Source organism: Delftia sp. WY8 (assembly GCF_018437695.1).
In the GTDB taxonomy this organism is placed as follows: Bacteria; Pseudomonadota; Gammaproteobacteria; order Burkholderiales; family Burkholderiaceae_C; genus Comamonas; species Comamonas tsuruhatensis.
On record NZ_CP049795.1, the window covers coordinates 1,995,307 to 2,051,861 of the forward strand.

At 65.0% G+C, this 56,555-nt stretch carries 52 protein-coding genes, 1 tRNA gene, 2 pseudogenes and 1 other annotated feature (2 of these 56 only partly in view); of the genes and pseudogenes, 15 read left to right on the forward strand and 40 right to left on the reverse strand.

The genetic code is table 11. The annotated features are described in order from the left end of the window. On the forward strand, positions 1-8,603 hold the 3' portion of the coding sequence (locus G4D77_RS09125; RefSeq protein ID WP_213757944.1) for a hypothetical protein. Its footprint begins 2,674 nt before the window's first position; the window shows 8,603 of its 11,277 coding nt (coding positions 2,675-11,277); the start codon falls outside the window, past its left edge; it ends in the stop codon at positions 8,601-8,603. Positions 8,604-8,634: 31 nt separating this feature from the next. Here G4D77_RS09125 and G4D77_RS09130 read toward each other — a convergent pair. Continuing rightward, a protein-coding gene (locus G4D77_RS09130) for an IS3 family transposase (RefSeq protein ID WP_122974833.1) occupies positions 8,635-9,869 on the reverse strand; the annotation gives its coding sequence in 2 pieces (ribosomal slippage) (positions 8,635-9,587 and positions 9,587-9,869; 1,236 coding nt in all). Next, positions 9,475-9,591: a sequence feature (AL1L pseudoknot), on the reverse strand. Its footprint overlaps the gene before it by 117 nt. Before the next feature lie 65 nt (positions 9,870-9,934). On the opposite strand from G4D77_RS09130, the gene G4D77_RS09135 reads away from it, so the two are divergent. Both G4D77_RS09135 and G4D77_RS09140 read left to right on the forward strand, forming a co-directional pair. After that, positions 9,935-13,459 carry a LysM peptidoglycan-binding domain-containing protein gene (locus G4D77_RS09135; protein WP_213757945.1) on the forward strand — a complete coding sequence of 1,175 codons (3,525 nt, stop codon included), beginning with the start codon at positions 9,935-9,937 and terminating at the stop codon, positions 13,457-13,459. A 1-nt stretch (position 13,460) separates the two neighbouring features. Next, positions 13,461-13,952, forward strand: coding sequence for a hypothetical protein (locus G4D77_RS09140; protein WP_154835270.1), 492 nt, complete (start codon positions 13,461-13,463; stop codon positions 13,950-13,952). Positions 13,953-13,989: 37 nt separating this feature from the next. Here G4D77_RS09140 and G4D77_RS09145 read toward each other — a convergent pair. Beyond that, a pseudogene (locus G4D77_RS09145) lies at positions 13,990-14,085 on the reverse strand (IS5/IS1182 family transposase); the annotation flags it as partial. 45 nt (positions 14,086-14,130) lie between these two features. On the opposite strand from G4D77_RS09145, the gene G4D77_RS09150 reads away from it, so the two are divergent. Beyond that, on the forward strand, positions 14,131-15,291 hold the full coding sequence (locus G4D77_RS09150) for an IS30 family transposase (protein WP_154835205.1): 1,161 nt from the start codon (positions 14,131-14,133) through the stop codon (positions 15,289-15,291). Positions 15,292-15,296: 5 nt separating this feature from the next. Here G4D77_RS09150 and G4D77_RS09155 read toward each other — a convergent pair. Continuing rightward, a pseudogene (locus G4D77_RS09155) lies at positions 15,297-15,410 on the reverse strand (IS5/IS1182 family transposase); the annotation flags it as partial. 101 nt (positions 15,411-15,511) lie between these two features. Here G4D77_RS09155 and G4D77_RS09160 point away from each other — a divergent pair. The 3 genes from G4D77_RS09160 (at position 15,512) to G4D77_RS09170 (ending at position 17,956) form a co-directional block, all read left to right on the forward strand. After that, entirely contained in the window at positions 15,512-16,672 is a 1,161-nt protein-coding gene (locus tag G4D77_RS09160) for a hypothetical protein (protein ID WP_154835272.1), read from the forward strand. A 201-nt stretch (positions 16,673-16,873) separates the two neighbouring features. Further along, positions 16,874-17,281: a hypothetical protein gene (locus tag G4D77_RS09165; protein ID WP_154835274.1), complete on the forward strand. Its 408-nt coding sequence runs from the start codon at positions 16,874-16,876 to the stop codon at positions 17,279-17,281. A gap of 138 nt (positions 17,282-17,419) precedes the next feature. Further along, positions 17,420-17,956, forward strand: coding sequence for a hypothetical protein (locus tag G4D77_RS09170; RefSeq protein ID WP_193726164.1), 537 nt, complete (start codon positions 17,420-17,422; stop codon positions 17,954-17,956). On the opposite strand, the gene G4D77_RS09175 is transcribed toward G4D77_RS09170, so the two are convergent. The 30 genes from G4D77_RS09175 to G4D77_RS09320 all read right to left on the reverse strand — a co-directional run bounded on the left by G4D77_RS09175 (position 17,919) and on the right by G4D77_RS09320 (position 44,960). Further along, entirely contained in the window at positions 17,919-19,091 is a 1,173-nt protein-coding gene (locus tag G4D77_RS09175) for a tetratricopeptide repeat protein (protein ID WP_154835278.1), read from the reverse strand. The genes G4D77_RS09170 and G4D77_RS09175 overlap by 38 nt on opposite strands. 83 nt (positions 19,092-19,174) lie before the next feature. Then, a complete protein-coding gene (locus tag G4D77_RS09180; protein ID WP_154836418.1) occupies positions 19,175-20,023 on the reverse strand; it encodes a sigma-70 family RNA polymerase sigma factor in 849 nt (282 codons plus the stop codon). A 20-nt stretch (positions 20,024-20,043) separates the two neighbouring features. Next, positions 20,044-20,793, reverse strand: coding sequence for a flagellar type III secretion system pore protein FliP (gene fliP / locus G4D77_RS09185; protein ID WP_227740827.1), 750 nt, complete (start codon positions 20,791-20,793; stop codon positions 20,044-20,046). Further along, positions 20,790-21,206 carry a flagellar biosynthetic protein FliO gene (locus tag G4D77_RS09190; RefSeq protein WP_213757946.1) on the reverse strand — a complete coding sequence of 139 codons (417 nt, stop codon included), beginning with the start codon at positions 21,204-21,206 and terminating at the stop codon, positions 20,790-20,792. Before G4D77_RS09190 ends, fliP begins: the two co-directional genes overlap by 4 nt. Beyond that, a complete protein-coding gene (locus tag G4D77_RS09195; protein WP_154835281.1) occupies positions 21,203-21,607 on the reverse strand; it encodes a FliM/FliN family flagellar motor switch protein in 405 nt (134 codons plus the stop codon). The genes G4D77_RS09190 and G4D77_RS09195 overlap by 4 nt, the downstream gene beginning before the upstream one ends. 7 nt (positions 21,608-21,614) lie before the next feature. After that, a complete protein-coding gene (locus G4D77_RS09200; protein WP_154835283.1) occupies positions 21,615-22,484 on the reverse strand; it encodes a FliM/FliN family flagellar motor C-terminal domain-containing protein in 870 nt (289 codons plus the stop codon). Between the two features lie 3 nt (positions 22,485-22,487). Beyond that, entirely contained in the window at positions 22,488-23,660 is a 1,173-nt protein-coding gene (locus G4D77_RS09205; RefSeq protein ID WP_154835285.1) for a flagellar hook protein FlgE, read from the reverse strand. Between the two features lie 25 nt (positions 23,661-23,685). Beyond that, the gene (locus G4D77_RS09210; protein WP_043824476.1) at positions 23,686-24,084 is read right to left on the reverse strand and encodes a flagellar hook assembly protein FlgD; all 399 of its coding nucleotides are present in this window, start codon (positions 24,082-24,084) and stop codon (positions 23,686-23,688) included. Next, complete coding sequence (locus tag G4D77_RS09215) at positions 24,081-25,262, reverse strand: hypothetical protein (protein ID WP_154835287.1); 1,182 nt, start codon at positions 25,260-25,262, stop codon at positions 24,081-24,083. Before G4D77_RS09215 ends, G4D77_RS09210 begins: the two co-directional genes overlap by 4 nt. Further along, positions 25,259-25,783, reverse strand: a complete 525-nt coding sequence (locus G4D77_RS09220; protein WP_154835289.1) for a hypothetical protein — start codon at positions 25,781-25,783, stop codon at positions 25,259-25,261. The genes G4D77_RS09215 and G4D77_RS09220 overlap by 4 nt, the downstream gene beginning before the upstream one ends. Further along, positions 25,780-27,291, reverse strand: a complete 1,512-nt coding sequence (locus G4D77_RS09225; RefSeq protein WP_154835291.1) for a FliI/YscN family ATPase — start codon at positions 27,289-27,291, stop codon at positions 25,780-25,782. The genes G4D77_RS09220 and G4D77_RS09225 overlap by 4 nt, the downstream gene beginning before the upstream one ends. Further along, positions 27,288-28,190, reverse strand: coding sequence for a FliH/SctL family protein (locus G4D77_RS09230; RefSeq protein WP_193726165.1), 903 nt, complete (start codon positions 28,188-28,190; stop codon positions 27,288-27,290). Before G4D77_RS09230 ends, G4D77_RS09225 begins: the two co-directional genes overlap by 4 nt. After that, positions 28,190-28,807, reverse strand: coding sequence for a hypothetical protein (locus G4D77_RS09235; protein WP_154835296.1), 618 nt, complete (start codon positions 28,805-28,807; stop codon positions 28,190-28,192). Before G4D77_RS09235 ends, G4D77_RS09230 begins: the two co-directional genes overlap by 1 nt. After that, positions 28,804-30,318, reverse strand: a complete 1,515-nt coding sequence (gene fliF, locus G4D77_RS09240) for a flagellar basal-body MS-ring/collar protein FliF (protein WP_154835298.1) — start codon at positions 30,316-30,318, stop codon at positions 28,804-28,806. The genes G4D77_RS09235 and fliF overlap by 4 nt, the downstream gene beginning before the upstream one ends. 85 nt (positions 30,319-30,403) lie before the next feature. Beyond that, positions 30,404-30,742, reverse strand: coding sequence for a flagellar hook-basal body complex protein FliE (fliE, locus tag G4D77_RS09245; RefSeq protein WP_154835300.1), 339 nt, complete (start codon positions 30,740-30,742; stop codon positions 30,404-30,406). Next, on the reverse strand, positions 30,739-31,155 hold the full coding sequence (gene flgC, locus G4D77_RS09250; RefSeq protein WP_154835302.1) for a flagellar basal body rod protein FlgC: 417 nt from the start codon (positions 31,153-31,155) through the stop codon (positions 30,739-30,741). The genes fliE and flgC overlap by 4 nt, the downstream gene beginning before the upstream one ends. 11 nt (positions 31,156-31,166) lie before the next feature. Beyond that, on the reverse strand, positions 31,167-31,559 hold the full coding sequence (locus G4D77_RS09255; protein WP_154835303.1) for a flagellar basal body protein: 393 nt from the start codon (positions 31,557-31,559) through the stop codon (positions 31,167-31,169). Between the two features lie 24 nt (positions 31,560-31,583). Then, on the reverse strand, positions 31,584-32,708 hold the full coding sequence (locus tag G4D77_RS09260) for a flagellar basal body P-ring protein FlgI (RefSeq protein ID WP_227740829.1): 1,125 nt from the start codon (positions 32,706-32,708) through the stop codon (positions 31,584-31,586). A 13-nt stretch (positions 32,709-32,721) separates the two neighbouring features. Then, entirely contained in the window at positions 32,722-33,264 is a 543-nt protein-coding gene (locus G4D77_RS09265) for a flagellar basal body L-ring protein FlgH (RefSeq protein ID WP_227740830.1), read from the reverse strand. A gap of 53 nt (positions 33,265-33,317) precedes the next feature. After that, positions 33,318-34,340, reverse strand: a complete 1,023-nt coding sequence (gene flgA / locus G4D77_RS09270; protein WP_193726166.1) for a flagellar basal body P-ring formation chaperone FlgA — start codon at positions 34,338-34,340, stop codon at positions 33,318-33,320. A gap of 5 nt (positions 34,341-34,345) precedes the next feature. Continuing rightward, positions 34,346-35,140 carry a flagellar basal-body rod protein FlgG gene (gene flgG / locus G4D77_RS09275; RefSeq protein WP_154835311.1) on the reverse strand — a complete coding sequence of 265 codons (795 nt, stop codon included), beginning with the start codon at positions 35,138-35,140 and terminating at the stop codon, positions 34,346-34,348. A 117-nt stretch (positions 35,141-35,257) separates the two neighbouring features. Next, positions 35,258-36,043: a flagellar hook-basal body protein gene (locus tag G4D77_RS09280; RefSeq protein ID WP_154835313.1), complete on the reverse strand. Its 786-nt coding sequence runs from the start codon at positions 36,041-36,043 to the stop codon at positions 35,258-35,260. A 37-nt stretch (positions 36,044-36,080) separates the two neighbouring features. Beyond that, complete coding sequence (gene flhA / locus G4D77_RS09285) at positions 36,081-38,180, reverse strand: flagellar biosynthesis protein FlhA (RefSeq protein ID WP_154835315.1); 2,100 nt, start codon at positions 38,178-38,180, stop codon at positions 36,081-36,083. Further along, positions 38,177-39,259 carry an EscU/YscU/HrcU family type III secretion system export apparatus switch protein gene (locus tag G4D77_RS09290; protein WP_154835316.1) on the reverse strand — a complete coding sequence of 361 codons (1,083 nt, stop codon included), beginning with the start codon at positions 39,257-39,259 and terminating at the stop codon, positions 38,177-38,179. The genes flhA and G4D77_RS09290 overlap by 4 nt, the downstream gene beginning before the upstream one ends. Continuing rightward, on the reverse strand, positions 39,259-40,086 hold the full coding sequence (locus tag G4D77_RS09295; protein ID WP_154835318.1) for a flagellar biosynthetic protein FliR: 828 nt from the start codon (positions 40,084-40,086) through the stop codon (positions 39,259-39,261). Before G4D77_RS09295 ends, G4D77_RS09290 begins: the two co-directional genes overlap by 1 nt. Before the next feature lie 11 nt (positions 40,087-40,097). Beyond that, positions 40,098-40,364: a flagellar biosynthetic protein FliQ gene (locus G4D77_RS09300; protein WP_154835320.1), complete on the reverse strand. Its 267-nt coding sequence runs from the start codon at positions 40,362-40,364 to the stop codon at positions 40,098-40,100. Between the two features lie 343 nt (positions 40,365-40,707). Further along, positions 40,708-41,682 carry a CobW family GTP-binding protein gene (locus G4D77_RS09305; RefSeq protein ID WP_154835322.1) on the reverse strand — a complete coding sequence of 325 codons (975 nt, stop codon included), beginning with the start codon at positions 41,680-41,682 and terminating at the stop codon, positions 40,708-40,710. Continuing rightward, positions 41,679-43,343, reverse strand: a complete 1,665-nt coding sequence (locus G4D77_RS09310; protein ID WP_047325981.1) for an amidohydrolase — start codon at positions 43,341-43,343, stop codon at positions 41,679-41,681. Before G4D77_RS09310 ends, G4D77_RS09305 begins: the two co-directional genes overlap by 4 nt. Positions 43,344-43,357: 14 nt before the next feature. Next, on the reverse strand, positions 43,358-44,740 hold the full coding sequence (locus tag G4D77_RS09315; protein ID WP_016450085.1) for a sodium:solute symporter family protein: 1,383 nt from the start codon (positions 44,738-44,740) through the stop codon (positions 43,358-43,360). A gap of 13 nt (positions 44,741-44,753) precedes the next feature. After that, on the reverse strand, positions 44,754-44,960 hold the full coding sequence (locus G4D77_RS09320) for a DUF3311 domain-containing protein (protein WP_016450086.1): 207 nt from the start codon (positions 44,958-44,960) through the stop codon (positions 44,754-44,756). Between the two features lie 142 nt (positions 44,961-45,102). Here G4D77_RS09320 and G4D77_RS09325 point away from each other — a divergent pair, with 142 nt between their 5' ends. Next, positions 45,103-46,023, forward strand: coding sequence for a LysR family transcriptional regulator (locus G4D77_RS09325; RefSeq protein ID WP_047219220.1), 921 nt, complete (start codon positions 45,103-45,105; stop codon positions 46,021-46,023). Positions 46,024-46,030: 7 nt separating this feature from the next. Here the strand turns inward: G4D77_RS09325 and G4D77_RS09330 are convergent, their stop codons facing one another. Further along, on the reverse strand, positions 46,031-46,957 hold the full coding sequence (locus tag G4D77_RS09330; protein ID WP_154835324.1) for a LysR family transcriptional regulator: 927 nt from the start codon (positions 46,955-46,957) through the stop codon (positions 46,031-46,033). A gap of 138 nt (positions 46,958-47,095) precedes the next feature. Here G4D77_RS09330 and pdxA point away from each other — a divergent pair, with 138 nt between their 5' ends. Then, positions 47,096-48,829 carry a 4-hydroxythreonine-4-phosphate dehydrogenase PdxA gene (pdxA, locus tag G4D77_RS09335; RefSeq protein WP_213757947.1) on the forward strand — a complete coding sequence of 578 codons (1,734 nt, stop codon included), beginning with the start codon at positions 47,096-47,098 and terminating at the stop codon, positions 48,827-48,829. 97 nt (positions 48,830-48,926) lie between these two features. Here the strand turns inward: pdxA and G4D77_RS09340 are convergent, their stop codons facing one another. Both G4D77_RS09340 and G4D77_RS09345 read right to left on the reverse strand, forming a co-directional pair. Continuing rightward, positions 48,927-49,277 (reverse strand): DUF1304 domain-containing protein, encoded by a 351-nt coding sequence (locus G4D77_RS09340; RefSeq protein WP_017407778.1) that lies wholly within the window; start codon positions 49,275-49,277, stop codon positions 48,927-48,929. A gap of 99 nt (positions 49,278-49,376) precedes the next feature. After that, a complete protein-coding gene (locus tag G4D77_RS09345; RefSeq protein ID WP_034367784.1) occupies positions 49,377-49,757 on the reverse strand; it encodes a hypothetical protein in 381 nt (126 codons plus the stop codon). A gap of 401 nt (positions 49,758-50,158) precedes the next feature. Here G4D77_RS09345 and G4D77_RS09350 point away from each other — a divergent pair, with 401 nt between their 5' ends. The 4 genes from G4D77_RS09350 to G4D77_RS09365 all read left to right on the forward strand — a co-directional run bounded on the left by G4D77_RS09350 (position 50,159) and on the right by G4D77_RS09365 (position 51,919). Next, the gene (locus G4D77_RS09350; protein ID WP_016450092.1) at positions 50,159-50,515 is read left to right on the forward strand and encodes a PRC-barrel domain-containing protein; all 357 of its coding nucleotides are present in this window, start codon (positions 50,159-50,161) and stop codon (positions 50,513-50,515) included. Positions 50,516-50,634: 119 nt separating this feature from the next. Beyond that, on the forward strand, positions 50,635-50,985 hold the full coding sequence (locus G4D77_RS09355; protein WP_154835328.1) for a four-helix bundle copper-binding protein: 351 nt from the start codon (positions 50,635-50,637) through the stop codon (positions 50,983-50,985). 152 nt (positions 50,986-51,137) lie between these two features. Beyond that, positions 51,138-51,497, forward strand: coding sequence for a hypothetical protein (locus G4D77_RS09360; RefSeq protein WP_016450094.1), 360 nt, complete (start codon positions 51,138-51,140; stop codon positions 51,495-51,497). A gap of 140 nt (positions 51,498-51,637) precedes the next feature. Continuing rightward, the gene (locus G4D77_RS09365; protein ID WP_016450095.1) at positions 51,638-51,919 is read left to right on the forward strand and encodes an H-NS histone family protein; all 282 of its coding nucleotides are present in this window, start codon (positions 51,638-51,640) and stop codon (positions 51,917-51,919) included. A gap of 118 nt (positions 51,920-52,037) precedes the next feature. Here G4D77_RS09365 and G4D77_RS09370 read toward each other — a convergent pair. Continuing rightward, positions 52,038-52,127, reverse strand: a tRNA-Ser gene (locus tag G4D77_RS09370). A 33-nt stretch (positions 52,128-52,160) separates the two neighbouring features. After that, positions 52,161-53,477, reverse strand: coding sequence for a serine--tRNA ligase (gene serS / locus G4D77_RS09375; RefSeq protein ID WP_034367782.1), 1,317 nt, complete (start codon positions 53,475-53,477; stop codon positions 52,161-52,163). A gap of 137 nt (positions 53,478-53,614) precedes the next feature. Between serS and G4D77_RS09380 the strand changes: the two genes are divergently transcribed. Beyond that, entirely contained in the window at positions 53,615-54,313 is a 699-nt protein-coding gene (locus G4D77_RS09380) for a CBS domain-containing protein (RefSeq protein ID WP_017406743.1), read from the forward strand. Between the two features lie 76 nt (positions 54,314-54,389). Here G4D77_RS09380 and ispH read toward each other — a convergent pair whose 3' ends face one another. Further along, positions 54,390-55,388, reverse strand: coding sequence for a 4-hydroxy-3-methylbut-2-enyl diphosphate reductase (ispH, locus tag G4D77_RS09385; RefSeq protein WP_016454293.1), 999 nt, complete (start codon positions 55,386-55,388; stop codon positions 54,390-54,392). 1 nt (position 55,389) lies between these two features. Beyond that, positions 55,390-55,860: an FKBP-type peptidyl-prolyl cis-trans isomerase gene (locus G4D77_RS09390; protein ID WP_016450099.1), complete on the reverse strand. Its 471-nt coding sequence runs from the start codon at positions 55,858-55,860 to the stop codon at positions 55,390-55,392. A gap of 97 nt (positions 55,861-55,957) precedes the next feature. Here G4D77_RS09390 and radC point away from each other — a divergent pair, with 97 nt between their 5' ends. Continuing rightward, positions 55,958-56,555: the 5' portion of a RadC family protein gene (gene radC / locus G4D77_RS09395; protein WP_154835330.1), read on the forward strand. 83 nt of this gene lie beyond the right edge of the window; 598 of the gene's 681 nt are visible here — the first part of the coding sequence; its start codon is at positions 55,958-55,960; its stop codon lies off the right edge, out of view.

Consider the following 56,555-nt stretch of genomic DNA (forward strand, 5'->3'; position numbering starts at 1 on the left):
TCACCAGCACCACGGCCGTGGCCGGCATCCGCCCGGCCACCAACGCCCAGGACCGCACCACCGTCTTCGAATACGACAAGCTGGGCCAGCTCACGGCCGAGACCGACTGGCAGGGCACGCGCACCGAGCACAGCTATGACGCCGCCGGCAACCGCACGGCCAGCACCGTGGCTGCTGGCACCTCCGAGGCGCGCACGCGCCTAGCGCGCTACGACGTGTTGGGCCGCGTCACGGCCGAGCTCAGCGCCGAGGGCGGCCGCCAGCTCGCCGCCGCCCAGACCCCCGCTCAGATCGAAGCCGTCTGGAGCAGCTACGCCAGCCGCCATACCTACGATGCAGCCGGCCGGCGCACCAGCACCACCGATGCCAACGGCCTGCGCACCCTCTTCTTCTACAACGCCGAGAATCAGCTCACCCACACCATCAACGCGCTGGGTGAAGTGGCCGAGACGCGCTACAACGCGCTGGGCCAGGTGAGCGCACAGGTGCGCTACGGCACGCGCATCAACCCGGGCTCGCTGACGGGATCGCTGGCCGGCGGCCTGGTCAACAGCACACTGCAGTCGCTGCTGCAGGCGGCCACCAATGCCGCCAAGGACCAGACCACCCAGTACACCTACAACACCAACGGCACCCTGGCCAGCGAGCGCGATGCGCTGGGCTTCACGCGCAACTACGTCTACAACACCTTCCGCGAAGAGACGCAACGCACCGAAGCCACGGGCACGGGCACCACCAGCACCCTCCTCCAGACCACCTACGACCGGCGCGGCCTGGCCACGGGCCAGGTGCGCGATGCCGGCGGGCTGGCCCTGACCACGGCCGCCAGCTACGACGCCTTCGGCCGCCAGGTCAGCGCCACGGATGCGCTGGGCCACACGCGCACCCGTGCCTACGACAGGCTGGGCCGCGAAGTCAGCAGCACCAACTCGATGTGGGCCACGCTCACCACCACCTACGATGCCTTCAGCCGCATCGTCACACAGCTCAACGCCGAGGGCGGCACCACCCGCTATGCCTACGATGCCAAGGCCCGTACCGTCACCATCACCACGGACGAAGGCCTGCTGGCCAAACAGACCTACAACCGCCATGGCGACCAGATCAGTGTCTCCGACTCCCAGGGCAACCTGACCACCTACACCTTCGATGCCAACGGCCAGCCCACGGGCTCGTCGGCCTCGACCTGGCTGTACGACGCCAAGGTCATGCAGACGGCGGCCACCACCCAGGCCTACGACAAGGCCGGCCGGCTGATCGAGACCGTGGACGCCAACGGCACGCGCACCACCATCGCCTACGATGCGGCCAACCGCGTGCTCTCGCGCACCGTGGACCCCACGGGCCTTGCGCTGACCACCCAGTACGCCTATGACCCGCTGGGCCGCCAGATCCGCATCACCGAGCCCGGTGGCACCGTCACCGAGCTGCGCTATGACGCCCGGGGCCAGCTGCTCGAGCAGATCGTGGACCCCGCAGGACTGGCCCTGTCCACGCGCTACAGCTACGACGCCCAGGGCCATGCGCTGGAAGTCACCAGCCCCGAAGGCACGCTCACGCGCTACACCTACGATGCGGCGGGCCGTCGCACCAAGGAGCAGATCGACCCCAGCGGCCTGAACCTCACGCGCAGCTACACCTATAACGCAGGCGGCAACGTCACCAGCAGCGTGGACGCCAACGGCAACACCAGCTACTACCTGTACGACAGCGAGAACCGCCAGATCCTGGCCGTCGATGGCGCAGGCGGCGTCCAGGAAACCCGCTACGACGCGCTGGGCCGCATCAGCCGACTGACCACCTACCGCAACCCGCTCACGGGCATAGACCTGCAGGTCTATGTGAACAATGGCCCGGTGTTCGGTCCGTCCACCTGGCCCGAGCAGGTGATGGCGCGCATCGCCCCCACGGCCAGCGACCGGATCGAATACCGCAGCTACGACGCCAACAACCACCTGCAATCGGTGGTCACGGGGCTGGGCGAGGTCACCACCTACCTGCGCGACGGCAATGGCCGCATCCAGGAGCAGCGCAGCTACGCCAACCGCATCAGCATCGGCGGCACGGGGGGCTGGACCCCCGGCACCTTCCCCACGCCCGTAGCCGACGATGCGCGCGACCTGCGCACCCGCATGGTCTACGACGGCATGGGCCGTCTCATCGCCACGGCCGACGGCACGGGCGCCGTGACCGGGCTGCGCTATGACGCGGCAGGCAACGTGGTGGAGCGCGTGCGCTATGCCCAGACCGTCACCCTGGGCTCGGACCCCTACGACAGCGCCGCCATCTACACGCTGATCGCCCAGGACAGCTCGGCAGCCAACGCGGTCGAGAAAAACACCTACGACCGCGCCGGCCGCCTCACCTGGAGCGCCGATGCCGCAGGCTCGGTCACCACCTACCAGTACGACCGCGATGGCCGCGTCGTCAAGAAGGCACGGTTTGCGAGCGCCATCACGGCCGGCCAGCAGCCCCAGGATGTGGTGCAGGCTGGCGCCCTGTCCACCGACTACGTCTACGACGCGGCAGGCCGCCAGACCCACATCGTGGGTGCGGACGGCGCCGTGGTGCGCCAGGTGTGGGACCGCAACGGCAACCTGCGGCAGCGCACCGAGTTCGCCACCCTGATCACGCCTCCGGTCTTTATCAGCGGCGCCGTGGCAGGCCCCGTGGTCACCAACTACGACCGCAGCAACATCGGCAATTACCTGCGCACCGCCGCAGGCGACCGCACAACGACCCTGGCCTATGACAAGGCCAACCGCCAGGTGCTGGAAGTGGACGCCATGGGCGCTGTGCGCCAGATCGGCTATGGCAAGGTGAACGCAGGTGGACCCGCTGCGCCGGGAACCGCGGCTGGCGGCCAGTTGCACGCCGTCACCATCACGACCTACGCGACCACCGCCAACATCGCGAGCCTGGCTCTCGCAGACATCACCTTGGCCCGAGTGCTGGGCATGGTGCAGCCCAGCGCCAGTCAGGACCGGACCAGCGTGCAAGTGCTCGACGGCGCCGGCCGTACCGTGCGCTTGGTCGATGCCAACGGCTTCGTGACCGCACGCGAATACGACGGCACGGGCCAGCTCGTGCATACCGTCGAATACGCAGCCAGCAACGGTACGACCTCGGCCCAGGACCGCCACACCCGCTACAGCTACGACGGCGCAGGCCGCCTGACCAGCACCACGGATGCACTGGGCAACCGCGAAAGCTACAGCTACAACGCCCTGGGGCAGAAAACCAGCTTTACCAACAAGGCTGGCGCCACCTGGAACTACGACTATGACCCGGCGGGCCGCCTGGTGCGCGAGACTTCACCGGCGGTGGACCTTGTGGCATTGCAGTCTCCTGGCAGTGCACCGACCTCCTTGACTCTGGACCTGGGCAACACAGGCCCGTCGCGAGTCGTCACGCAGCTTACCTACGACAGCTTCGGCAACCTCACCTCTCGGACCGAGGCCCTGGGCCGGCCAGAGCAGCGCACCACGCGCTACGAGTACGACAAGGTGGGGCGCCAAGTCAAGACACTGTTCCCGCCTGTAGGTACCTACGTGCAGGAAACACCAGCCGAACGCATCGCCAACGGCCGCAACGGGGAAGCCAACCGGGTCGAGACCCTGCAGCAGGCCAGCAGCGAAACCCGCTACGACGCGCTGGGCAACGCCGTGGCCAGCCGCGCCATGGGCATCCCGGGTGTCAAGGAAGCCTGGAGCTACAAGAGCTATGACCGCGCAGGCCGTGTCAGCTTCGACGTGGACGCCGCTGGCTTCGTCACCGGCTACACGCGCAACGCCTGGGGCGAGACCGAGCGCCTGGTGCGCCACGCCCAGGCCATCGCCCTGCCCTCGCCGGCCGGCACGGCCCTGGCCGATGCCGCCGTGCGCCAGAGCGTGCAAGCCAACCACCCCGCCAACCGCGAAATCCTCACCAGCTACGACAAGATGGGCCGCACGCTCACCGTGCAGGAGCCCCTGGTCTTCAACTACGACAGCCAGACAGGAGAGACTGTCAGCGGCCGCAGGAGCACCACCCACACCTACAACGCCTTCGGCGACCTGGCATCGACCACAGTCAACCTGGACAATGCGCGCAACGCCGTCACCAGCTACGGCTACGACAAGCTGGGCCGGCGCGTGGCCACCACCGATGCGCTGGGCTACATAACTAGCATGGCCTACGACGCCATGGGCAACCTGATCAGGCAGGTCGAGTACGCCAAGACCGGCGCTTTGGCATCGGCCACTCCCAGCACGACGATGGGCGACCGTGTCACCGACTACAGCTACGACCTGCTGGGCCGCAAGACCGCAGAGACACGGCGCGGCGTGGCGCACACCGGCGTCAACGCCGGCGCGCAGCAACAAGGCGACGTGCTGTACGACAAGACGTCCGACCTCACCACCTCGTACAACTATGACGCGCTGGGCAACCTCACGCGCAGCACCGATGCGCTGGGCGGGATCACCTACAACTTCTACGATGCCCTCGGGCGCGTGCGCGCCACCATCACGCCAACCGTGAACCTGGGTGTTGCGGCCACGGGAGCGGGTGCCAATCCCGTCAACCCGTTGACCGAATTCCAGCGCGATGCGCACGGCAACGTGCTGATCACCACCCAGTACGCCACCGGCGCAAGCGTTGCAGCCGATGCGCAAAGCTATTCCAAGGCCCTCTCTGTCAATGACCGCGTGACCTATGCGAAATTCGACGCCCAGGGTCATACCACCCAGATCAACGATGCCACCGGAGCCAGCCGCTATTACTCCTACGATGCGCAGGGCCGGCTGGCCAAGGAGTGGCAGACCGTCACCATCACCGAGGCCAATGGCTACAGCCGCTGGGGCACGATCTGGCGTGCCTATGAGTACGACGTGCTGGGCCACCAGACCCATTCCTTTGCACCGTCTGAAAGCGTCAGCCTGGGTACGCTGACTGTCAGTGACACCGAACTGAGCTACAACGCCTTCGGCGAGGTCACCAAGAAACGCGTACTGGACAACGGCCAGGCGCTGCAGGGCGAGGAAGCCTACGAATACGACAATGCGGGCCGTGTCTGGCGCACCAATGCGGGCGACGGCGTCTACAAGATCCTGGCATACGACCTGCAGGGACGGCAGACCGCTCAACTCGTATCGGAAGGCCTGGACCTGAAGACCGCCTATCAGGACACGCAATCGGCCTTGAACGCCCAGGCCGCGAACAAGGCACAGTTCCGGCGCACGGACATGCGCTACGACGCGCTGGGCCGGCTGGTGCAGACTCTGGCGCCCGAGCGCGCGACCGAGCAGCCGATGAGCATCTCCACGCGGCAGAACATGCTGTATGGGGTCATCACGCAAAGCGAGGTGGACATCCAGAATGTGCCCGCCAACTACCAGCGCAAGCCATACAACCAGGTGGATCTGGTCTGGCGCTCGCTGGAAGATCTGGGCAGCGGTGATGTGCGCATCACGCTCACCTATGACACGCGTCCGTTCACGCAGACCAACCCGGATGGCGACAGCTACAACGTCACCAGCCTGCGCAACCAGACCAAGACCGTCATCGTTCCCGCCGAGGCGGCCGTGGAAGGCTACAGCCTCAAATGGGTCAATGAAAACCCAGGCGCACCTGGCGTGGGCGCAGTCTCCCGCGTCAAGGTCGAAAAGCTGGATGTGTACGGAAAATGGGTATCCATCTATGACGTGGCCAACACCCAGGCCACCCAGACATCGTCGCTGAACTGGACCACGGCCCCCAGCCCCGGCTACCTCTGGAACGAGGCAGGCGACGGGCGCATCCCCATCTACCGTTACTACAACCGCTATACCGCCACGCACTTCTTCAGCACCAGCCTGACCGAGCGCGAGCGTCTGCTCAACGCCGCCAATGGTTGGCTCGACGAGGGCATCACCGGCTATGTGAGCAAGGACCCCAAACCAGGCTGGGTGCCCTTGTACCGCTGGACCAAGGTCGGCGCGCCAGAGATGTCGCAGTACACGAACGGCGCCACGCCGACCGGTGGCTCCTGGCAGTACCAGGGCCTCGAAGGCTACGTGGCCAGCCCCTCGATTTCCGATATGGAAGCCGCGAACCAGGGGCTGACCAAACTGTACCGCCTGCAGAACAACGACAGCGCCCAGGGCAATGGCATCTACACCACGTCCGAGAGCGATCGCAGCGCCCTCCTCGGCTTGCAACAGATTAAAGACAACCAGCCCAACCTGCGCCAGGTGCAGATGTTCGGCGCATCCACGGGCCTGAGCATCGAAGTCAGCTACCCCCAGGACCTGGTCAGCAAGACCGCCCTGGAGTACCGCCGCTATGGCAGCAACGATGCCTGGACCACGGCCCCCACCACCATCCAGAACTCGTTTGGATCCGCGCACAGCTTTGAGGTGGGCGCTCTGGGACTGGCTCCGGGCGGCTACGAGTACCGCGTGCGCAACACCAATGCGCAAATGACCCGCGATGTGGGCTCGGGCACCTTCTCCATTTATGGCGCGGGCTACCCCGATACCGATAGCCTGCCCGCCGTGGCTGGCGTGAACCAGGGCAACGCCATCATCGATGGCTCGGCCTACCGCGTGCTGCAGTGGCCCAAGCCCGCCTCGGGCTGGAGCGTGGAGTTCCGCTACCGTTCCCAGGGCAGCAACGGCGGATGGACCTCGCGTACAGAGGGCAATGGACTGTTCGCCTACGGCGACGGACGCACGCGCAACATGGGCATAGGCATGCAGGGCACGCCGTTGAACATGGGCGCAGGCAACTTCGAATATGAAGTGGTCATGGTCAACAGCGCCACAGGCGAGCGCATGCGCTCTACCGGCACGCTCAACGTACCGGCCAGCCCGGGAGTGACCAATACCTCAGCCTCCCCCGTCAGCCAGAACAACAATGTCAAGAACCTGGGCGTCGTCGGCTATGTGTGGAGCACTCCCGGCCCCGGCCGTACACCGCTGTACCGCTTCTACTTCCCCTACCAGGGCAATGACCATCACCTGACCACGGCGGACCCCTCGGTCATCGCAGCCTTCCAGGGAATGATCTCCTCGGGCGCCGTCACCAGCGACGGCATCCTGGGCTATGTGGAAACCACGGCCACCGCGAACAACAGCCGCCTTTACCAGTACACCTACGGCGGCCAGAGCGTGTACCGCCTGACTGCGCGGTCGCAGGACATCGGCTCCTACGTCACGCTCAGCACCAAGCCGGCTGCCGGCTTCCAGTGGTCGCCCACCACCTGGTACCAGAATGCCTACCAATTCGATGGCTACATTTCCAAGGTCCCGCTGGAGGGCACAACACCGCTGTATGCCGTGTATGACGGCAACTCCGTGGGCAACCAGAGCCAGGGCGACTACCTGACTTCCACTCAGGAGCACGAGATCACCTCGTACTACCTGCTCGACACGCGCATGGCCGCCACTGCCAACGTTGCGGGCGTGGGCAACAGTCAGGCCAACATCGACGGCCAGACCTACAACATGCTGCACTGGAGCACGCCCGAAGCCGGTGCCCGCGTTAAGGTCAGCGCCGTTCCCGGCATGCCGGGAGGCACGCCCACCATCTGGAGCCAGGGAGACGGCCGCGCCCAGTTCCAGGGCGGTGCGGCGTTGCAAGGCATCGTGCTGGATGCGCTCAATCCCAACACGACCTACCGCATTACCGTCGAAATCCAGTACCCGGCCACGGCGCAGCGCGCTGCCTACATTGCGCGCTCCGAGGTCACCATCACTGTGCCCGGTTCAGGTGCCAGCTCGGCCGTCGTGCAACGCGACACCACACAGGCGTACACCCCGCAGATCCGCGCCAAGGCAGGCACACCCTTCAACCTCAGCAACCGCGCCGTCACCAACCGTGAATACGATCGCTGGGGCAACCTCACCCTGGTGGATGACCCGCGCGTACAGGCAGGGCAGACCCTGTTCAAGACCAGCTTCACCTACAACGCCAGCAACCAGCTCATTTCCCAGACACAACTGAGCAGCTTCGATGGTCCGGCAGACTACGCCACCACGCGCATCTACTACGACGCCCTGGGCCGCCAGGTCGGCGTGCGCGATGCCAACGGCAACCTCAACGCCCAGGTCCGCGATCTGGCCGGCAACGTGGTGCAGGAGCGCAAGGCCGACGGCGGGCGCATAGACCTCAGCTACAACACCTTCGGTGACAAGGTCAGCGCAGCCGAGCGCATGACCGACACGCGCACCGTGGTCACGAACTACCGCTACGACAAGCTCTCGCGTCTGACGCAGACAGAGCTTGGCCGGGCCATCTCGCGCTTCGAGGTCCAGGGCATAGGCAACCAGCCCGGTCAATGGGCACCGGACCGCAGTGACCATGGCGCCAATGGCGTGACCATGACCGGCCCCATCACCTACACCATCCTGGAAACCGTCCAGTACGACGAAGCCGGCCGCAAGGTGCGTGTCGTCAATGGAAACAACGAAGCCACGCGCTACCGCTACGACCTGGCAGGCAATGTGACACTGAGTGGACAGGAACTGGCCAAGACCGTGCACTCGCTGGACAAGCGCGACACGACGGTGCCGCTGAGCGCGCTGGGCAATACCAGCTATTACCGCTACGACGCACTGGGCCGCAAGATCGGCTTCACCTGAATCGCACCGGGTTTTGAGGAGGCCGATTGGTTTAAGTTGACACCTCTGCCGAGGTGTCGCTGACGGCTAGTTGCCTCCAGTAGTTTGCCTCAGCTTCTGCCGGAGGGATGCCCCCAATCGGCGTGAGTAGTCGGACATGGTTGAACCAGTGCACCCACTGCAAGGTGGCCAGCTCCACGGATTCCCTGGTCTTCCAGGGGCCCCGGCGGTGAATCAGCTCGGCCTTGTACAGACCGTTGATGGTCTCGGCCAGCGCGTTGTCGTAGCTGTCACCCCGGCTGCCCACCGAGGGCTGTATGCCCGCCTGGTCCAACCGTTCGGTGTAGCGGATGCTGACGTATTGACTGCCCCTGTCGGAATGGTGCGTCAAGGCATGGGCTGCTGGCTGGCGGGCATACAGCGCCTGCTCCAGCGCATCCAGCACGAAGTCCGTTTGCATGCTGCGGCTGACCCGCCAGCCCACGATGCGCCGGGCGTACACATCCACCACGAAGGCCACGTACAGCCAGCCCTGCCAGGTGGAGACGTAGGTGAAGTCCGATACCCACAGCTCGTTGGGACGGCTGGCCTTGAAGTGCCGGTTGACGTGGTCCAGCGGGCACGGCGCTGATGTGTCAGGCGTGGTGGTACGTACCGCCCTGCCACGGCGAGCCCCTTGCAAGCCCATGGCACGCATCAGTCGCTCCACAGTACAACGTGCCACCGGGATGCCCTCGCGGTTCATCTGCAGCCAGACCTTATCGGCCCCGTAGACCTGCCAGTTGGCATGCCACACGCGCTGGATGTCCGCCTTCAAGCACTCGTCACGCTGGGCGCGTTGACTGCGCAGTTGCGGGTTACGTTGCCGGGCTGCGTGGCGCCAGTAACACGATGGGGCCATCTGCAGCACCCGGCAGATGGGCTCGACCCCGTAGTCGTCACGGTGGCGGTCGATGTAGTTCTTCAAGACTTCAATCGGCGGTCGAGCTCCGCCTGCGCAAAAAACGCGCTGGCCGTCTTCAGGATGTCGTTGGCCCGGCGCAGCTCCTTGACCTCACGTTCCAGCTCCTTGATGCGCTGGGCTTCTGACGTGGTGGTACCGGCACGCTGGCCGCTGTCGACCTCGGCCTTCTTGACCCAATCGTTCAAGGTCTGCGGCACGCAGCCAATCTTGGGGGCTATTGATTCAATGGCTGCCCACAGCGAAGGGTAGTCGGCTCGGTGCTCCTGCACCATGCGTACGGCACGCTCGCGCACCTCGGGCGAGAACTTGTTTGACTTGGTCATAGCTCCATCTTCTCAAGTGTTGGAGCCTCCTCAAAACCCGGGGCGATTCAACCGACGCCAGCTCCATGAGCCAAGACTGGCGCTACGACATCTTCGGCCATCTGACCGAGCGCAACGACGACCAGATGGGAGGCGCAGCGCGCATCAAGTATCAGTACACCTACAACCAGGCGGGCCAGCTCACCCATGAAGGCAGCACCCAGAACAACATCCAGCGCAAGAGCCTGGACTACCGCTACGACGGCGCCGGCCAGCTCATTGAAATCAAGGACAACTACCTGGGCCAGCTCAGCAGCTACACCTACGACCTGGCCGGCAACCGACTCACCGAAAAGCTCACCCAGAAGACCAAACTGTCCTCTGGCGTGATCGAAAACGTGGTCTATCAAGACAACCACCTGTTCTATGACGCCCAAAACCGGGTGCGTGCCATCTTTGATGGCCGTACCGACGTTCGCATCGGCTACGACAAGGCTGGCAACCGCAGCCAGGTCACAACCCGCGTCATCAACAACCTCTACACCATCAAGAACGAAGGCAAGACCTACCAATCGCCGGGCCAGTACCAGCAGGTCGTCAACGAAAGCGTAACGACCTACAGCTATGACGCCATGAACCGGCAGCTTAGCAGCCGTGAATACCAGGGAGCCACAACCAACGGCGTCCTGCTCAAATCGCATGACTACCTCTACGATCAGGCTGGCAACCGCATCCATGACACAGTCTTCGAGAAGAGCACCACGGCCGGCGTCGCCGACACGCGCGGCACCTACCAGTACATCTACGACGATCTGAATCGCCTGGAAAGCTATTCGGGCTACGGCATTGCCGAGCGCACCGACAGCATCCGCTACGATGGCGCAGGCCGCCAGGTCTACGCCGTGTCACTGGTCCGCAGCAATAATCTGTGGAACGATGAGCACCGCTACAACCAGTACGACAACCTGGGCCGCCTGCAGGACACCCGCGTCGTGATGCGCCGCACTGATTTCGATCACGAGAAAACCCAGTACACCGACATCGCCTACCACGGCGACGTGGGTGACACCTCGCTGGGCTACGATGGCGCCGGCTATCTGCGCGGCTATGTGCAGACCTCGAATGGCAACACCGGCGATGCCGTGCGGACCACCTACCAGTACCAGTTCAACGGCGGCTACCAGCAAACTTCCTCCACCACGACCCAGGGCAACCGAACAGCCACCACCAAAACCTGGCGCGACGCCAATGGCTTCATCAGCAACATAGAGCAACAAGATGGCGTGGTGGACAACCGCTACAACCGGGCCTTCGTCAACGATGCCCAGGGCAATGCCCTGTATGTCAACCAGAGTGCAGGTGCCGCTAGCGACAAGGGTGGCCGCATCCAGAACGAACCGGGTGGCTACATCGGCGGCTTCATAGGCGACGCCTTCAACCCTGGCCACATCCAGCGGCAGCTGGTCGTCAACGGCGAAGTCATGGCCCGCTACGGCGATGCTCCGGACTCAGAGAACCCGCCTCAGAACGGCGCAGTCCCCAAATACGTCAACACCGCAGAATTCCACCTAGACGCCGCCCCCCTGAAGCTGCGTGACAGCAATTTCAGCGCCATGAACTACACCGTGGTCGGCGGTGAAACCCTCAAGACCATCGCCCGCAACGTGCTGGGCGACAGCAGTCTGTGGTGGCGCATCGCGGAAGCCAACGGCCTGGCCGTCTCGGGCGACGGCGAGCTGCAGGCAGGCCAGACCCTGAGCATTCCCAAGCTGGCACTGAATGCCAACAACGCAGACACCTTCCAGCCCTATGACCCGAGTCGGGTCACGGGCAGTCTGGATTCGGTGCTGCCTGCGCCTGCGGGCCAGGGAGGTGGCTGCGGGGCGCTGGGCAAGATCATCATGGTGGCGGTGGCCGTGGTGGCGACCATTTACACGGCAGGTGTCTTGGGAACAGCGGCGGCAGGGGCTGGCACAGGATTCGGCGCAACCTTCAGCGCAACCATGTCCACAGGCATGTCGGTCCTCGGCGGTACCGCAGGCCTGACCTCAGGCACTGCCTTCGCCTTTGGCGCAGCAAGCGGCGCAGTAGGCTCCATTGCGAGCCAGGTAGCCGGCAATGCAATGGGCGTACAGGACGGTTTCAGTTGGAAGGGTGTGGCACTTTCTGCGCTTGCTGGCGGCATCTCCAGCGGCCTGGCAACCAACCCGTTGTTTAAGGGCGCGGATCTTGACAAGGTGCTGCTGCGCTCGACCGTGGGCAATGTACTGACCCAAGGCGTGGGCGTGGTCACCGGGCTGCAAAGCAGCTTCAGCTGGCGCGGCGTTGCGGCCAGCGCAGCGGAAGCAGTTGCGGGCCATGTGGCAGGAAAGCTGCTGGGCGATGTGGTGGATACCGCAAGCTGGGACCCATGGGCCAAGGAAATGGTCACCCGTACAGGAGCGGGACTGGCAGCAGGCACCGTGGCCTCGATTGCGCAAGGCGGGCGGGTCAGCATGCAGCAGGTGGCGACGGATGCGTTTGGGAATGCGTTGGGAAGCTCCCTGGCGAGCATGTCCACGGGCACGGAACTGCAGGCCCAGACCAACAAAGGGCTCTACAGCTTGGGGGGCTCAGGCGATGGGGGGACTGGGCTACGGCTTGGCAGTGGCGAAGGCCTCAGGTACAGCGATATGCGTTCGAGCAGCACTTGGGACGACTTCGGTCCCTCGCCTGTGGAACGCATGGAAGCAAGCGGCCCCGATGTGATTGCTCAAGCCTACGAGCATATGCAGGCGTTTCCACAGACTAGCGCGCGGTTCCAGGAGGTAGTGGACTACTACGGTAGTAAGGCCGCGTACGGGAATTTGCCTTCGCTGACTCCGGACGCGACGCTTGTCGGCTTCAACAGCAAAGCCGGTGAGGTCTGGAGCTCTACTGCGAACACTTTCCCGGTGGCTGAGCAAAGCCGCGTACAGCCAACGACTTTAGCGCCGGTGGTGACCGGATTGGCGGGGCTGCGAAGCGGCCAATCACTAGTGGACATGATTCCAACCGATGGATACTCGTTGGTGCCGTCAATGCAGCCGGAGCGAGTTGGTGTCATGGGGCAGGGTCTCGACTTTATGGAGCGATTTGAGCGCTCGCCTGCTGGCATGATGCTGCAAGGCTTGCCTCCTGAGGGATTCATCCTTGGGGTTGCTAAGGGTGGGTTGAATGCGTTGAGCAAGCTAGAGCGCATCGGCAATGCCGTGAATCCGATATCCGCGGAGAAAACCGGCACAATTTGGGACGTTGTAAAGGCATCAGGGCCAAATCATCCTGGTTCAGTTATCCCAAGAAGCTTTGAGCTTGGCCTGGAAAATGGTCAAAAAATATGGATCGATGGAAATGCTACAAAACATATCGCAGAGTATGCAGCCGTAAAAGCTGAAAACTTCTCTCCAGAAATGGTGCGCTTAGTTAGTCAGGAACAAATCCGAAGTCTTTCAAGCGCAGTAACTACAGCAGTCGATACAGGCATTCAATATAGAAAAATGATGTATGTTGATGGATGGGAATTGATATTTGCACCGCCGAAGTCTGCCAATCAGCTTCCGGCTCTCTACCATGCTCTATATAAGAGGAAATGATATGCTAGAAATAGTCAACAAAGCGCCTTGCGGGGATGTACTCAAAGAGAGCGGTGAATATGTTCCATTTAAATTTCAACTCTCAAGAACGGACAATGGCTCTCATTTCTATTGGCGAACAGGTGATTTTGAAAACACTCTGCTTGAAATTGAAATCAATAGCAAAGATGGAAAAATTACGGGTGGATTGCTACTCTTGCCGGGCAATGTAAGCAAGAATTTCCCCATATTAACTGGGTTGGATAACATAACCAACGGAACTCCTGTTGTCTCAATAACAAATTGGCCTAATAATCATTATATTGATGAAGTGGGAGAAATACAGATTTTCTCACAGTCTTCTGATTTGCTAATTCTAATTTCCTCCAAATGGCAGGCCACAAATTGCATATCGACCGATGGTATTATCTTTGGTTTGTCGGAAAATGGCTTCTTAATATGGATTCTAGCCAAGGGATTAAGCAAAGATCAGTTAAATCAAATTTGTTGCTGAAAATCCAACAATGGGAGCTGCTGCAGGGTAACACTAGCTAACACCACCGATCCACGAAGCGTGTGCAGATGATCGCTGCCGCCAATTTCAGCAGCGCTTCGTGGATATCCAGTCGTCGTTGTGAATTCAACCGGTCGATGCAACACAATGACTGCACCTGGCGCAAGGAGTGCTGGCCATGAAGCAACGACCTCGGATCTACTACACCGAAGCACAGAAGGCGATGATGTGGGATCGCTGGAGCAAGGGCGATACCCTGCACCAGATCGGCAAGCTGTTCGATCGGCCACATACCTCCATTCAGAACATCCTGGCCGCAACCGGCGGAATCCGCCCGCCAGCGCGCCATCGATCACGATTGGCACTGACTCTCGCTGAGCGCGAGGAGATCTCGCGGGCATTGGCTGCGGGCGAATCCATCCACTGCGTTGCCGCGCGCTTGGGGCGAGCTGCATCCACTGTCAGCCGTGAGCTTCACCGCAACGGTGGCAAGAGTTGCTACAGGGCTGCGCGCGCCGATGAAGCAGCCTGGGAGCGTGCGCACCGCCCCAAGCCTTGCAAGCTGGCGAGCAATCCAGCCCTGGCGCAGATCGTGGCTGGCAAACTGCAGCATCGATGGTCGCCTGAGCAGATCGCCGGTTGGCTCAAACGGACCTACCCAGAGCAAAGGAGCATGCAGGTGTCCCACGAAGCCATCTATCGCACGCTCTTTGTCCAGACGCGGGGCGCTTTGAAGAAGGAGCTTCTGGAGCATTTGCGGCGCACCAGAGGCATGCGTCGTTCACGGCACTACACGCAAAAGACCAGTATCCATGGCCGAATCGTCGGTGCCGTCCCCATCAGCGAACGTCCGGCCTGTATAGAAGATCGAGCCGTGCCAGGGCATTGGGAAGGAGACTTGCTGTTCGGCGATGCTCATAGCCAGATCGCGACCTTGGTGGAGCGACACACGCGCTATGTGATGCTGGTCAAGCTGGTGGACAAAGACTCGTACACCGTGGCTGCGGCCCTAGCCAGACATGCCAGGAGCCTGCCGCATGAGCTCTACCGCTCCTTGACCTGGGATCGCGGCTCGGAAATGGCGGGGCACAAGCGCTTCACGTTGGCGACCGACATCCAGGTCTACTTCTGCGACCCGCACCATCCATGGCAACGGGGCACCAACGAGAACACGAACGGGTTACTCAGGCAGTACCTTCCCAAAGGCCTGGATCTGTCGGGCTACTCACAGGAGAGCTTGGATGCGATTGCAAGGCAGTTGAACCAGCGTCCCAGGAAGACGCAGGGGTTCAGAACACCTGCTGAAATGTTTGATGAGTGTGTTGCGTTGACCGGTTGAATCCACCGTTCAAAGCGGATTCTCAGCTTGCCAAAGCCTGCAAACCAGCTGTGCGTCCTCTCCACCACCCACAGGTGCTTGCCCAGCCGCTCGCTGCTTTCAATGTCCCGTCTGGCTATCCAATGGCTGGGACACCACGGCTGCCGACATCGTCAAAGGATCAATCAGCGGCTTTACTGCAGGTACGGTGACGGCTATCGCTCGTGGCAGGAGCATCAGCATGCAGCAAGTGGCTACTGATGTGTTCGGCAACGCTTTGGGGCAGTCGATCGCTGCTGTTGCCAGCCAGGTCTCCACGACAGGATCAAGCGTCCAGGAAGACAGGCTGGGCGCGTTCATTCAAGAGAACCTTGGAGCCTGGACACAGCGGCAGGCCAACTATGACCAGTTGGTTGATAGCTTTGGCAACTACACCGCCGATAGCCGAGCAGACGGTGTGCAACTGGCCGCTGGTGCTGACTACACCGGCGGCATAGGGTCAGGCTTGAGCGACCGCGATGCCGATATTGCGCGCATGCTGAAGTTGGCCAACGATCCCCAGGCGATGGGCTCTCTGCGGGGCCCTGACGGCATCTACCGCCTGGAGATCACGGGTATCGGATCGACAGGGGCAGGCGACGGCACGCGCTGGATTCCCGATACGGATAGCTTGGGCGGCACGGTAGCCGGCAAGCGCATGACGCAGGCGGAAATGGATGAGTTCGACCGCCTCAATGCCGCAGAGATGATTGATGCCAAGGCTGCACGATACGGCTCAATCACGGCCTATCAGCCTTCAGTGTGGGAGCGCACCTGGCTCTCCCGCGATGTGCAAAATGCTCTAGGTAGCAGCTTCACCGGGATGGTGGCGGGCAGCGTGGTCAACGCTGCAGGCTCAATTTCTGCCTCGATCCGTTCCGACCGCTACAACTTCGCCACGGGCAAGTATCTGAATCCTGTCGAGCAGCGCAACGCGCGGATCGACAATCTGATCAATCTGGCGGCACTGCCTTTTGGTGGTGGAATAGCAGGTTCGACACGACAGGAACTCCAAGGCAGCGTCCGATTTTTGGGGAGAAGTACAGAATCAGGCTCGTTAGCTGCACGCATGGAGCGAATTGCAAGTCGTACACCCGAAGAGTCTGCTGATAGGGCACGTATTGCTGCCTTGATAAACAAAGCTCGAGCACAATGTGATCCCGGTGTTCCGCAATTAATAGGAAAATTAGAAAGATATGGAATCAATATCAAAGACACCAATCATTACATCGGCAATCCATCTCGCGAAGTGGATATCGAAACTAGCGCTGGAATAATTCTTCAAGTTAAGAAGCTTTCCAGTGCACAAAAGATAATATTGCAAATTCAAGACACCGAACGAGCCACGGGAAAGCAACGATAGGCTATGTCCTTGAGCAACATAAAAAGGCCAATTCCATTGTACAACAAGCTAGTAAGCATGTAAGAGTTACGAATAATTTTGAAACCCTATTTGATTGGTTAAGAAAGGAATAAAAATGGCAGCCAAAGAACTAACTATTTTCATGCCGAAAATGCTATCGATATTAATTCATTAAATGAAATAGCAAAGAGCCTTTCTCTAATGACTGAGGAGAAATTTCCATCGGTTGATTTAAGTTATCAATTTTCAGCACGCAAAGGATTGGGAAAAGATCATCTATCAATTTACTGGAGTAACAAAAATTCTGATTTAATTAAAGAGATTCTAGAATGGGAGCGTCCTAGCGATTATTACAAAAATATCCTCGAGGAGTGCAAGGAAAGTATCACGATTAATTATAGAGATCTACAATTAGCAAAAAATTTAATATTAACAACAGAGAGAAATCTAACAAAAACTCCAACATCAGCATGTATTGTAGATAATGGCCTGGGATGTCTTGTAAATTTCAATGATTTCCTAAATCAACTAAAAATAGATTCTGGATGGTCTTGGGAAAAGGAAGAGTTTCCAGAAATAGCTGGAGTCGCCATTTCTGAATGGAAATAACAATATACAGCTAATATATTTTTCCAATAGAATACCATAACAAAACAATTAAAAACCATCTTCAACCAGGGAGGGTTTGCATAAATTGACTAACGAAGTGCTTACCATCAACGTGAAGCAACTTAGACGATATAGGGCATGAAACTGCGCAGCCTGGGGTTGGGTATATACGGCCAAGCGAACGCAGTTGTGGGAGCTCTTCAACGAGATGAAGAATTTAGCGCCGCAGGCCAATCCGGCAATAGCAGCCAGGTCAAAACCCGCGTCATCAACAACCGCTACAAGGTGAACTTCGCGGGCAAATGGTGGCAATCGCCTGGCTGGTACGACCAGGTGGACAATGCCAGCGTAACGACCTATGCATACGACGCCATGAACCGGCAGACCGTCAGCCGCGAGGAACAGATCCAGAAGCAGGGACTGGACCCCAAGGCGACGACCATCGTCACCACCCTCACGCACAACTACGCCTACGGCCTGGCCGTCTCGGGCGACGGCGAGCTGCAGGCAGGCCAGACCCTGAGCATTCCCAAGCTGGCACTGAATGCCAACAACGCGGACACCTTCCAGCCCTATGACCCGAGCCGGGTCACGGGCAGCCTGGATTCGGTGCTGCCCGCGCCAGTTCTGGCAGCCCTCAGCGCCCAGCCCCTGAGGCGCGCAGCACCGCCTTGAGCAACCCATCCTGCCCCCGCAACAGCCGCTTGGCCAGCGCCTGGAAGGACTCCAGATCCCGGATCTCTCCACCCACGATGGCCTGCGCGTAGCGTCCGGAGAGGTTGAAGGCGTCCAGGCGCAGGGCGCGCTCAATGTGTTGCTGGGCCTCGTCCGTACGGCCCTGCAGGGCCAGGGCCACGGCCAGGCCGCCGTGGCTTTCTGCGAAGTTGCGGTCCAGGTCCAGTGCGCTGGTGAAGCTGCGCTGCGCTCCCGGCAGGTCGGAGGACAGCAGTTGCGCCCAGGCCTTGCCGTGCCAGGTGCCGATATGGCCGGGCATGGTGGCCAGGGCGTTGTCGAAGTGGGCCAGGGCCGTGGGCAGGTCACCGGCCAGCAGGTCGGCCATGGCATGGGCGGACCAGGCGCGGCCATCGCGCGGGCTGATCTGCAGGGCGGCGCGGGCCTGCGTGCGGGCCTGTGCCGCATCCTGTCGGGCCAGCGCCAGCGAGGACTGGGTGACCAAGGCCTCGATGGGCCGGTCGTCAGGCGTGGCCTGCTCCAGCGCACGGGCGGCCCATTGGCCTGCACGCTCCAACTGATCCGCATCCAGGGCTGCGAGGCTGGCCACGCCCGCGGCGGCGGCGGGCAGTTGTTGCCTTGCATCCGCAGCGGCAGCCCAGGTCACGGCCTGGTCCAACTGGCCCGCGTGGTGCAGTGCGCGCAGCCACAGGCTGGCCAATGCGGCCGATGCAGGGTGGTCCAGATCCTGCAGCCGGGGGGTCAGCCTGTCTGCGCAATCCTGGTAGCGGCCATCCTGGAAGGCGATCCAGGCCAGGTTGTGCAGCACGGCATCGGTGAATTCACGGGGCGTGCCGTCCAGCGACAGCAGGGCATCCAGCAGTTCGGTGGCGAGCTGGTACTGGCCCTGGGCCAGCAGAAGGTCTCCTTCGCGCAGCGACCAGGCCAGGTTGCCGGGCTGCAGCGCCTGGGCGTGCCGCAGGTGAAAGGCGGCACGCTCCCATTGGGCACATTGCAGCGCCGCCCCAAAGGCCTCGGTCAGCAGGCCGGGGTTGGACGGGTCTTCACGCAGATAGGCTTCCAGGCGTTCCAGCCTGGCCGTGGAGCCTTCGTCAGGCTGGAGAGTTTGTGCGCTCATGGATGTTCCCTCGGATGGTGGTGATTGTCAGGGCAGCCACAGGGGCTGAAGCTGTGGTGGGATTGGCGGGTATGGGCAGGCGTCTAGAGGAAGACGTCGCAGGGCGGCCCCTGTCCCAGCATGTGGCGCAACTTGCCCAACCCCTGGCGGTGCAGCTGCGAAATCCGGCTGCGCGAGACGCCCAGCATGGCGGCAATCTCGTCGAACGGGATTTCCTGCTGATAGTGGTAGCGGATGACCTTGCTCTCCTGGGCTGGCAGCCGTGCCAGGGCCTCGCGCAGTTGCTCCCGCCAGCGTTGCAGTTCGGTCTTTCGGAAGTACAGCACGTCGGGGGAGGCGGCCACGGCGGCAACGTCCCTGCCTTCGGATTCCCCGTCGGCGGCGACCATGCCGGTGTCCTCCAGCATGACACCCAGCGCAATGCCTATGCCGACTTCGGCCAGGTAGGCCAGCAAGGTGCTCTGGCGCGAGCGGGCCGCCGTGCCGCGCACCGTTGCCCGGCCTTCATCGGAGGGATGGGACGCCGCTGCGTCCAGCGCCGCAGATTTGACGCTTTCGAGCCGCTCGGCCTGAAGGCGCTTGCGGGCCGCGATCTGCTGGCTTTTCTCGGTGGCTTTCTCCAGGCCGTTGAGCAAGGCACCACGGATGCGATGGGCCACATAGGTCTTGAACTGGGCGCCACGCTCCGGCTCGTAACGGTCCACGGACTCCATCAGGCCCAGGCGCGCCAGTTGCAGGTAGTCGTCAAACTCCGCATCGGCGTGGATCCGGCCGCGGTAGTGCACGGCAGCCAGGGTGCGGGCAAAGGGCAGGTAGTGCAGCACCAGCCGATCGCGGGCCGCCGCATCGCCTGCCCCGCGCCAGCGCGACCACAGTTGCGCCTCTTCCTCCAGGAGAAGATCCGTGCTTGCGGAAGGTGCGGCGGCAGCCATGGCGGGCAAGCGCGCAGGCCTCAGTGAAAGCTGCCCACCAGCGCACGCAGCAGCAGGCTCCAGCCATCGATGAGGATGAACATCAGCACCTTGATGGGCAAGGCGATGGTGGTGGGCGGCATCATCATCATGCCCAGCGTCATGAGCACGCTGGAGACGATCAGGTCGATGAGCAGAAAGGGCAGGAAGACGACAAAGCCGATCTGAAAGGCTGCGCGCAGCTCGGACAGCATGAAGGCCGGAATCAGCTGCACGTTGCTGATGTCGTCCATGGACGCGGGCGGCTCGGCCTTGGACAGTTCGACCATGAGGGCCAGGTCCTGCTCGCGCGTCTGGCGCACCATGAAGTCGCGCAGCGGCGCCATGCCCTTGGCAAAGCCTTCCTGCATGCCGGCGCGGCCTTCCATGAAGGGCTGCACGGCTTCGCGGTTGACCTGCTCCAGCACGGGTGCCATGGTGAACATGGTGAGGAACAGCGCCAGCCCGATGAGCACGGTGTTGGGCGGCGTTTCGTTCATGCCGATGGCGTGGCGCAGCATGGACAGCACGATGATGATGCGCAGGAAGCTGGTCACGCAGACCAGCAAGGCGGGCAGCACGGCCAGCAGGGTCAGGCCGATGACGATGCGCAGGGCCTGCGATGTCTCCGTGGCTGCACCGGCCTTGCCGCTGGCCTGCGCATAGGCGGCGCCCGCCATGAACAACAGGGCGCCCACGGCTGCGGCCCTACGCAGGCCCTGGCGCAGGCTGCTGTATGCGGCTTGTGTCATGGCGTGCCGTCCTTGCCTTCGTTGGTGGACAGGTCTGGCTGCGCCGCGCTCTCATCCAGCGGCGCCTCGGCCAGCAAGGCGATGGACTGGGGTGCGCAGCCTATCAGCAGCCGCCTGCCCTGCCAGGTCACCTCGTGCACGCTGTGCTGGGGCGTCAGGCGTGCGCTGGAGACCAGGCTGGTACGGAGCTCCTGCTTTTTTTGCAGACTGCCCATCCACCGTCCCAGCCAGCCCGCTGCCGGCGCCTTGCCCTCGCTGGCAGCGCCGCCCGGCCGGCACTTGCGCCAGGCCACGAAGACCAGCAGCAGCAGGACGATGAAAACCCCCATCCACGCCAGTTCCTCGGCGGGCGTGCCGGGAACGGGCGCTGGCTCACGGCGCAGGGGGATGGACTCCGGCAGTGCCACGGTCATGGATGTGCCTTGGCTTGAAGTCCCAGCGGCGTGGGCAGCTCCGTCAGGCGCACGGCGAAGCGGTCGCCCACGGCCACCAGTTGACCACGCGCAACCACCTGGCCTTCCACCAGCAGGTCTACGGCCTGCTCCACAGCCGTGTCCAGCACCAGCACCTGCTGCGCCTGGGCGCCCAGCAGTTCACCGACCGTCAGCGTGGCAGTGCCCACGCAGACCTGCACGGTGGTCTTGACCTGGTGCAGCGGGTGCAGGCTGGGTACCAGTGGCTGAGAGGAGGCGGAGGAAGCCGGGGAAGGGGCAGCAGTATCCAGCTCGGCAAGTTCGATGCGCTGCATGCGCGGGGCCGGAGACGGAATGGATTGCGCGCCAGGAGCTTGCGGCGGCGTGTTCTGCAAAGACATAGACAGTTCAGGAAGATGTGTTGGAAAGGGGTTGAAGCTCGACGCCCAGGCGGCCTTGCGACTGCCCCAGCCAGCCGGTGCACAGGAGCTCACCGGCATCCATGCCCTGCCGGGATTGCAGTCGCAGCAGGGCAGGCTGCTCCAGCGCGTGCGTCAAGGTGATGACATCGCCCGGCGCCAGCGATTGCAGCTGTCCCAGGCTCAGTGATATGGGGTCGAGTTCGAGGCGGACCGTCACCGTCTGGCTGTGCAGGGCACTTGCCAGCGGCACCAGCGGCACCAGGGGTTTGCGTACGGCGCCTTCGGCCTGATCCCGGGAGCCGGCACCCAGCTCACCGCACGAGGCGAGGACTTGCTCCACGGCAGATGCGTTCAGGTGCAGCACCCAGCGTACCCCGCCCCAGTCCAGCGCCAGGACAACGGCACCGGACCAGGGTCCGGGGGCACCGCCCTGATGTTCCCCCAGGCTGGCACCCGCCAGCTGGCGCAGCCCGCCATTCAAGGACTGCCAGGCCTGTGCGCACAGCCCTGCAGCCATGTCCTGGGCAGGTGCTGCCGGACCGCGCCGGTCGGGATCGGCCGCAGGCTGGCCGAACAGGAGCGCGTGCAGAGCGCGCAGCGCGGCCTGTTCGTCCAGCATGTCCACGCCTTCGCCATCATTGGCCCCGGGGTCCTGCACGCGCAATGCCGCAGGCGCCCCCGGGGCATCGCCATGCACGCTCCAGTCGGCATGCCACTGGAGCAGCACGGCCTGCACGGCGTCGCAGACGTTCTCTTTCTGGCGGGCGCTCCAGACCCGCAGCAGCCTGGCCCTACCCGATTCCTGCAGGGACAGCAGACCTGCAGCGACGCATTGATCCTGCAATGTACGCACCATGGATCAACGGCTCTTCATGGAGAAAAGCTCCTGCAGCATCTCGTTGGCCGTGGAGATGACCTGGGAGCTGGCCTGGTAGCCGCGCTGCATGATGACCAGGTCGCTGAACTCCTGCGACAGATCGACGTTGGAGATTTCCACATAGCCCGCGCGCACATTGCCAAAGGCGCCACCGGCCACGCCCGTATGCCAGGCACCGCCGTCCAGCGCCACGAATTCGTTGTTGCCCACGGTGCCCACGGCATCGACCGTGTCGAAGCGCCCCAGCGACAGGCGGGGCCCCTTGGTGGTCTGTCCGTTGCCATAGGTCAGCACCAGGGTGCCGGTCGCATCGAAGGAGACAGAGCTGAGTTCCGCCGGCGCATAGCCGTCCTGGGACGCAAAGGCCAGGGTGGACAGGGTGCCCGAAGCGAAGGAGGTGACATCGGTGCTGAAGTCCAGCGTCACTGGCATGGCGGCCTGGCCGGCAGGCGAGTAGGTGAAGGACAGCCTGGAGGTGGCGGCCGTGGGCTTGCCGTCCTGAAAGACGATCTGCTTGGTATCGACAAGGGTGGTGCCATCCATCAACTCCACCTTCCAGCTGCCTGCCGTGGTGGCATTGGTGTTAGTGAGCTTGAGGGTCAGCAGATGCTCGCCGCCCGCCGCGTCATAGACGCGCACGCCGTTGACCGTCTGGTCCGTGCCCGCGCTCGACAGATTGCCCGTGAATTTGGCGGAGGTCGTGGCCTTGCCCATGGTGGTCTTGAGATTGGCGATGCTGATCTCGGTCGCCGCGCCGTTGGTGCCCACGCCCATGACCTTGGCTCCGCTGCCGCTGACGAGCACGCCGGTCTTGTCGAACTGGAACTGGCCCGCGCGCGTGTAGCGGATGCTGCCGTCCTCGGCCTTGAGCATGAACAGTCCCTGGCCGTCCATGGCCAGGTCCAGCCCGTTGCCGGTCTGGCGCAGTTCGCCGGGCTTGAAGGACATGGCCGTGCCGGTGGTCGTCACGCCATAGCCCATCTGGCCGAACTGGCGGCCCGAATAGCCCCCGCCCGCATAGAAGGCATCGGCAAAGCGCAGCGTGGAGCTTTTGAAGCCGGGCGTGTTGAGGTTGGTGGTGTTGTTGGCGATGACACGCAGCCCGCGCGAGAAGCTGGCCAGGCCCGTCATGCCGACGTAGATGGATTCGATCATGGAATGTCCTCGGGATGGGAGCGCTTCACCGCACTGCGGTGATCTGGCTCAGGGCGATGTTCTGAAGCGTGGCGCCGGAGCTGGTGCGCACGGTGATGGAGGGCGAGTCCCCCGCCAGCGATAGCGAGGCCACGGTGCCGGTCAGCGAGGAGCCTCCCGTGTTGATGTCCACGGTGCGGCCGATGAGGCCCACGGACTGCAGGGCTGCCTGGTTGCTGATCAGGGTGGCCATCTTCTGGTTGAGCTGCTGGGTCTGCTCCAGGCTGGTGAATTGCGCCATCTGGGCCATGAACTGCTGGTTGTCCATGGGCTTGAGGGGGTCCTGGTAGGTCAGCTGGGTCAGCAGGATCTTCATGAAATCCTCCTGTCCCAGGCTGTTGCCGCGCAGTCCCGTGGTGGCGCTGCCGATGCTGTCGATGCTCATGAAATCTCCTTGCTGGAGGATGGAAGGAAAGCCGGCATGCCCGGCGTGGCCGAGGCATACCTGTCGAAGAGGTCCGAAAACTCATGCAGTGCACGGCCCGCGCCTGCCCGGGCCGTCGCGGCATCGAATACCACCTGCCCGTTGCAGACCACCCTGCTGAGCTGCTGGCCCTGGTCGCGCAGCAGGCGATGCAGCGAGTACACGACGGCCTGCGCCTGCACCCCCACCTGCTGGGCGCTACCGTCCAGGCCCAGCCACAGCTGCACGCCGCGCTCCGTCCACTGCGCATGCATGCGCATGCCTTGTGCCTGTGCGGCACCCTGCCAGCGCGCAATGGCGGGGCCTGACGCGGCCGAGGGGCGTGCCGGCGATTGCGACGCACGGGTCGAAGGCCGATCTGCGCCAGGCACGGCAGTTGCCGGGACCGCGGCGTCGCGCACGGCCAGCAGGGCAAGCGCGGCGGATGGCGAGGCAGACAAGAGCGCAGCCGTCTGCACCGCCATTTGGATGGGCGGACGCATGCCCGCGTGTTCTGTTGCGGCTGGGGCCGCTGCAGTCGCCGATGCCGCAGATGCCTGCTGCGACGCCGCTGCGGACACAGCCTTGGCAAGGCCGGGGGCACCGCCCTCGCCAGCCGATGCCGACGCCGCGTCGGCACCGGCGGCGGCATAGGCAGCCACGGCTGCAGAGGAGTCGCTCATGGACAGGCCGTGGCCCGAACGCGGAGACAGGGACTCCCACGTTCCCGAACGGCCAGCCGCCGCCAGGCCGGGGGAAGGTTTCTCGGCCAACGCCGGCGCGGCGCCCGGCGCCGACGCAGTCCGGGCGGTCCCGGAGTCGGTCGTGGCGACCGGGCGCGCCTGGGCCTGCCCGGGCATGGACATCTGAGGCTGCCGCTGTGCAGCCTGCGGCGTAGCAGGACCTTGCGCACCGGCTTGCACGGGGCGCGTCTGCGTCTTGGGGTTGTGCTGCGCAATGTCACCTGTCGCCGTGCCGAACGGCTGGAACCAGCCTGCCAGCTGGGCCCGTTCCATTTCCCGCAACCAGGCCTGACGCGAGCGCTGTCCCGTAGGTGCCTGGTCCTGCGGTGCACCGCCGCCCTGCCCCACGCCTTTTTCACCGAAAGGGAGCGCAGGCAAAGCGGGCAGGCCTGCGGAATGAATGTCGAGACTGTTCATTCGGACTGCTCCACGCGGAATTCACGCAGTGGCTGGCGCATGGCCAAGCGGCCTACCCAGTCACGGTCTGCCTCTGCCGCTGCAGCGCGCCCGGCTTCAAGCGCATATTCATGCAGGGCCTGCATCCTGTGCTCCAGCAGGCCGTCAATGCTGCGCTGCTGGGCCAGGCATTCCGCCTGGAGGTCGGCCTTCTGCGCACGCAGAGCCTGCACTTTCTGCTTCTGGCTATCGATGTGCGCGTGCAGGCTGGACAGGAAAGCCAGCCCCCTGCGGTGAAGCAGCGGATCAGGGCGCGAGTGCATTGACTGCCGCATTTGGGCGGCATGTGCCTGCATGGATGCCTCTTGCTCCTGCAACGCGTGTTCGGCCTGGGCCAGGCTGTGCTGCAGCCCGGTCATGCGCGCCTGCAGCCGTTCCATCTGCCACTCCTGCTTGCGCAGATAGGGGGTGAGCGCATAGGAAAAGCCGCGCAGGTCCACATTCGGCACGGATTGCGATGCGGACTGTCCATCTCTGGTCATCGCTTGCCTTTCTGAGGGGTCAGCGAGAAGCTGAATTTGGCCGGTGACCGGGCTGGTGCCGCCGCCGGAGCGGGCGCGAGCAAAGGCCCTGCCTCCACGGCAGGCCTGTCGGGCCACAGCAGCTTGCGCAATTCGCCCATGGCCTGGCTGCGGGAGATTCCGCCCTCGGCCTGGCTGAGCCATTGCTTCAGGCCCGGAGCCAGCAGCAAGGCCTGGTCCAGTTCGGGGTTCATGCCTTTTTCGTAGGCGCCGATGTCCACCAGCTGCCGGTTGCGATCCAGCAGGGCGAGATGGCGCACCGCATCGGAAATCAGTTCGCGCTCCTGCGGCGTGGTCAGGTCGGGCAGCAGCCGGCTGGCGCTGCGCAGCACGTCGATGGCCGGGTACTGGCCTTCATGGGCGATATGCCGCGACAGCACCACATGGCCGTCGAGGATGGAGCGCAGGCTGTCGGCAATGGGCTCGTTCATGTCGTCCCCTTCCACCAGCACGGTCAGCAGCGCGGTGATGGAGCCTCCCGACGGCGCCGTGCCACAGCGCTCGCACAGCTGGGGCAGCTCGGCAAACACGGACGGCGTGTAGCCGCGTGCCGTGGGCGGCTCACCTACGGCCAGCCCCACCTCGCGCCGCGCCATGGCCAGGCGCGTGACCGAATCCATGGTCAGCAGGACCTGCCGCCCCTGGTCGCGGAAGTATTCGGCAATGGTGACGGCCGCATGCGCAGCGCGTATGCGCGCCAGGGCCGGCTGGTCCGATGTGGCCACCACCACCACGGACCGCGCGAGGCCTTCGGGGCCGAGTTGCTTGTCGATGAATTCGCGCACCTCGCGCCCACGCTCGCCGATCAGCGCAATGACATTGACATCGGCGCTGACGTGCTGGGCAATCATGCCCAGCAGCGTGCTCTTGCCGACGCCGCTGCCTGCGAAGATGCCCACGCGCTGGCCCTTGCCCACGGTCAGCAGGCCATCAAGGCAGCGCACACCGGTCTGTAGCACCTCGTGGATGCGCGGGCGCTGCATGGGATTGATGGGCGCCGCATGCAGCAGACGCTGCAGCGGCGCCACGGGATCGGGCCGCTGGTCCAGCGCATGCCCGAAACCGTCGATCACGCGGCCCAGCAGTGCGGGCCCGACGCCGAAGCTCGCCTGGCGCCCCAGCGCCACGATCTCGGAGCCTGCTGCCACGCCCTGCATGCTGCCGTAGGGCATGAGGGTGATCACGTCGCCCCTCAGTCCCACGACTTCGGCCAGAACACCGTGCTCGGGCGACAGGGGTGCCTGCCGACTGCCGCCACGCTCGGCCGGTCGCTGGCGCGGCAGGATGCGGCACAGCTCGCCCACCGTGGCATCAGGCCCCTGCGCCTCGATGGCCAAGCCCTGCATCTGCAGCACGCGGCCCAGTCGCCGGGACAGCTCGGCCTGACGCAGGGCGCTGCGGTACTCACCGAGAATGGCGCGCACATCAAGCAATGGCAAGGGCAAGGGCAAGGGCAAGGGCACGGTCATCGTGCGGCCTCCCCTGCGGGCTTGAACGGGCCGCCGACTGCCGCAGTTGTCTGATCGTGCTGGACTTGCCGCGGCCCCTGCCGCTGCCCCTCTCGCTGCATCTCCCGCCGCACCTCCCGCGTCTGCGCCAGGCTGGCCCTGAGGGCTTGCAGTTGCACCTCCAGGCGTGCGTCCAGCGCGCCCTCTTCGGAACGCAGCAGACAGCCGCCCAACTGCACTTCGGGGTCGGCGACCCAGCGCAGTGTCTGTCTCTCCGCGGTGAAGCCCGATGCGGAAAGCATCTGGCGCAGCGGCGCATCGGACTGCAGCGCGTCCAGATCGTCGGGATGCACATGCACGCTCAAGGGCCGACGGCCATGCCAGGCCTGCACCGTGCGCTGCAGCATGGCGCGCGCCCCGTCGCGGCTGACGGCCTGCTCGCCTGTGATGCGGCAGACCGCCTCAAAGACCAGCGACAGCATGTCTTCCTCGGCAGCCTGCAGGAAGCCCTCCCAGGCCGCTGGCAGTTGCTGGAGCAGCCTTTGCAGCGAATCCCGCTGAGCCGACATCTGCTGCTCACCGGCTTGCCTGCGCTGCTGCAACTCCTTTTGCTCGCGCTGCAGCGCAGCCATGGCTTCCCGCACCTGCGCCTGCTCATGGGACAGCGCCTGGGCGCGCTGCTCGAGTTCGGCGTCCGCGGCCTTGCGCCCTGCCTTCAGGCCTTCCTCATAGGCGGCGCGGCGCTGCTGCTCCAGCCACTGGGCAGAAGGCGCAGGCGCTGCGGCCGGGGCCGGGGCCGGCGCAGCCGCATGGGCGGCCGCAGCGATCGACGCGGCTACGCTGGCGCTGCGCGGCCTGCCGATCTTCAGCGCCTCGGGCATCCAGTCTGCATCGCGCAGGATCAGGGGTTCGCCCGGCATCAAAGACCTCTCTTCAGCCATCGCAGCAGGCCATGGCCACGCTCATTGCCACGTCCGGCAGGCCGGACCGTGGGTACGGCGCCGACGGCATCGCCAGCGTGCTCGCAGCAGTGGCGCATGGCGGCCATCAGCGCCACAGCCATGGCGTTGTCGCCCGGAGCATCCAGCGACATGGACTCCATCAGGTCCATCACACGGCGGCGCTGAGGAAGCGGCAGCTTTTCCAGTGCCAGGGGGCGCCAGGGCCAGGGCCTCAGGCACAGCGCCCGTGCGACCAGCCTGGACGGCTGGCCCTGCCAGGCCCGGACCAGCGCGTCGATGCCGCCGGCATCGAGCGCCATCAGGAAAGGCGCATCCTCGGAGACCTCGGCGTGCACCGCTGGCGCGGCCAGCGCCTCATGTGAACGCGGTACGTGCAGCACGCTACCCAGCAATTCGGTGTCGGGCGGTATGCCCAATTCCGCCAGCTCGATCAGCAAGCCGCGCAGCGCCTGCCCCGCAGGCGCCGGCATGCGCTCCAGCAGCCAATCGCGATCGGCGGGCGCCATGGCATGCAGCAGCAAAGCCGCTCTTCTCGGATCGGTCTGGGGCGCGCAAGCCAGTTCGGCAAAGCTCATGTCTGCTGCCCTTCCATGGGCCGCGCGGCATGGCCTGCGCCATCGGCATGCATCCACTGCTGCAGCTTGCGCAGGGCCGCTTGACGTTCGGCATCGCTCAGGCCTGCGGGCATGGCAGACGGCGCCTTGCGGTTCGCCCGCGCGGCGCTCACAGCAAACAGTGCGACCACAAGGCACAGGACCACAGCCGCCGCAGCCTGCACGGGCAAGGGCAGATCGATATCGAGGCCACGGCCCTTGGGCACGACATGCGACGCCACCGATGGCACCGGCTGCACGGCCTGGCCTGGAGACAGCGGCGCTTCATCCTGCTGCTGCACGGCAGCGCCCTCCGCGTTTGCATTCACAGGCAACAGCGCCTGCATGGATTGGACGACGACGGTATCGCCGCGCTCCGTGCTCGCGCCCACGGCGGCTGCCAGCAGGCGGCGCAGCTTGTCCTCCTGGCCAGCGTCCAGCGGCTGGCGAACCACGGCCACGACCTGGATGCGGCGCACCGAGCCGGCCTGGCTGACGACCTGCTCCACGCGCCGGCCGACTTGGTAGTCCACCTCGCGCTGGGTGCTCGCGCCGCCGGCGCTGCCGGCGCGCGCAGCGTCCAGCGGCGGCTGGCCGCCGTCGCGCACGGATTCGCGCTCTTTGACGATGACGCCACGGCTGTCTGCCGTGCGGGAGGCGGCAGGAATCACGTCCTCGGTCGTGATGCGGACCTGGTCCATGTTCAGCGTGACATCGACGCTGGCCAGCGCCTGGCCGGGGCCGAAGGCGCGGTCAAGCACAGCCGCTGCCTTGCGGGCCAGTTGGGCTTCCGTGTCCTTCTTGAGTTCGAGCCGTCCCGAGCCCGCGGCAGCTGCACCAGCATCGGCGCTTTCCTCGCTCGAACGGCTCAGCGCCACGCCCTGTTTGTCGACCACGGTGACATCCTGGGCCGTCATGCCCGGCGTGGCGGCCGCTACGAGGCGCTGTATGCCATTGACCTGCTCGGGCCTGAGGTACTGCCCGTCCCGCAGCGTGATGGTGATGGCGGCCTTGGGCCGCGCTTGCGCCTGCTTGAACAGGCCCTGCTCAGGCAACGCCAGATGCACCCGCACATCACGGATCTCGGACAGCGACAGAATGGTCCGCGTCAGCTCGCCCTGCAGGGCGCGCTGGTAGTTGATCTTCTGCGCGAATTCGGTCATGCCGAAGTCGGTGTTGTTGAACAGCTCGAAGCCGACGGCCCCCTGCAGCGGCATGTCCTGGCCCATGAGCTTGAGCCGCGTCGGCAAGACCTGCGCCTTGTCCACCAGCAGGGCTCCCTGGGCTTCGTCGAAGCGGTAGGGAATCTTGAGCTTGTCCAGCTCGGAGCTCATGGCAGCCGCGTCCTGCGGCTTGAGATCCGAGAACAGCACCTGGTAATCGGCTCTCAACAGCCACCAGGCCAGCGCGGCGGTGCCCAGCACGATGGCGATCAGCCCGGCGATCAGGCTGGTGCGAGCGCCTCGGCCCAGGCCCTCCCAGAATTCAGTCATGTGTTTTTGCTCTTGATGCGTTGCGAAGTTCAGCGGTGTGATCCGGGGCGCACGCAAGCCTGCTGCCTGCGCTGCCCAGGGACGGCTACACCTGCATCCTCATGACGTCCTGGTAGGACTCCAGCAGGCGGTTTCGCACCTGCATGGTCAGCTGGAACGCCAGCCGGCTTTCCTCGAGGCGGATCATGACCTGGTGCAGGTTCTGTACATTGCCCACGGACAGCTGCTGCAAGTCCGTCTGGCTGGCCAGCAGCTGTCCGTTGACCTGCTGCAGGCCCTGCGTGACCATGCTGGAAAAGCCGGCACCGGTAGTACCGGACGCACCAGCGCCCCCTGCATGCATGGCGCCTTGCAAAGGGGCCAGCGAAGGCTCGGCGATCGAGGAAAGGGCTGCGGACGCCGCACCCAGGGCTTCGGTGCTCATGCGCCACCTCCGATGGTCAATGCCTTCTGCGCCATGCTGCGAGCCGTGTTCATCGCGGCTACATTGGCCTCGTAGGCGCGCATGGCACTCATCATGGTGACCATTTCCGTGGCGGTATCCACGCCGGCATAGGAGACAAAGCCGCGCGCGTCGGCCATGGGATGGCCTGGCTCATACACCATGCGCGCCGGCTGCTGCGTCGGCTCCAGCGAGACCACGGGATTCGCTGCCAGCCCCTGGGCCACGGTGTCCGAGAAGGAGGTGCGCGCCACGACGCGCAGCGGCTGGAAGAGCTTGCCGTCGGTGCCCGCCACGGTGTTGGCATTGGCCAGGTTCAGCGACGCGATCTCGACACGGGTGCGCTCCAGCGTCATGCCGCTGGCGCTGATGGCGAAGGCTTGTGAATAGTCCATGCGAAGGTTCCTCAACGCTTGCCGTCAGAGACGGCGGATGACAAAAGCGACATGTGTTGCGACAGGCCCTTGAGCAGGGCCTGGTAGTGGACGGCGTTGTGCGCCATCTGGGCCACCTCGGAGTCCAGCTGCACGCCGGCTGGCAGGCCCGTCGCGTCGCGCCGGGGTTCAAGGCGCAGGCTCTCCTGCGCCATGGCATCGACCTGCGCCGAACTCAACAGCTGGCCCTGGTCCAGTTGACGACGTGCTTCCTGCATCTGCCCGGAGAAGCTGGCCTGTACCGGGACGTAGCCCTGGGTGCCGGCATTGGCGATGTTGCGTGCGATGGCCTGGTGGCGCAGCGATGCTGCATCCAGCGCCATGGACAGGCTGGCCACGGTGACGGCCTCGATTGCCTGGGTCATTGGGTGCTCCCTCCTGGAAAGTGTTTACTGGACGATCAGCTCGGCGTGCAGGGCGCCGGCGGCCTTGACGGCCCGGAGAATGGAAATGATGTCGCGCGTATTGGTCTTGAGGCTCACCAGGGACTGGACCAGGTCGGCCACCGTGGTGCTGCCCGTGACGAAGCCTGGCGCCTCGCGCTCTTGCACATCCACGCGGGTGTTCGTCACCAGCGCCGTGCGCACGCCATCGCCTGCCACGCCGATGAAGCCGGGCTGCGAGGCAGTGACCTCGTTGCGAATGGACAGCTTCAGGTCCCCATGCGAGATGGCGACCTTGGATATCTGCACATCGCCACCCGATACCACGGTGCCCGTGCGCTCGTTGATCACGACCTTGGCGCGCCGGTCAGGTTCGACGAAGACCGACTCCAGCCGCGAGACGAAGGACACCAGCCGGCGCCGCTGCCCTTCGGGCACGAACAGGTCGATGCCGGAGGCATCGCGCGCCTGGGCAAGCGTGTCGCCGAACTGGCGGTTGATGGCCTCGGCGACCCGGTCGGCCGTGGTGTAGTCGGGCTCGTTGAGCACGAAGGTCATGCGGTTGTCCTGCGAGACCACCTGTGCGGTGACCCCGACCTCGACCGTCGCCCCGCCGGGAATGGAGCCGACGGTGGGGTGGTTCTTCTGGACCACGTTGCCGTTGGCGTCGTATCGGTAGCCACCCACCGACAAAGGCCCCTGGGCCAGCGCGTAGATGCGGCCGTTGGCCGCCTTGAGCGGCATGAGCATGAGGCTGCCGCCGACCAGGCTGCGCGCGTCGCCCACCGAGGTGACGGTCACGTCCAGCGTATCGCCCTCGCGGGAGAAGGGCGACAGCGCGGCACTGACCATGACGACGGCCACATTGCGGCTCTGGATCTGCTCCGGGGGAATGTTCAGGTTGAACTGCGACATGGCGTTGGACAGCGCCTGGCGTGCGCCCCGGCTGGAGGCAGAGTCGCCCGTGCCCGCCAGGCCCGTGACGATGCCCGTGCCCACCAGGGCGTTCTCGCGCCAGCCCTGCAGTTTCCCGAGGTCCTTGACACGCACGCTTTCGGCTTGCGCGTTCAGGGGGATCTGAAGCCCCGCCAGCAGTGCAGCACCCAGCACGCAGCTCCACAAATTCTTCATGTGATGCGCCATGTCAAAGCCCCAGGTTGTCCAGAAGACTGCGCCACCAGGGGCGGCGGCTGCGTTCGGCGATGTCGCCCTCGCCCACGTAGCTGATGCGCGCGTCGGCAAGGCGCGTGGACAGCACCACGTTGCTGTCCGAGATGTCCAGCGGGCGCACCCGCCCCTCCAATGTCACTTTCTGCGGCTCCTCGTTCACGGTCAGCGTCTGCTCGCCGCCCACCAGCAGATCGCCGTTGGCCAGCACTTCGCGCACGGAAACCGTCAGCGTGGCCAGCACGCGGTTGGTGCGCTGGGTGCGCCCGCCGCCATCGAAGGTGCCACCCAGGCCCGCTGCCGTCTGCGCCACGCTGCCGCTGCCGTGGGAAAGATCGGCAGACAAGGCATTGCGGCGGCGCGTGCCCGTATCTGCGGAGGTGGTCGCGCTGGAGTTCTCGAACACCTGCACGGTCAGCACGTCTCCCACGCGAAAAGCCTTGTTGTCGGCCATCAAGGGCCTGAAGCTCTGCTCCTGGAACAGGCTCTCGGCATGCAGTGCGCCCAGCGGAGCCACCATGACACACGCCAGGACCGCGGCCCTGGCCCTTGCCTTCATCTTGTCTGCCGTGATCATGGTTGCAACTCCAACTGTCCTCGGCCCACAACGCGGGCGGACAGCACCCCTGTCGCATTGGCCGGCCTGGCCCGCACGATCTGCCCGGGCTGCCCGTCCTGCAGGACTTCCACCCGACTCTCCAGCGACAGTGGCCCCTGGCGCGTCACCAGGCTGGCCCACTCGCCGCGCACAACCGCAGGCTTGGCCTGCAGCCTGTCTGCGGAGACAACTTCACCGGCCTGCAGCGCGCGGCGCAGCACGGGTGCGTCCGCATCGGCTGCTGCCGATGCGTCCATCCCGGCGACGCCGGACAGGGCCGGCACGGCGGACATCGCGGCCACATCCATCTCGCGCAACTCCATGCCATCGGCTTGCACGGGCGCACCGGCCGGCATGGCATGCGAGGCGACCGGCAACCGGGCAAAGGCAGCCACTTCAAATCGCACGGGAATGGCGCGCACATGGCGGTCACCAGAGAAAACATCGACCCAGACCAGCATGCGCGGGCTCATCCGTGTCGCGTTCAGAGGCCGCACCTGCAGGCGACGGCCCTGCGCAGGCACCTCCACGGACATAGGCAGGGCCACAGGATCAATGTCCAGGCGTGAAAGGTCCAGACCCTTTTGGCGGGCCATCGACTGCAGGTGTTGGGCCAGGGCGGTCTTCGCCTGCGCGGCCACCTGTTCGCCGGGAATCTCCTGCATGGCCGTGACGATGGCCGTCTGGCCGGGACCTTGCCAGTCGATCTGGTCCTGCCTGAGACCTGTGCGGCTCCTGAGCCAGTAGCCCAGCCGCTCGCTCTCCAGCACGGCACTTTCTCCCGGACGCGGAGCCTGGCCCAGCGGTATGGCCAGCGCGCGGCGCAGCAGGCCCAGGTCGGAGCTGGTCAGCAGGGCAATGTCCGCAAGCCGCACGCTGGAATGCTGCACCGTCACCTGAGGGCGCAGCTCAACGCGCAGCCAGGCCTGCGCAGGCACCGCCAAGGCGGGAGCGCAGCACACGACCGCCAGCGCGGCCACGGGCAAGAGAGCCTGCATCCGCCTCATCGCCGCAGTCCGTTGACCATGCCCATCATGTCGTCCGCGGCCTGGACGATCTTGGTGTTGGCCTCGTACGTGCGCTGTGCCAGCATCAGGTTGACCATCTCGTCCACCATCTTCACGTTGGAGGCCTCCAGGTAGCCCTGCGCAATGTGGCCCGCGCCCTCTTCGCCCGGACGCACCAGCAGTGCCTCGCCAGACGCGGCACTGCTACGGTACAGGTTGTCGCCCTGCGCAGCCAGTCCCTGGGGATTGGCAAAGCGCACCAGATCGATCTTGCCCAGGTCCGCAAGGCTTTGCTGCCCGGCCACGCGTGCCTGCACGCGCCCATCGGGCTGCACGACCAGCGCCTGCACATCGTCTGGAACCGCGATCGCCGGCTTCAGGGCCAGGCCTGCGGATGTGGCCAGGTTGCCGTCCCGGTTGACCGTCCAGGTGCCGCCGCGTGTGTACGCGGGAGTTCCATCGGGTGTCTGTACCTCGAAGAAACCTTCACCCTGGACGATGATGTCCATGGGCAGGTCGGTCTTCTTGATATCGCCGGGCTCGAAAAGCTTGGTGATACCGGCCACGCCCACCCCGGCGCCCATGCGCATCACCGGCGCAAGCAGGCCCGCGTCGGGCCCGGCCAGGGCCGCCGTGCGGCGTGCCGGATCCAGGGCGACTAGATCGGAGAAGCTGACCCGCGAACGCTTGTAGCCTGCCGTGTTGACGTTGGCCAGATTGCTGGCGATGGTCTCGACGTTGAGCTGCTGCGCCTGCATGCCGGTCGCGCCGATGTACAAAGCGTCATACATGGAAATCTGCCTCCAGAAATTGGCCAGGTGCAATGACCTGGCGCGTCTTGCAAAACGGATGCTTGCCGGAGTCCGGGCTGCCGAAGCAGGCGGAACAACCGCAGCGAAGATGTGCCATCACAGTTCTCCCAGCTTGCGTATGGCCTGGCCGGTCATCTCGTCATAGCCCAGCGCCACCTTCTGCATGGACTCGAAATGCCGCATGGTCTGCATCAGTTGCACCATCTCGTGCATGGAGCTGACGTTGGAGTTCTCCACAAAGCCCTGCTGTATGCGGATATCGGCATCGGCAAGCTGTCCGGGCTGGCCATCGATGGACATGAGACCTTCGCCCAGGCGCCGCAGTTGCGAGGGCTGCGGCGCCTCGACCACCTTCAACTGCGCGACGGGTCTGTCCGTGCGGCCCACCCCATCCCCGTCGAAGATGTTTCCCTGGGCATCGATGCGCACCTGGCTTGACTGCAGGAGGATCTCGCCACCTCGCCCCATGACGGCATGGCCCTGGGCGGTGACCAGGCGCCCCTGTGCGTCGAGCCTGAAATTGCCCTGGCGCGTGTAGGCCGGTCCACCGGGCGTGCTCACCTCGAAATAGCCTGCGCCAGCCAGGGCGACATCCAGGTTCTGCCCCGTGGAGCGAAGCGTGCCGGGACGGTGGTCGGTCTGCACCAGCAGACCGGCAGCAGGCGTATGGGGTGACGCAGCCGGCGCGTTCTCGGCGGCGGCTGCTGCTGCCGTGCCGACCATCGCGGCGAACGAGGGAGCGCCCAGCCGCAGGGGCCGCGCCGAGACGACCTCGCGCTGGTAGCCCGGCGTCAGGGCATTGGCCAGGTTCAGGCCTGTCCGGTCCAGTCGCTGCATGTCCTGCTGCATGGATTGCAGCGCGAGGGCGAGTACTTCTTGCATGGTCTGGGGAGCAATGGGAATGGGAGGATGCGGGCCGCTAGAGGCTCACGACGGCATAGGACTTGAGCTCGATGGCCTGGGGCACCTCGGCCATTGACAGCACCCGCAGGTGGGGCATCATCCGCTCGGACAGCAGGCGCACATGCCGGCGCAGCTCGGGGGCGCACAGCAGCACGGGAAGCAGATTGCTTTTCATCATCCGCTCGGTCTGCTGCATGAGCTTGAGCATCATTTGCTCAGCCAGCTTGGGCTCCAGCGCGAAGGACGCCGGGGCGGCCGCGCCGTCGTCGGCGCGCAGGCCGGCCTGCGCGGACTGCACGCTTTGCAGCAGTTGGCTTTCCATGGCCGGGTCGAGCGTGATGACATGCAGGGTAGCGCCTTCGCCCGCCAGCCCCTGGCAGATGGCGTGGCCCAGGCGCAGACGCACCATCTCGGTCAGATGCAGCACATCCTTGGTCTGGCGTCCGGCATCCGCCAGCGTTTCCAGAATGGCTTCCACATGCCGTATCGATACCTTCTCGCGCAGCAGGTTCTGCAACACGCGCTGCACATCGCTGACGGACAGCACGGTGGGAATCAGCTCTTCCACCAGACTGGCATGGTTCTGGCGCACGCGATTGAGCAGCCGGTCCACCTCGGCCCGCGTCAGCAGCGTAGCCGACTCGCGCCGCAGTACCTCGGTCAGATGCGTCATGAAGACGGTTGGAGCATCCACCAGCGTGAACTTGGCCGCCGTCGCGGCGGCGCGCTGCTGCTCTTCGATCCAGAGCGCAGGCAGGCCGTAGGTCGGGTCCCGCGTGGGCTCCCCGGGCATTCCATCCGTCTTGCCGGTGGGATGAATGGCCAGCAGGCGGTCGGCCCTTGCCTCGCCACGCCCGCACACCACGCCGTCGATATGGATCTCGTACCGATCCTGGCCGAGCCGCGCCACATCCTTGAAGCGCACGCGAGGCAGGACCAGGCCCAGGTCCTGGGCATGCTGTTTGCGGAAGGTGGAAATGCGCTCCATCAGAACGCTGCCGGGTTGACCGACCAGCGACGCCCACTCACTTCCCACATGGACCTCGATGGGCTCGACCTGCAGCGATGCATAGGGATCGTCCTCCCCTTTCTGTGCTGCATCGGCTTGCTGCGGTGCATCCTGCCCATCCGCAGGCGCTGCGCCATCCTCGGCGGGCGTGCCGGCATTGCGGTAGACCACCCACGCCACCGCGGCCACCACAGCGATCAGCACCAGGGTCGGCAGGGCAGGAATTCCCGGGAAGAACAGCAGTCCCGTCAGCGCAGCCCCCACCAGCAGCAGTGTCTTGGGGAAGGAGGTGATCTGGCGCAGCACTTCCTGGCTCAGGTTGCCGTCCGAGGCCGAGCGCGTCACGATGATGCCGGTGCCCACGGCAATGATCAACGCCGGCACCTGCGTGACGATGCCATCGCCGATGGTCAGCAGCGAATAGGTCTTGAGCGCCTGCGCCCATGGCAGCTTGTGCTGCATCACCCCGATGACCAGGCCACCGATGATGTTGATCAGCAAGATGATGATGCCCGCGATGGCATCGCCCTTGACGAACTTGCTCGCGCCGTCCATGGCGCCATAGAAGCCGGCTTCCTTCTCGATGTTCTTACGGCGCCGCTGTGCCTCGGCCTGGTCGATGAAGCCCATGTTCAGGTCGGCATCGATGCTCATCTGCTGCCCCGGCATGCTGTCCAGCGTGAATCGCGCCGCCACTTCCGAGATGCGCTGCGCACCGTTCGTGACCACGACGTACTGCACCACGATGAGGATGAGGAAGACGATGAGGCCGATCACATAGTTGCCCCCCACCACATAGGCGCCAATGGCGCCGATGACGCGCCCGGCATCGCCATCCGACAGGATCAGCCGCGTGGCCGCCACATTCAGCGATAGCCGGAACAAGGTGGCAATCAGCAGCAGGGACGGAAAGGTGGAAAACTCCACCGGCCTGGCCATGTAGAAGGTCAGCAGAAGGATCAGGAAGGCGAAGCTGAAGTTGGTCAGGATCAGGAAATCCAGCAGTCCGCTGGGGATGGGCGCAAACAGCACCACCAGCACACCGAGCACCAGCAGGACCATGGCCACATCGCTGTGCCTGCCGAAAAAGCGTTGCAGGGATTTCATGGCGCAGCCCCCGCCGCCGAGCGCTCGCGCATGGCGAAGATCCACACGATGATGCGGGCCACATCGGCAAACAGGTGCGGCGGCACGTGGTGCTCCACATCGAGTTCACTGAACAGGCGGCGAGCCAGCGCAGGACTGCGCACGACAGGAATGCGGTGCCTGGCTGCGATCTGCCGCATGGCCGCCGCCAGATGGCCTGCGCCCTTGGCAACGACTTGAGGCGAGTCCATCTCTCCATGGACATAGCGCAGCGCAACGGCCACATGCGTGGGATTGGTGAGCACTACGTCCGCATTGCGGGTCTGGTGCAGGGCCTTGCTGCGCTTGCGCGCCTCACGCTGCAGGTCGCGCAGTCGCGCCCTCACCCGCGGGTCGCCCTCGCGCTGCTTGTGCTCATCCTTGACTTCGCGCTTGCTCATGCGCATCTTCTTGGCGAATTCGCGGCGCGTGAACACCCAGTCAACGGCAGCGATGATGGCCATCAGCAATGCCATCTTGAAACCCAGGCTGCCCAGGTCGGCAATCAGCGTCTTGAGATAGCCCTGGGGTGACAGGCCGGAAAGGCTGTAGAACTGGGGCGCCAGGTCCTTGAGAGAGAAATAGGCGACTGCGATCAGCAAACCCAGCTTGACGCAGGCGCGGGCTGCGTCAAACAGGGCTCGCATGGACAACACGCGCTGGATGCCATTGGCAGGATTGAGGCGGTTGAAATCGGCAACCACGGGCTCCACCGAGAGAACCGGCCCCGTCTGCATCGCATTGCCGACCACCGCGGCAATCATCACGGTGCAAGCGAAAGGCGCCAGCCAGGCCAATGCCTCCTTGAGCATGCCGGCAATCAGGGGCCACAGCATTTCAGCGCCTGGGCTGGCCATGGAACTTTGAATCACCAGCAACTGGTCAAGCCGGAACTGGCGCAGGGCCATATCCCATCCTTGCCATGACAGATATGCAACGGCCACCGTGAACACCAGGGCCGACACCACATCGGAACTCTTGGAGACCTGACCCTTTTCCCTGGCCTTTTGCAGTTTGTAAGGGGTGGCCGCCTCATTGTGATCCAGATCCTGCTCGGCCATCAGTGAGCCCCCGCCCCATGGGTCGCGCCGAGAAAGACGGCTCCCCACATATCGAAGATGCCCATGTACACCCGGTTCATGGCGCCACCCATTCCGGCAAACCACAGCGACATCACGGCAAAACCGACAACGATCTTGGCGGGAATGCCCAGCACCAGCATATTGATCTGAGGAAGATTTCTGGCGACCAGGCCCAAGGCGAACTCCACAAGCAAAATACAGAACACCACAGGGGCGGCCAGCGCAAATCCAAGAATGAACATCCCGCTGGCCTGCTTGAAGACGGGGCCCGAGGCGAGAACCAATGGCCAGTTCGCACCGGCCGGAAACAGCTCGAAGCTGTAGGCGAGGGCCCGCAGCAGGCTGTGATGGCCATCGATCAGCACGAAACCGACCACGGCCACATAGTTGAATACCGACACCAGCAGCGGCGCGGCCTTGTTACCCACGGGATCGAACACTTGCGCAATGCCAAACCCGATCTGCACATCGAGAAGATTGCCCGCCAGGGAAAAGGCTGCGAATGCCAGCAGCACGCCCAACGCCAGCACAATGCCCAGCGCCACCTCCACGCATGCCGCCTGGAGCAATCCACCCATGCTCAGTACGGCCGCTGCCGGTGGCAACGACAGCAATTGCCCCATCGTGCAGGACAGGCCGATCACCAGCAGCGCACGCACGCGCCCGGGAATGGGCATGGCATACAGCACGGGCGTCATTGCCAGCACGACAGCCAACCGCAACGAGGGAAGAAAAGCTTTTAACCACGCGTCGTGAAGCCAGGTGCCATCGATCGCCGGCAGCCAGTGATGCGGCAGGGAATCCATATCGTGGGGATTCAGAACATCGCCGGAATGCGCATCCAGAGCTGGGTTGCGAACTGCCCCAGTTTCTTCAGCATCCAGGGGCCGCACACGATCAGCACGACGGCAGCCACGAACAGCTTCGGAACGAAAGTCAGCGACATTTCCTGGATTTGCGTGACCACCTGCACCACGCTGATGAGCAATCCGGTCAGCATGGTCAGGCCCAGTATCGGGAGACATACGATCAGACCCGTCCAGAACAGGTCCGACATCATTTTTAACGCCAAGTCAGCACTCATGCTTTCGCCTTGCAGTGTGCCTTGGATGACTCAATCACAATCTGCGGTCAATTGAATTTTTAAAAAATTCTACATTTATACACAACATAAAACCAGGCAGACATAGAAAAACAGGAGCTGTCTGATAAGCAAGCTCACTCGTTGCACCTAGATGCGCCAGTCGAACGGGGAGTCCAAAGTCAATGGTTAATTGACTCGGCAGCTATTTTTCTTGTAGCAAGCTATCTTTGAGGCTCTCAAAAAAACCCCTCTTTTCCACACGGGCTTATCCAGCCTTGCCCCCAACCTGACGTGCCCCGCCATGCACACGGCGCGTCCGCTGGGTGCCCTTAGATAAGGCGCCCTAATCAGCCTCTACCAGCGCACTGTCCAAGTGCTTGCACAGAAGTTGCCGCGCTTCGTCGCCAAAGCAGCCAATGAAAACCAAGGCGGATTCACAGATCTGTGCCATAGGCAGCTTTGTGACGCGCAGTCGCCCGCCCACCCAATGGATTTCCTGGCCGCTGCAGTGGTCAGCCATCCGCACGATGCCCTTGGCCCGCAGCAGGGGCACGGGCAGGGTGCGCAGCGCTTGCCTGAGCCGCCGTTTGTCGAAGCACCGGGGCGTGCTGTACGAGAAGCTGCCTATGCCGGCCATGCCATTGACGGCGCCCTGCCAGGCGCCGCCCGCTCCCAGCAGACTCTGCGAACGGCCCGGCCGGGGAACTGCATCGAGGAACAAGGCCATGGGAATGTCGCCATGCTGCGCGGCCAGCACCAGGGCGAGGGGCGCAAGACCGGAGAGGCGGCTTTTTGCATGGTCGACCGTCAATGGGTCCACCAGATCGGCCTTGGTCAGCACCAGCGCCGTCGCGCCCGAGATCTGGCGGCGGACCATGTCGCCGACCAGCGGGTCGCACAGTTGCTCATCGACGTCCTGGACATCCACCGCCACCAGGATGGCGTTGAGCTGCAGTGCGGGGTCGAGCATGCCGACCTGGGCGATGCGCACGGGGTCTGAGACGCCGCTGGCCTCGATGACCAGCAGGTCCGGGCGGTCGGGCCGCGCGCCCACGGCGGCCAGGGCCTCGGCCAGCCGGCCTCCGATGGAGCAGCAGATGCAGCCGTTTTCCAGCTGCAGCACGTCGCTGCTGCGCGTGCGGATCAGGGCGGCGTCGATGTTGATCTCGCCGAAGTCGTTGACCAGCACGGCCACGCGCAGGCCATCGGCGCGCTCCAGCAGCCGGTTGAGCAAGGTGGTCTTGCCCGCGCCCAGATAGCCGCCCACGACGACCATGGGAACGGGCGCCCGCTGCGCCGCGGCGGCCGGCGTGCTCATGGCGCTGACCCGGGCGCGGGGAAGATGCGGCCGCCCAGCACGGTGCCCCAGACCTTCACGTCCTTGAGGGCGGCGGGCGCCACCGCGCGGGGATCGTCTTCCAGCACGGCGAAGTCCGCCAGCTTGCCGGGCTCGATGCTGCCCACTCGCTGCTCCAGCTTGAGGGTACGGGCCGCGCCCATGGTGATGGCATGCAGGGCGTCGTCCACCGACAGGCGCTCGGCCTCGCCCAGCACGCGGCCTGAAGCGGTTTCTCGCTGCACCGCGCACCAGGCGGTGAACAGGGGGTGGATAGGGGTGATGGGCGCATCGGAATGCATGGCGAAATCCATGCCCAGGCGCCGCGCCGTGCCCGCTGCGTTCATGCGCGAGGCCCACTGCATGCCCACGGTCTGCTCGGCGTGGGCATCGCCCCAGTAATAGAGATGGTTGGAGAAGAAGTTGACACACATTCCCAGGCGCGCGGCGCGCTGCAGCTGGGCGCTGCTGGCCAGCTGGCAGTGCTGCAGGGTGTGGCGATGGTCGGCGCGCGGGTGCCTGGCCAGCAGGTCCTCGATCACATCCAGCACCACCTCGGTGGCCTCGTCTCCGTTGGTGTGGATGTGCAGTTGCAGACCGGCCAGGTGGAAGGGCTCGAACAGCGCGGGCAGCTGCGACGGGGGAATCAGCCACAGGCCGTTGGGCTGCCCGCCCGCGTAGCCGGGAGCGCGCAGGCGCGCGGTGAAGCCCTGGATGGAGCCGTCCACGATGAACTTGACGGGGCCGAACTGCAGCTTGTCGCTGGCCGAGGACGCCGCTGCAGCATGCACGCGCGCGGCACCGCCTTCCGGGTTGCGCTGCGGCGCGAAGGCCGGGACGATGCGCAGCGGATAGGCCGCGTCGCCCGTGACCTCGCGCAGCGCGGCCAGGCCCTGGGGCGAGAGATCGCTGACCAGGTCGGTGGCCGTGGTCACGCCCGCGAGCTGGGCCACGCGGCCGAACTTCCAGATCGCCTCGCGCTGCTCGGCGGCAGCCAGAGACAGCGCGCTGCCGATCACCTTCTGAACGGGGTACATGGCGGCGAACTCCTGCAGCTCGCCGGTGGGCTGGCCCTCGGCGTCCTTGTGGATGCCGTCGATGTCGGTGTCCTCGTCGATGCCGGCCAGCGCCAGCATGGCCGAGTTCACATTCATCAGGTGCACGCTGGCGTGCAGGATGACGATGGGCCGCGTGGCGGAGACACGGTCCAGCTCGCGCACCGACAGCCGGCTGCTGCCGAAGAGGATGGGATCGAAGCCCCAGGCCAGCAGCGTGGCCTGCGCATCGGGCAGGGCACGCTCGGCCTCGGCCAGGCGCGCCAGCACGGCATCCAGCGTGCGCAGGCCGGGCCACAGGCGGCCCTCGGGATCGCGCCGATCGAAGTAGCCCAGGTACACGGCCTCCCACATCGCGCCTTCCATCAGGTGGCTGTGCGCCTCGATCAGGCCGGGCATGAGGACCTTGCCGTGCAGGCGGTCGATGCGCTCGGCCTCGGGCCAGGCAGCCATGTCGGCCTCCTGGCCAACGGCCAAGATGCGGCCGCCCTGCACGGCCACATGGGTGGCCTGCGGCTGGGCCGGGTTCATGGTGAGGATGGTGCGCGCCACAAAGACCTGCGTGCGCGCGTTCTCGTCGTGGTTCATGGTGGTGGTCTTTTTCAGGCGGCCTTGACGCGCGCGGCACCCGGCAGATAGTGGACGATGGCCGTGACCAGCAGGTTCAGCGCCAGGCTGATGAAGCCCAGGTTGATGCCGCCGAAATCCGGCTGCTGGATGTACAGCGCAATGGCCAGCGCCTGGCCGCAGGCAATGCCCAGGGCAACAGCCATGGGCCGGATGCGCCAGCCGAAGAGGATGGCCATCATTCCGGGGAAGAACTGCGTCACGCCGTAGTAGGTGGTGTTGATCAGCGTCAGCATCAGATTGGGCGTGAGCAGCGTCATCACGATGGACAGCACCAGGTAGATGACGATCACCACCTTGGCGCCCTGCTTTTGCTTGGCCTCGGGCAGGCCGGGCAGCAGGTTGCGGGCCACGATGGGGCCGATGGCCAGGCAGATGCCCGCCAGCACCAGCAGGCCCGACAGCGCGGCGCCTGCGGCCACCAGGCCCAGCAGCCAGTCGGGCAGCAGTCGCACGGCAGCCGCGAAGAAGGCCTCGTTGGGCGATGCCAGCTGCAGGTTCTGGCTGATGGCGTAGTACGAGGCCAGCACCAGGAAGGGGTACATCAGCATGTACAGCGGCATGGCGATCTGCGTGCGGCGGATGGTGTGCGAACTCTTGGCCGTGAAGAAGTTCTGAACCGCAAACGGCATCATGTAGAAGCCCAGCGCCTGGAACAGCATGGTGCTCATGGAAAAGCGCAGCTGCGTATCGGTCATGTGGTTGCTGACCTTGGCGCTGGCGGCGGTGAACACATCGCCCACGCCCGCATGCCAGCCCACGGCCACGCCCGTGGCGATGATGGCCACCACCATCAGGATGTCCTTGAGGATGGCGATATAGGCCGAGGCGCGCACCCCCGAGATGGCGATGTAGGTGAAGGCCAGGCCCGCAGAGATCAGCAGCAGGTGCAGCGGCTGGAAATTCCATCCCAGGCCCTTGAGCGCGGCCACCAGCCCCGTGAACTGCAGCTGGCCCCAGGGCAGCAGGAACAGGATGGCCGAGCCGGCCACGATCAGCTCCAGCGCACGGCTGCCGAAGTGGCCCTTGAACAGGTCCGGCAGCGTGATGGCGTTGTGCCGCAGCCCCGCCTTCCAGATCATGGGGCCGAGGAAGTAGCCCAGCGGATAGGCCAGCAGGATGTAGCCCAGGAACCAGACGCCATAGGTCGGCCCCTTGGCGTAGATGCCGCCCGGAAAGCCGACCATGGTGCCGATGCTGTAGATCTCGCCAGCGGCCAGGAAGAACACCAGGTAGGCGCCGAACTGGCGGGAGGCGACGAAGAAGTCATGCACGCTTTGCGCACCCTTGCCCGTGCGCGAGCGGATGGCCAGGTACAGGGACAGCGCGATGAAGCCCAGAAAGACTGCGGTGGTCATGGCGGTGCTCCCTTCAGGCGGACTGCGCGTCGTCGGCTTCGTGGCGGTCGAACATCAGCCAGCACACGAGCATGCACAGCGACGTCAGCACGAACCACATGAAGATCCACAGGTAGATGAAGGGCACGCCGAACACGAAGCGATCGACGGACGCGACCCAGGGAAGCAGGCCGATCACCGCGATGTACGGGATGCCTATGCCGATGAACAGCTTGAGCATGGTTTGTCTCCTTTTGCTCCGATGAAAGAGTTGGCGGTTGTGGCCGCTCTATAGAACATTTCAATGTCCCTGGATGCGATCTTAGGAAGCGCCTACCTATAATTCAAATGAAAAATTTGCCAACAAACCATGAGGACTCCGCATGGATACACAGAAGCTGCGGCACCTGCTGGCCATCGTCGAGCACGGCACCTTTTCCGACGCAGCGCGCGCCGTACACCTCACCCAGCCGGCGCTCAGCCGCAGCATCCGCGCGCTGGAAGATGAACTCAGGGCGCAGCTGTTCGACCGGGGCGCGCGGCGCGCCCGGCTGACAGTGTTTGGCGAGCTCGTGGCCGAGCGTGCACGCCGCATGCGGCTGGAGGAAACCCAGTTGCGGCGTGACCTGGAGCTGCTGCGCGGCGGCCAGGAAGGCGCGCTCGCCATTGGCGTGGCGCCCGCGCCCGCGGCGCTGCTGCTCAAGCCCTTTCTGATCCACATGGCGCAGGCGCATCCGCGCGTGAAGGTGCGCGCCGAAATGGGTGCCACCAGCGCATTGCTGCAGCTGCTGCGCAACGAATCCATCGATGCCATCGTCGGCGACGCCTACGTGCTGCGCGCCGCCGATGACGTGGAGATGGAACTGCTGGGCGAGCTGCCGGCCGGCCTGGTATGCCGCGCGGGCCACCCCGTGCTGCAAAACCCCGGCATGGACGAGATCCGCCGCTACCCGCTGGCCACCACCACGTTGAGCACGGCCATGGCGCGGCAGCTGGCCGAGCTGTGGGGCGAAGGCGCCGAGCCCGACAAGCTGTTCACCCTGCACTGCAACGACCTGGACCTGCTGCGCGGCGTGACCCTGGCCACGGACACCTTGCTGTTCGGCGTGCTGTCCATCACCCGCAAGGAGCGCGCCAGCGGCGCCATGGCCGAAGTGCCCCTGCCCGCCGATCCCCGCCGATGCGGCCGCTACGGCATGGCGCGCATGGCCGCGCGCACCCTGTCACCGGCGCTGGACACGGCCTACGCCTTCACACGCACGCACTGGCGCGAGCTGTCGGAGCACGATCAGGAGCCCGGTTGATCGATGCTCAGCCGGCCGCCGAGGCCTGTGCCTGTGCATGCGCCAAGCCCAGCGGCAAGGTCTGCGCGCGCAGCCAGTCCAGCACCAAGGCGAAGCTGGCCTCGTCCTGCACCGGCCGGGGCGACATGAGCACGTAGTGCGAGCCATCGGCCACGAAGCCGCGCGGCGCGCACAGCGTGCCGCTGGCCAGGTCATCGGCCACCAGTGCCAGCGGGCCGATGGCGACGCCGGCCCCGGCCACGGCGGCCTGCAGGCTCAGGTAGAAATGCTCGAAGCGCACCTCGCGACCGGCCCGCAGCGGCACGCCGGTAAGTTCGCTCCAATGCCGCCATGCGTCCGGCCGCGACTGCGTATGCAGCAGCACTCCGCCCAGCGGCCCTGAGCGTGCCAGCGCCTTGGCAAGCGCGGGCCTGCAGACGGGCCCCACGCGCTCTTGCAGAAAGGGCTCGGCCACCACATCGGCGCCCATGTCGAAATCCGCGCGGCGTATGGCCAGATCAATGCCCTCGCGCGCAAAGGGCACGGAGCCGCCGGCCGATACCAGGCGCAGCTCGCGCTGCGTGCCGATCGCTTCCTGCAAACCGCCCAGACGCGGAATCAGCCAGCGCATCAAAAACGTGGGCTCGCACGACAGCACCAGCGGCCGGTCCGGCCCTGCCGCCTGCCGCGCGCGGCCCAGCGCGCCGCGCAGGCGCTCCAGCGCCAGGGCCACCTCCTCGGCCAGCACGCGGGCCGTGGGCGTGGCAATGATGCTGCGGTTGCTGCGCTGGAACAGCGCAAAGCCCAGCGCCTCCTCCATGTCGCGCACGGCACGGCTCACGGCGCCATCGGTCAGGTGCAGCTCGCGCGCGGCCTTGGAGACACTGCCATGGCGCACCGTGGCCTCGAAGGCGCGCAGGGCAGACAGCGGCGGCATGTGGACGGGTGCGGGCATGGCAATGGCGGCTCTAGACAGGTGGAACAGCGGACTTTCAGTTGAACATTGCTCAATTGAATGATGAGTCTATATCGATTTATTACTGGAGCATCTTCATGCAAAGTAAGCCCATCGATTGAGGTTTCAGCAAGAACCATGAAGCACTCCAGCCCCAACTCCGCCAACCCCTCGGCCAGCACCCCGGCCAGCGCGCCCCTGGCCATCACCATGGGCGATCCATTGGGCATCGGGCCCGAGATCATCGTCAAGCTGGCAATGGACCCTGCGCGGCCCTGCACGCCGTTTCTCGTCATCGGCGACATCGCCCGGCTGCAGCGGGCGGCCGATGGGTTGGGCGTCCATCCGCAGATCCGGGCCATCGAGACACCGGCCCAGGTCCCTGCACTGGTGCCGCCCGCCACGCTCTTCGTGCTGCAGACCGGCGAGGACCTGCCGCCGGACCTGCCCTGGGGCTGCGTCGATGCACGCGCCGGCGCGGCCTGCCATGCCTATATCCAGCGCGGCATAGACCTGGCCCTGGCTGGCGACGTCTCGGGCCTGGTGACCGCCCCCATCCACAAGGAAGCGCTGCGCGCGGCAGGCTGCCCGCATCCGGGCCATACAGAGATGCTGGCCGAGCGTTCCGGCACACGCGACTTCGCCATGATGCTCGCCAATGATGAGCTGCGGGTGCTGCTGGTCTCCATCCATGTGCCGCTGCAGCAGGCCATCGCCTCCGTGACCATGGACAACGAGCTGCGCGCCATTCGCCTCGCGCACCAGGCCTGCCGCGCGTTCGGCATCCCCCGGCCCCGGGTGGCCGTGGCAGGGCTCAATCCGCATGCCGGTGAAAACGGTCTGTTCGGGGACGAGGACCGCTCGGTGATCATCCCCGCCATTGCCGCCGCGCGCGCCGAAGGCATCGACGCCAGCGGCCCCTGGCCCGGCGACACGGTCTTCATGCGGGCGCGCCGGGGCGAGTTCGACGTGGTGGTCGCCCAGTTCCATGACCAGGGGCTGATTCCCGTGAAATACCTGGGTGTGGAGCAAGGCGTGAACATCACCGTGGGCCTGCCCTTTGTGCGCACCTCGGTGGACCATGGCACGGCCTTCGACATCGCGGGCACGGGCCGCGCCGACCACGCCAGCCTGGCCTGCGCGCTGCGCCAGGCGGCAGCCATGGTGCAGGCCACCCGTACCGGTGCCAGTGCACGAACGCAACGCCCGGACTTCATCTTCATGCTCACGCAGCAGGACAGGACCATTGCCGATGCGCGCGAGCGGCTGCGCGAGGTGCTGGCCCAGGGCGTTCGCCATGTGGGCTTCAAGGACATCGGCCTGCCCCTGCCCGAGCTGCATGCCCTGGCCCGGGACATCCGTGCGGGCGGCGCCAGGGTCTATCTGGAGGTTGTCAGCCTCGACGAGGCCAGCGAAGTGGCCTCGGCCCGCGCGGCGGTCGACATCGGGGTGGACGTGCTCATGGGTGGCACACGGCCCGAGGCGGTGCTGCCCGTGCTGCGCGGCAGCGGCATTGCGTACTACCCGTTTCCCGGCAAGGTGAGCGGGCATCCGAGCGTGCTTTCAGGCCCGGTACAGGACATTGTGGCCAGCGCCCGCCGCATGGCGGGGCTGGACGGCGTGCATGGCCTGGACCTGCTGGCCTACCGCTTCCACGGCGATGTGCCGGCCCTGATCAAGGCCGTCTGCGATGCGGTGGACAAACCCGTGGTCGTGGCCGGCTCCATTGATCGCAGTGAACGCATCGCGGCCGTGCTGGCCGGCGGCGCAGCGGGCTTCACGATAGGCACTGCCGCCTTCGAGGAGACTTTCCCGGCCGCGCGGCCCGGGCTGGCGGCGCAATTGCAGGCCATACAGGCGCTGGTGGACTGACGCCGGCCATGTCGGCTATGCCGGCCCGCGCCTCGCACGCCGGGGTCACGGTCCAGCAGCAGCTGCAGCGGTTTCGCCCACCGGTGCCCGGGCGTTCTCACAGCCCCAGATACAGGGCCAGCAGCGAAACGGCGGCCGGCACGGCCTGCACCCAGAGGATCTTGCGGCTGGCCGTGGCGGCGCCATACAGGCCTGCCACCAGCACGCACAGGAGAAAAAAGTACTTGAACGCCAGGCCGTCGGCGCCCTGCGCCAGCCCCCAGATCAGCCCTGCGGCGAGAAAGCCGTTGTAAAGCCCCTGGTTGGCGGCCAGCGTCCTGGTCTGCTGCGCAAATTCCGGCGTCAGCCCAAAGGCCTTCCTGCCAGCCGGCCGGTCCCAGAGAAACATCTCCAGCACGAGAATGTAGACATGGATTGCGGCGACGATGCCTATGAGAACGTTGGCCATCTGGGTGGATAGGAAAGTGGACAGGCCCCTGTATACGGGATGCATCCGCCGCCGTCCATGCCCGCCGCGCCACACATGGCCTGCAACGGCCTGCCCGTGTCACCCGGAAGACTTGCTGCCGGGTGGCACGGGCTTTTCCACTGGCTTTTGCGCACTCTCTGCCGGCGCCACGGCACCTGCGGCCGCACCGCCCAGCGCACCGGCCACGCTGCCTACCGTGCCGCCCACCACCACACCCACCGGGCCTGCAATGACCGCACCGGCGGCAGCGCCGGCAGCGGCTCCGGCCAGTACGCCGCCGCCGATGAACACCGAGCGTGACTCGCGCTGCGCATCCTGCGGCGACAGCTGGTACTGGGCAGCTGCATCGGGGTCCTGGGAAGGTACGCCGTGGCCCGGTCGTGCCTGTTCGGCCAGGTCTTCGTCCTCCACCGCATCTGCAGACACCGGCGGGATGGATGGCTTGTTGCTTGCATTCATGGGAATCTCCTTCGGGGATGGACCGTGGACGCGGGACTGCATCCGCAGCGTCCCTCTTGCAGTTTTCGTTGTACGCCTGTGCCCGCCAGGCCGACGCCGGCCCAGACTGCGCTGCCGCGTCAGCAAAGGGCCGCAGCTGCGCAGACCTTGACTACAAGGGCTCGTAGGACCTGGCCTCCGGCGCCCAAGGACCCTCCTACGCCGGTCGCGGCGCACCGACTACCCGGAGCACTTCATTGCGGTCCTAAGCTGGAACCCAGAAGCACACAGGCTTCGACTTCGCCAGGCGATGCACGGGCTTTGAAGGGGCCGCCTCCCGCGCCTTTTCCCATGCCGCATCGCCCAGCCGCCAGATGCACAGCGTCGGCGTGCCAGCACCAACCCACTCAATGGAGAGCCTCATGGTCACACCCAACACCGTATCGAGCGTCATTTCTTCCGAAACCGTCAGCGGCACCAATGTCTACAACCCCGCAGGCGACAAGCTGGGCAGCATAGACACGCTGATGATCGACAAGCTGTCCGGCAAGGTGCGCTACGCCGTCATGGAATTCGGCGGCTTCCTGGGCATCGGCACGGACCGCTATCCGCTGCCCTGGGAATCCCTCAAGTACGAGCCCGACATGAACGGCTACGTGGTGTCGCTCACGCGCGAGCAGCTGGACAACGCGCCCCGCTATGAGCGCGACACGGCACCGGCCTACACCGATGAATATGGACGCCGCGTGAACGACTACTACGGCGTGCCCTACCTGTAAATCCCGACCCTTGCGGTCTTTGACACAGCCCCGTTCGCGGGGCGTTTTCTTTGGTGCGGATAGCTGGCCAAGGAAGAACGCCCTGCGCGACTTCACTCCCTCATTCCAGGAGAACTCCCATGAATACCACCCCACCGGCCATCGACTACAAGGCCTGCATGGATGCCTGCCAGGCCTGCATCATTGCCTGCAATACCTGTGCCGCCGCCAGCCTGAAGGAAACAGACGTCCAGATGATGGCCGCCTGCATTGCCCAGGATCTTGAATGCGCGCAGGTCTGCGAACTGGCCGTGGCCTCAATGGCGCGCCAAAGTCCGCATGTCTCAGACATCTGCCGCCTGTGCGCCCGGATCTGCCAGGCCTGCGCCGACGAATGCAGCAAGCATTCCCACGACCATTGCCAGACCTGCGCGGCAGCCTGCCAGCAATGCGCCATGTCCTGCAATCTCATGGGCATGCAATCGCACTGACGCCGCTGGCCTTTGTCACGACAGCCGGCCAAGCACCCATCCTGCAAACCGGCAGGAAAAAAAGCCACCGGCGCTGTCGTCATCCGCCCTATATCGGCAGCCTTCGACGCTGCCTACACTTTGATGCATATCCACGCACAAAGGAGATGGGCATGGCACTGAACATCAGCATAGAACAGCGGTTCCTTACCCTCCTGGGCCAGTTGAAGCACATGCCTCCCTGCTCATCCCGCCAGGAAGCGCACGACATGCTCCTGCTGCTGTGGATGCGCATCTGCGAAGGCGCAGGCGCGCGCAGGCAATTGCTCAACAGCATGCGCCAGCGCACGCTGTGCGCAGAGCACGGCTGGAAAAACCTCGACAAAAGCCCCTGCTACTGGGATTCGGAGACCACGCCGGGCATCCGAATCTATCTGCATGCCAATGGCACCATCGTCATTCAAAGACAGGGCGGAGCGCAGGATTCCGAAATCCTGCACTTCAGCAGCCACCGGGAGTTTGTCGAGGCGTAGACAAAGGCCTCGCGCTCAATCCCGAACAATGGCGGAATATTGAAAAACCTAGGTGCAAACACCGACGATGTCCCACATGCGACATCGACCCTGTCTCCATAAAATGCGTCATTGTGTAGCACACTATCCATGAGGAACATATGACAGCAGATTACAAAACCCTGCTCAAGCAAAAGAGCGAGCTTGAGGCACGGATTGCCGAAACGCTGAAGGCGGAGAAAGGCGGAGTCATCGCCAAGGTCCGAGAACTCGTCCATGAGTTCGGATTGACCCACGACGACATCTTCAGCGCCCGCAAATCCAAGTCCGCCAACATTGGCGTGCCGAAATACCGGGACCCCGCCACCGGAGCCACCTGGACGGGACGGGGCAAGCCGCCGCGCTGGATCGAAGGCAAGGACCGCAAGGCCCTCGAGATCTGAGCATGGCCCGCCAACGCGGGCATTTTTTATGGCGGCCCCAATCGCCCGGACTCTCGCCAGGCAATGCCGGAAACAGAAAAACCCAGTGCTATTCACATAGCACTGGGTTTCATGTTTCTGGCGGAGAGGGAGGGATTCGAACCCTCGGTACGTTCGCACGTACGCCTGATTTCGAGTCAGGTACAATCGACCACTCTGCCACCTCTCCGCAGCGTCGAAGCTGAAATTATAGCCTAAAAATTCAGGCCTTCAGCAAAGTCTGTCCACCCATGTACGGGCGCAGCGCCTCGGGGATGGTCACCGAGCCGTCGGCGTTCTGGTAGTTCTCCAGCACCGCCACCAGCGTGCGGCCCACGGCCAGGCCGGAACCGTTGAGGGTGTGCACCAGCTCGTTCTTGCCCTGGGCATTCTTGAAGCGTGCCTGCAGGCGGCGGGCCTGAAAGGCCTCGCAGTTGGAGACCGAGCTGATCTCGCGGTAAGTGTTCTGCGCAGGCAGCCAGACTTCCAGGTCATAGGTCTTGGCCGAGCCAAAGCCCATGTCGCCCGTGCACAGGCTCATCACGCGGTAGGGCAGGCCCAGCTTCTGCAGCACGGCCTCGGCGTGGCCGGTCATCTCTTCCAGCGCCTCGTAGCTCTTTTCCGGATGCACGATCTGCACCATCTCGACCTTGTCGAACTGGTGCTGGCGGATCATGCCGCGCGTGTCGCGGCCGTAGCTGCCGGCCTCCGAGCGGAAGCAGGGGCTGTGGGCAGTGAGCTTGATGGGCAGCTGGTCCTCGGCCACGACCACGTCGCGCACGAAGTTGGTCAGCGGCACTTCGGCCGTGGGAATCAGGTAGAGCGCCGCGTTGTCGGGCACGGGCTCGCCGTCCTGGCCGCCCTTCTTGGCGGCGAACAGGTCGCCCTCGAACTTGGGCAACTGGCCCGTGCCGCGCAGCGAGTCGGCATTGACGGCGTAGGGCACATAGCATTCGGTGTAGCCATGCGAGTCGGTCTGCAGGTCGATCATGAACTGCGCCAGGGCGCGGTGCAGGCGGGCGATGGGGCCCTTCATCACGGTGAAGCGCGAGCCCGACAGCTTGACGCCCATGTCGAAATCCAGGCCCAGCGGCTGGCCCACGTCCACATGGTCCTTGACCTCGAAATCAAAGGTCTTGGGCGTGCCCCAGCGGCGCGCCTCCACATTGCCGCTTTCGTCCGCACCGACGGGCACGCTTTCGTGCGGAAGGTTGGGCACGGCCAGCAGCATGGCGTGCAGCTCGCCCTGGATCTGCTCCAGGCGCGTGGCCGACTGGTCCAGCTCGGTCTTGAGGCTGCCGACTTCGGCCTTGGCGGCCTCGGCAGCGTCCTTCTCGCCCTTGCCCATCAGCATGCCGATCTGCTTGGACAGCTGGTTGCGCTTGGACTGCAGCTCCTCGGTCCGTGTCTGCAGGGACTTGCGCTCTGCTTCCAGGGACTGGAAGGCCTCCACGTTCAGGAAGGCCTGGGGCTTTTTGCGGGTCTCCAGCCGTGCGACGGCCGAGTCAAGGTCTTTGCGAAGAAGAAGGATATCGAGCATAGCCGGCAATTTTAGGCGGTATCGCCATGGCGGCGCCCGCCCCTGGGCGTTGGGGGTCTTGCCGCTACAGAAATCCCGCGCCGGCGCCGATACTTCCAATATGCCGCCCACAGCGGTTTGCGCACCCGGGAGCACCCATGTTTTTTGTCTTCGGTCCCAACGGACAGATGTTTCGCGGTCCCGCCGAGCGGCTGGGCCAGGTGGCGCCCGTGCGCCGCGTACAACGCCCGCAGGCCCTGCGCACGCGCTCGGCCGATGTGATGGCCGACGATGCAGCCGCCTCGTTCCCCGCCATCCTGGCCGACCTCGCGGGCCAGCCTGCCGGCGCGCCGGAGCCCGCTCCGCGCAGCCGTGGCGCGGTCGATGCCTACCTTTCCACGGAAAAAGGCCCCAGCCAGCCACGCCAGCCCCTGCAGACCGTGGCCGACGTGATGAGCCACGAGGCCGTGACGGTGTCGCCCGAGGCCGGGGTCAACGACGCCTGGCGCGTGCTGGCCGAGCACGGCGTGGCCCAGGCGCCCGTACTGGATGCCGGTGGCCGCGTGGTCGGGCTGCTGCTGCGTGCCGACATGGCGCCGCTGGACCTGCTGCCCGAGCCCGGTGCGATCAAGGACGCCATTGCCCTGGCGCGCCGGCCCGTGAACGAGGTCATGATCTCCCCCATACCCACGGTGGCCACCACCACCGACCTGCGCCGCGTGGCCGGCGTGCTGCTGGAGACCGGCCTGCCGGGCCTGCCCGTGACCGATGAGCAGGGCCTGCTGGCCGGCTTCATCAGCCGCACCGACATCCTGCGCGCCGTGGCCTCCGATCCGCCGCTGGATCTGTGGAGCTGAGGCTTTCGGCCCCACCATGCAAAACGGGCGCCAGGCGCCCGTTTGCTTTTTGGCCAATGTCCGCTGCGCCTGCGGTTCAGCCGCCCGTCTCGGGCTGCTTGCCCACGGAGATCTCCAGCCCCGTGGCCGCGTCGATCTTCAGGCCCTTGGGCAGCGGGAACTTCACGGTCTCCTCGATGCCATCCATCTTGCGCACCGACAGCGCGCCCAGCTGGCGCAGGCGCTGGATGACCTCGTCCACCAGCACCTCGGGGGCGGAGGCGCCGGCCGTCAGGCCCACGCGCCCAGCATTGGCAAACCATTCCTCGCACAGCTCGCCCGCGTTGTCCACCATGTAGGCGGGCGTTCCCAGGCGCGCGGCCAGCTCGCGCAGGCGGTTGCTGTTGGAACTGGTGGGGCTGCCCACGACGATGAGCACATCCACCTGCGGCGCCAGCACCTTGACGGCGTCCTGGCGGTTTTGCGTGGCGTAGCAGATGTCCTGCTGCTTGGGCTCGCGCACCTGCGGAAAGCGCGCGCGGATGGCCGCCGTGATGCCGGCGGCATCGTCCACCGACAGCGTGGTCTGCGTGACCACGGCCAGCTTCTCGGTCTGGCGGGGAGTGACACGTGCCACATCGGCCTCGTCCTCGACCAGGTGGATGCCCTCGGACAGCTGGCCCATGGTGCCCTCGACCTCGGGATGCCCCTTATGGCCGATCATCAGGAACTCGTAGCCTTCCTTGGCCAGCTTGGCCACTTCCACATGCACCTTGGTCACCAGTGGGCAGGTGGCGTCGAAGATGGAGAAACCGCGCCGCCGCGCCTCTTCCTGCACCGCCCGGCTCACGCCGTGGGCGCTGAACACCAGGGTGGCGCCGGGCGGCACGTCGTCCAGCTCCTCGATGAAGATCGCTCCCTTGGCCTTGAGATCGTTGACCACGAAGGTGTTGTGCACGATCTCGTGGCGCACGTAGATGGGCGCGCCGAACTTGGCCAGCGCACGCTCCACGATCTCGATGGCGCGGTCCACGCCGGCACAGAAGCCCCGGGGCTCGGCCAGCAGGATTTCCTGGGGCGAGGTCGTATCCGGCACCTCAGAGCACCCCGATGATCTGCACTTCGAAGGTCACCGGCTGGCCGGCCAGCGGGTGGTTGAAGTCGAACAGCACGGCGCCGTCCTCGCGCACCTGCACCACGGCGCCCGCGTAGCTGCCCAGGCCGTCGGGCGTGGGGAACTGCACCACGTCGCCGGGCGCGTACTGCTCGTGCGGGTCGCCCAGCTCGTTCATCAGCTTGCGCGCCACCCACTGCATCATGTCGCCGTTGCGCTCGCCGAAGGCTTCGCCGGCCGGCATCTCGAACGTGGTGCGCGTGCCTTCGGCCAGGCCCAGCAGGCGCTGCTCGACGGCGGGCGACAGCTCGCCCGCGCCCAGGGACAGCGTGGCGGGCTTGTCGTTGAAGGTGTTGATCACATCGCCTGCAGGCCCGGACAGGCGGTAGTGCAGCGTGAGGAACGAGCCGGCCTGGACCGTGGGGTGGGCCGGGGAAGAAGCGCTAGAGGTCATGGAAGTCCCGATAAACTGGCCCGTATTGTAGAAAAACATCCATGTCCCCACGCCCCGTGCAACGGTGCCCCTGCGGCGCCCCTCACCTGGCTGAACCATGGCTCTCAAAGACCTGCCCGCCCAGGCCCAGCCGCGCGAAAGGCTCGCGGCACACGGCCCCTCGGCGCTTTCCGACATCGAACTGCTGGCCATCGTGCTGCGCACCGGCATGGCCGGCAAGGGCGTGCTGCAGCTGGCCCAGGAACTGCTGCAGCTGCCCGGCCGGCCCGGCCTGTCCGGACTGCTGCAGGCCGGGCACGCCGACCTGAAGGCCATCAAGGGGCTGGGGCCTTCCAAGTGCGCACAACTCCTGGCCGTGCTCGAACTGGCGCGCCGCGCCACGGCCGAGCAACTGCGCGAGCGCCCTGCCCTGGCCTCGCCCGAGGCCGTGGCGCGCTACCTGCAGCTGCACCTGGCGGCACGCCAGCACGAGGTGTTCGCCGTGCTGTTCCTGGACAGCCAGCACCGGCTGATCGCGCTGGAGGAGATGTTCCGCGGCACGCTCACGCGCACCAGCGTCTACCCCCGGGAAGTGGTGCTGCGCGCCCTGCACCACCACGCGGGTGCCGTCATCCTGGCCCACAACCACCCCAGCGGCCATGTCCAGGCCAGCGCTGCGGACAGGGCCGTCACGCAGAGCCTGCAGGCTGCCCTGG

Coding starts and splice junctions, on each gene's coding strand:
- G4D77_RS09330 (WP_154835324.1), bottom strand. CDS start 46,957: ATGCCCGCACCCGTCCACATGCCGCCGCTGTCTGCCCTGCGCGCCTTC.
- G4D77_RS09170 (WP_193726164.1), top strand. CDS start 17,420: ATGAAACTGCGCAGCCTGGGGTTGGGTATATACGGCCAAGCGAACGCA.
- G4D77_RS09300 (WP_154835320.1), bottom strand. CDS start 40,364: ATGAGTGCTGACTTGGCGTTAAAAATGATGTCGGACCTGTTCTGGACG.
- G4D77_RS09365 (WP_016450095.1), top strand. CDS start 51,638: ATGACAGCAGATTACAAAACCCTGCTCAAGCAAAAGAGCGAGCTTGAG.
- G4D77_RS09190 (WP_213757946.1), bottom strand. CDS start 21,206: ATGACCGTGGCACTGCCGGAGTCCATCCCCCTGCGCCGTGAGCCAGCG.
- G4D77_RS09390 (WP_016450099.1), bottom strand. CDS start 55,860: ATGACCTCTAGCGCTTCTTCCCCGGCCCACCCCACGGTCCAGGCCGGC.
- G4D77_RS09180 (WP_154836418.1), bottom strand. CDS start 20,023: ATGGCTGCCGCCGCACCTTCCGCAAGCACGGATCTTCTCCTGGAGGAA.
- G4D77_RS09295 (WP_154835318.1), bottom strand. CDS start 40,086: ATGGATTCCCTGCCGCATCACTGGCTGCCGGCGATCGATGGCACCTGG.
- G4D77_RS09380 (WP_017406743.1), top strand. CDS start 53,615: ATGTTTTTTGTCTTCGGTCCCAACGGACAGATGTTTCGCGGTCCCGCC.
- G4D77_RS09175 (WP_154835278.1), bottom strand. CDS start 19,091: ATGAGCGCACAAACTCTCCAGCCTGACGAAGGCTCCACGGCCAGGCTG.
- G4D77_RS09360 (WP_016450094.1), top strand. CDS start 51,138: ATGGCACTGAACATCAGCATAGAACAGCGGTTCCTTACCCTCCTGGGC.
- fliP (WP_227740827.1), bottom strand. CDS start 20,793: ATGACACAAGCCGCATACAGCAGCCTGCGCCAGGGCCTGCGTAGGGCC.
- G4D77_RS09135 (WP_213757945.1), top strand. CDS start 9,935: ATGAGCCAAGACTGGCGCTACGACATCTTCGGCCATCTGACCGAGCGC.
- G4D77_RS09215 (WP_154835287.1), bottom strand. CDS start 25,262: ATGAACAGTCTCGACATTCATTCCGCAGGCCTGCCCGCTTTGCCTGCG.
- G4D77_RS09290 (WP_154835316.1), bottom strand. CDS start 39,259: ATGGCCGAGCAGGATCTGGATCACAATGAGGCGGCCACCCCTTACAAA.
- G4D77_RS09305 (WP_154835322.1), bottom strand. CDS start 41,682: ATGAGCACGCCGGCCGCCGCGGCGCAGCGGGCGCCCGTTCCCATGGTC.
- G4D77_RS09260 (WP_227740829.1), bottom strand. CDS start 32,708: ATGAAGAATTTGTGGAGCTGCGTGCTGGGTGCTGCACTGCTGGCGGGG.
- G4D77_RS09325 (WP_047219220.1), top strand. CDS start 45,103: ATGGATACACAGAAGCTGCGGCACCTGCTGGCCATCGTCGAGCACGGC.
- G4D77_RS09265 (WP_227740830.1), bottom strand. CDS start 33,264: ATGGTGGCTCCGCTGGGCGCACTGCATGCCGAGAGCCTGTTCCAGGAG.
- G4D77_RS09220 (WP_154835289.1), bottom strand. CDS start 25,783: ATGACCAGAGATGGACAGTCCGCATCGCAATCCGTGCCGAATGTGGAC.
- G4D77_RS09315 (WP_016450085.1), bottom strand. CDS start 44,740: ATGACCACCGCAGTCTTTCTGGGCTTCATCGCGCTGTCCCTGTACCTG.
- G4D77_RS09235 (WP_154835296.1), bottom strand. CDS start 28,807: ATGAGCTTTGCCGAACTGGCTTGCGCGCCCCAGACCGATCCGAGAAGA.
- pdxA (WP_213757947.1), top strand. CDS start 47,096: ATGAAGCACTCCAGCCCCAACTCCGCCAACCCCTCGGCCAGCACCCCG.
- flgA (WP_193726166.1), bottom strand. CDS start 34,340: ATGCAGGCTCTCTTGCCCGTGGCCGCGCTGGCGGTCGTGTGCTGCGCT.
- G4D77_RS09150 (WP_154835205.1), top strand. CDS start 14,131: ATGAAGCAACGACCTCGGATCTACTACACCGAAGCACAGAAGGCGATG.
- flhA (WP_154835315.1), bottom strand. CDS start 38,180: ATGAAATCCCTGCAACGCTTTTTCGGCAGGCACAGCGATGTGGCCATG.
- G4D77_RS09160 (WP_154835272.1), top strand. CDS start 15,512: ATGCAGCAAGTGGCTACTGATGTGTTCGGCAACGCTTTGGGGCAGTCG.
- flgG (WP_154835311.1), bottom strand. CDS start 35,140: ATGTATGACGCTTTGTACATCGGCGCGACCGGCATGCAGGCGCAGCAG.
- G4D77_RS09195 (WP_154835281.1), bottom strand. CDS start 21,607: ATGTCTTTGCAGAACACGCCGCCGCAAGCTCCTGGCGCGCAATCCATT.
- fliF (WP_154835298.1), bottom strand. CDS start 30,318: ATGACTGAATTCTGGGAGGGCCTGGGCCGAGGCGCTCGCACCAGCCTG.
- flgC (WP_154835302.1), bottom strand. CDS start 31,155: ATGGACTATTCACAAGCCTTCGCCATCAGCGCCAGCGGCATGACGCTG.
- G4D77_RS09345 (WP_034367784.1), bottom strand. CDS start 49,757: ATGAATGCAAGCAACAAGCCATCCATCCCGCCGGTGTCTGCAGATGCG.
- G4D77_RS09200 (WP_154835283.1), bottom strand. CDS start 22,484: ATGGTGCGTACATTGCAGGATCAATGCGTCGCTGCAGGTCTGCTGTCC.
- G4D77_RS09320 (WP_016450086.1), bottom strand. CDS start 44,960: ATGCTCAAGCTGTTCATCGGCATAGGCATCCCGTACATCGCGGTGATC.
- fliE (WP_154835300.1), bottom strand. CDS start 30,742: ATGAGCACCGAAGCCCTGGGTGCGGCGTCCGCAGCCCTTTCCTCGATC.
- G4D77_RS09355 (WP_154835328.1), top strand. CDS start 50,635: ATGAATACCACCCCACCGGCCATCGACTACAAGGCCTGCATGGATGCC.
- G4D77_RS09230 (WP_193726165.1), bottom strand. CDS start 28,190: ATGCCGGGCGAACCCCTGATCCTGCGCGATGCAGACTGGATGCCCGAG.
- G4D77_RS09210 (WP_043824476.1), bottom strand. CDS start 24,084: ATGAGCATCGACAGCATCGGCAGCGCCACCACGGGACTGCGCGGCAAC.
- G4D77_RS09340 (WP_017407778.1), bottom strand. CDS start 49,277: ATGGCCAACGTTCTCATAGGCATCGTCGCCGCAATCCATGTCTACATT.
- G4D77_RS09205 (WP_154835285.1), bottom strand. CDS start 23,660: ATGATCGAATCCATCTACGTCGGCATGACGGGCCTGGCCAGCTTCTCG.
- G4D77_RS09165 (WP_154835274.1), top strand. CDS start 16,874: ATGACTGAGGAGAAATTTCCATCGGTTGATTTAAGTTATCAATTTTCA.
- G4D77_RS09280 (WP_154835313.1), bottom strand. CDS start 36,043: ATGCAAGAAGTACTCGCCCTCGCGCTGCAATCCATGCAGCAGGACATG.
- G4D77_RS09310 (WP_047325981.1), bottom strand. CDS start 43,343: ATGAACCACGACGAGAACGCGCGCACGCAGGTCTTTGTGGCGCGCACC.
- G4D77_RS09350 (WP_016450092.1), top strand. CDS start 50,159: ATGGTCACACCCAACACCGTATCGAGCGTCATTTCTTCCGAAACCGTC.
- G4D77_RS09225 (WP_154835291.1), bottom strand. CDS start 27,291: ATGACCGTGCCCTTGCCCTTGCCCTTGCCCTTGCCATTGCTTGATGTG.
- G4D77_RS09140 (WP_154835270.1), top strand. CDS start 13,461: ATGCTAGAAATAGTCAACAAAGCGCCTTGCGGGGATGTACTCAAAGAG.
- serS (WP_034367782.1), bottom strand. CDS start 53,477: ATGCTCGATATCCTTCTTCTTCGCAAAGACCTTGACTCGGCCGTCGCA.
- G4D77_RS09255 (WP_154835303.1), bottom strand. CDS start 31,559: ATGACCCAGGCAATCGAGGCCGTCACCGTGGCCAGCCTGTCCATGGCG.